The sequence below is a fragment of the Sporolactobacillus laevolacticus DSM 442 genome, assembly GCF_000497245.1.
Classification (GTDB): domain Bacteria; phylum Bacillota; class Bacilli; order Bacillales; family Sporolactobacillaceae; genus Sporolactobacillus; species Sporolactobacillus laevolacticus.
Genome location: NZ_AWTC01000002.1, coordinates 1 through 57,671 on the forward strand (window position 1 = coordinate 1; position 57,671 = coordinate 57,671).

The 57,671-nt window shown below is 43.8% G+C and carries 54 protein-coding genes (1 of these 54 running past the window's edge); 9 read left to right on the plus strand and 45 right to left on the minus strand.

All coding sequences use genetic code 11. From position 1 onward, the window contains the following. Nucleotides 1–161: 161 nt before the first annotated feature. The 3 genes from P343_RS37045 to P343_RS21705 form a co-directional block, all read right to left on the minus strand. The gene (locus tag P343_RS37045) at nucleotides 162–299 is read right to left on the minus strand and encodes a hypothetical protein (RefSeq protein ID WP_023508816.1); all 138 of its coding nucleotides are present in this window, start codon (nucleotides 297–299) and stop codon (nucleotides 162–164) included. Nucleotides 300–357: 58 nt separating this feature from the next. Next, nucleotides 358–1,899 (minus strand): gluconokinase, encoded by a 1,542-nt coding sequence (gene gntK / locus P343_RS21700; protein ID WP_023508817.1) that lies wholly within the window; start codon nucleotides 1,897–1,899, stop codon nucleotides 358–360. 121 nt (nucleotides 1,900–2,020) lie between these two features. Next, on the minus strand, nucleotides 2,021–2,719 hold the full coding sequence (locus tag P343_RS21705) for a GntR family transcriptional regulator (RefSeq protein ID WP_023508818.1): 699 nt from the start codon (nucleotides 2,717–2,719) through the stop codon (nucleotides 2,021–2,023). 273 nt (nucleotides 2,720–2,992) lie between these two features. On the opposite strand from P343_RS21705, the gene P343_RS21710 reads away from it, so the two are divergent. Beyond that, nucleotides 2,993–4,321 carry a GntP family permease gene (locus tag P343_RS21710; RefSeq protein WP_031263583.1) on the plus strand — a complete coding sequence of 443 codons (1,329 nt, stop codon included), beginning with the start codon at nucleotides 2,993–2,995 and terminating at the stop codon, nucleotides 4,319–4,321. Between the two features lie 238 nt (nucleotides 4,322–4,559). On the opposite strand, the gene P343_RS21715 is transcribed toward P343_RS21710, so the two are convergent. The 3 genes from P343_RS21715 to P343_RS21725 form a co-directional block, all read right to left on the minus strand. Continuing rightward, on the minus strand, nucleotides 4,560–5,234 hold the full coding sequence (locus P343_RS21715) for a nitroreductase family protein (RefSeq protein WP_152525250.1): 675 nt from the start codon (nucleotides 5,232–5,234) through the stop codon (nucleotides 4,560–4,562). Continuing rightward, nucleotides 5,235–5,672 carry a MarR family winged helix-turn-helix transcriptional regulator gene (locus P343_RS21720; protein ID WP_023508821.1) on the minus strand — a complete coding sequence of 146 codons (438 nt, stop codon included), beginning with the start codon at nucleotides 5,670–5,672 and terminating at the stop codon, nucleotides 5,235–5,237. It lies immediately after the preceding gene. A 296-nt stretch (nucleotides 5,673–5,968) separates the two neighbouring features. Next, a complete protein-coding gene (locus tag P343_RS21725) occupies nucleotides 5,969–6,154 on the minus strand; it encodes a hypothetical protein (protein WP_023508822.1) in 186 nt (61 codons plus the stop codon). Nucleotides 6,155–6,396: 242 nt separating this feature from the next. Here P343_RS21725 and P343_RS37050 point away from each other — a divergent pair, with 242 nt between their 5' ends. Together P343_RS37050 and P343_RS37735 are read left to right on the plus strand one after the other, a co-directional pair. After that, nucleotides 6,397–6,612 carry a hypothetical protein gene (locus P343_RS37050; protein ID WP_023508823.1) on the plus strand — a complete coding sequence of 72 codons (216 nt, stop codon included), beginning with the start codon at nucleotides 6,397–6,399 and terminating at the stop codon, nucleotides 6,610–6,612. After that, nucleotides 6,563–6,739: a DUF3231 family protein gene (locus tag P343_RS37735; RefSeq protein WP_422784803.1), complete on the plus strand. Its 177-nt coding sequence runs from the start codon at nucleotides 6,563–6,565 to the stop codon at nucleotides 6,737–6,739. Before P343_RS37050 ends, P343_RS37735 begins: the two co-directional genes overlap by 50 nt. A gap of 219 nt (nucleotides 6,740–6,958) precedes the next feature. On the opposite strand, the gene mutL is transcribed toward P343_RS37735, so the two are convergent. Next, entirely contained in the window at nucleotides 6,959–8,818 is a 1,860-nt protein-coding gene (gene mutL, locus P343_RS21735; protein ID WP_023508825.1) for a DNA mismatch repair endonuclease MutL, read from the minus strand. A 22-nt stretch (nucleotides 8,819–8,840) separates the two neighbouring features. After that, nucleotides 8,841–11,474, minus strand: coding sequence for a DNA mismatch repair protein MutS (gene mutS / locus P343_RS21740; protein WP_023508826.1), 2,634 nt, complete (start codon nucleotides 11,472–11,474; stop codon nucleotides 8,841–8,843). Between the two features lie 183 nt (nucleotides 11,475–11,657). Here mutS and P343_RS21745 point away from each other — a divergent pair, with 183 nt between their 5' ends. From P343_RS21745 to P343_RS21755, 4 genes are all read left to right on the plus strand, one after another. Next, on the plus strand, nucleotides 11,658–12,602 hold the full coding sequence (locus tag P343_RS21745) for an AAA family ATPase (RefSeq protein ID WP_023508827.1): 945 nt from the start codon (nucleotides 11,658–11,660) through the stop codon (nucleotides 12,600–12,602). Continuing rightward, a complete protein-coding gene (locus tag P343_RS36300; RefSeq protein WP_023508828.1) occupies nucleotides 12,599–13,798 on the plus strand; it encodes a DUF58 domain-containing protein in 1,200 nt (399 codons plus the stop codon). The genes P343_RS21745 and P343_RS36300 overlap by 4 nt, the downstream gene beginning before the upstream one ends. Then, complete coding sequence (locus P343_RS21750) at nucleotides 13,791–15,002, plus strand: DUF4129 domain-containing protein (RefSeq protein ID WP_023508829.1); 1,212 nt, start codon at nucleotides 13,791–13,793, stop codon at nucleotides 15,000–15,002. Before P343_RS36300 ends, P343_RS21750 begins: the two co-directional genes overlap by 8 nt. A gap of 97 nt (nucleotides 15,003–15,099) precedes the next feature. Then, nucleotides 15,100–16,320, plus strand: coding sequence for an MFS transporter (locus P343_RS21755; protein WP_023508830.1), 1,221 nt, complete (start codon nucleotides 15,100–15,102; stop codon nucleotides 16,318–16,320). 99 nt (nucleotides 16,321–16,419) lie between these two features. Here the strand turns inward: P343_RS21755 and cotE are convergent, their stop codons facing one another. The 4 genes from cotE to P343_RS21775 all read right to left on the minus strand — a co-directional run bounded on the left by cotE (nucleotide 16,420) and on the right by P343_RS21775 (nucleotide 19,611). Beyond that, the gene (gene cotE, locus P343_RS21760) at nucleotides 16,420–16,983 is read right to left on the minus strand and encodes an outer spore coat protein CotE (protein ID WP_023508831.1); all 564 of its coding nucleotides are present in this window, start codon (nucleotides 16,981–16,983) and stop codon (nucleotides 16,420–16,422) included. 143 nt (nucleotides 16,984–17,126) lie between these two features. After that, the gene (locus tag P343_RS21765) at nucleotides 17,127–17,501 is read right to left on the minus strand and encodes a YlbF/YmcA family competence regulator (protein WP_023508832.1); all 375 of its coding nucleotides are present in this window, start codon (nucleotides 17,499–17,501) and stop codon (nucleotides 17,127–17,129) included. Beyond that, nucleotides 17,498–18,985, minus strand: coding sequence for a tRNA (N6-isopentenyl adenosine(37)-C2)-methylthiotransferase MiaB (miaB, locus tag P343_RS21770; protein ID WP_023508833.1), 1,488 nt, complete (start codon nucleotides 18,983–18,985; stop codon nucleotides 17,498–17,500). Before miaB ends, P343_RS21765 begins: the two co-directional genes overlap by 4 nt. A gap of 224 nt (nucleotides 18,986–19,209) precedes the next feature. After that, entirely contained in the window at nucleotides 19,210–19,611 is a 402-nt protein-coding gene (locus tag P343_RS21775; protein ID WP_023508834.1) for a hypothetical protein, read from the minus strand. 326 nt (nucleotides 19,612–19,937) lie between these two features. Here P343_RS21775 and P343_RS21780 point away from each other — a divergent pair, with 326 nt between their 5' ends. Further along, nucleotides 19,938–21,200 carry an MFS transporter gene (locus tag P343_RS21780; protein WP_023508835.1) on the plus strand — a complete coding sequence of 421 codons (1,263 nt, stop codon included), beginning with the start codon at nucleotides 19,938–19,940 and terminating at the stop codon, nucleotides 21,198–21,200. A gap of 305 nt (nucleotides 21,201–21,505) precedes the next feature. Here the strand turns inward: P343_RS21780 and P343_RS21785 are convergent, their stop codons facing one another. The 3 genes from P343_RS21785 to P343_RS21795 form a co-directional block, all read right to left on the minus strand. Continuing rightward, nucleotides 21,506–21,967 (minus strand): CBS domain-containing protein, encoded by a 462-nt coding sequence (locus P343_RS21785; RefSeq protein WP_023508836.1) that lies wholly within the window; start codon nucleotides 21,965–21,967, stop codon nucleotides 21,506–21,508. 94 nt (nucleotides 21,968–22,061) lie between these two features. Further along, nucleotides 22,062–22,235 carry a type II toxin-antitoxin system antitoxin gene (locus P343_RS36615; RefSeq protein ID WP_023508837.1) on the minus strand — a complete coding sequence of 58 codons (174 nt, stop codon included), beginning with the start codon at nucleotides 22,233–22,235 and terminating at the stop codon, nucleotides 22,062–22,064. 12 nt (nucleotides 22,236–22,247) lie between these two features. Then, nucleotides 22,248–23,090 (minus strand): SPFH domain-containing protein, encoded by an 843-nt coding sequence (locus P343_RS21795; protein ID WP_023508838.1) that lies wholly within the window; start codon nucleotides 23,088–23,090, stop codon nucleotides 22,248–22,250. Nucleotides 23,091–23,320: 230 nt separating this feature from the next. Here P343_RS21795 and P343_RS21800 point away from each other — a divergent pair, with 230 nt between their 5' ends. Further along, nucleotides 23,321–23,581 (plus strand): stage V sporulation protein S, encoded by a 261-nt coding sequence (locus P343_RS21800; protein ID WP_023508840.1) that lies wholly within the window; start codon nucleotides 23,321–23,323, stop codon nucleotides 23,579–23,581. Nucleotides 23,582–23,743: 162 nt separating this feature from the next. Here P343_RS21800 and P343_RS21805 read toward each other — a convergent pair whose 3' ends face one another. From P343_RS21805 to P343_RS21955, 30 genes are all read right to left on the minus strand, one after another. Next, nucleotides 23,744–24,541 (minus strand): TIGR00282 family metallophosphoesterase, encoded by a 798-nt coding sequence (locus tag P343_RS21805; protein ID WP_023508841.1) that lies wholly within the window; start codon nucleotides 24,539–24,541, stop codon nucleotides 23,744–23,746. A 72-nt stretch (nucleotides 24,542–24,613) separates the two neighbouring features. Next, nucleotides 24,614–26,176, minus strand: coding sequence for a ribonuclease Y (gene rny / locus P343_RS21810; RefSeq protein WP_031263588.1), 1,563 nt, complete (start codon nucleotides 26,174–26,176; stop codon nucleotides 24,614–24,616). A 642-nt stretch (nucleotides 26,177–26,818) separates the two neighbouring features. After that, entirely contained in the window at nucleotides 26,819–27,871 is a 1,053-nt protein-coding gene (gene recA, locus P343_RS21815; RefSeq protein WP_031263589.1) for a recombinase RecA, read from the minus strand. Nucleotides 27,872–27,962: 91 nt separating this feature from the next. Further along, complete coding sequence (locus P343_RS21820) at nucleotides 27,963–29,210, minus strand: competence/damage-inducible protein A (protein ID WP_023508844.1); 1,248 nt, start codon at nucleotides 29,208–29,210, stop codon at nucleotides 27,963–27,965. A gap of 88 nt (nucleotides 29,211–29,298) precedes the next feature. Continuing rightward, complete coding sequence (gene pgsA, locus P343_RS21825) at nucleotides 29,299–29,877, minus strand: CDP-diacylglycerol--glycerol-3-phosphate 3-phosphatidyltransferase (protein ID WP_023508845.1); 579 nt, start codon at nucleotides 29,875–29,877, stop codon at nucleotides 29,299–29,301. Between the two features lie 168 nt (nucleotides 29,878–30,045). Further along, nucleotides 30,046–30,930: a helix-turn-helix domain-containing protein gene (locus P343_RS21830; protein ID WP_023508846.1), complete on the minus strand. Its 885-nt coding sequence runs from the start codon at nucleotides 30,928–30,930 to the stop codon at nucleotides 30,046–30,048. Nucleotides 30,931–30,945: 15 nt separating this feature from the next. Next, complete coding sequence (locus tag P343_RS21835) at nucleotides 30,946–31,731, minus strand: DUF3388 domain-containing protein (protein WP_023508847.1); 786 nt, start codon at nucleotides 31,729–31,731, stop codon at nucleotides 30,946–30,948. Nucleotides 31,732–32,284: 553 nt separating this feature from the next. Further along, complete coding sequence (locus P343_RS21845) at nucleotides 32,285–32,557, minus strand: DUF3243 domain-containing protein (protein ID WP_023508849.1); 273 nt, start codon at nucleotides 32,555–32,557, stop codon at nucleotides 32,285–32,287. A 74-nt stretch (nucleotides 32,558–32,631) separates the two neighbouring features. Further along, nucleotides 32,632–33,363: an elongation factor P 5-aminopentanone reductase gene (ymfI, locus tag P343_RS21850; RefSeq protein ID WP_023508850.1), complete on the minus strand. Its 732-nt coding sequence runs from the start codon at nucleotides 33,361–33,363 to the stop codon at nucleotides 32,632–32,634. 48 nt (nucleotides 33,364–33,411) lie between these two features. Continuing rightward, on the minus strand, nucleotides 33,412–35,712 hold the full coding sequence (locus P343_RS21855; RefSeq protein WP_023508851.1) for a DNA translocase FtsK: 2,301 nt from the start codon (nucleotides 35,710–35,712) through the stop codon (nucleotides 33,412–33,414). A gap of 153 nt (nucleotides 35,713–35,865) precedes the next feature. Next, complete coding sequence (locus P343_RS21860) at nucleotides 35,866–37,533, minus strand: ribonuclease J (RefSeq protein WP_023508852.1); 1,668 nt, start codon at nucleotides 37,531–37,533, stop codon at nucleotides 35,866–35,868. Nucleotides 37,534–37,667: 134 nt separating this feature from the next. Further along, a complete protein-coding gene (gene pcp / locus P343_RS21865; RefSeq protein WP_023508853.1) occupies nucleotides 37,668–38,309 on the minus strand; it encodes a pyroglutamyl-peptidase I in 642 nt (213 codons plus the stop codon). Between the two features lie 80 nt (nucleotides 38,310–38,389). Beyond that, complete coding sequence (gene dapA / locus P343_RS21870) at nucleotides 38,390–39,289, minus strand: 4-hydroxy-tetrahydrodipicolinate synthase (RefSeq protein WP_023508854.1); 900 nt, start codon at nucleotides 39,287–39,289, stop codon at nucleotides 38,390–38,392. Nucleotides 39,290–39,294: 5 nt separating this feature from the next. Then, nucleotides 39,295–40,542: an aspartate kinase gene (gene dapG / locus P343_RS21875; RefSeq protein WP_023508855.1), complete on the minus strand. Its 1,248-nt coding sequence runs from the start codon at nucleotides 40,540–40,542 to the stop codon at nucleotides 39,295–39,297. A gap of 114 nt (nucleotides 40,543–40,656) precedes the next feature. Continuing rightward, nucleotides 40,657–41,715 carry an aspartate-semialdehyde dehydrogenase gene (gene asd / locus P343_RS21880; RefSeq protein ID WP_031263590.1) on the minus strand — a complete coding sequence of 353 codons (1,059 nt, stop codon included), beginning with the start codon at nucleotides 41,713–41,715 and terminating at the stop codon, nucleotides 40,657–40,659. A 144-nt stretch (nucleotides 41,716–41,859) separates the two neighbouring features. Further along, nucleotides 41,860–42,459 (minus strand): dipicolinate synthase subunit B, encoded by a 600-nt coding sequence (gene dpaB, locus P343_RS21885; protein WP_023508857.1) that lies wholly within the window; start codon nucleotides 42,457–42,459, stop codon nucleotides 41,860–41,862. Beyond that, a complete protein-coding gene (gene dpaA / locus P343_RS21890) occupies nucleotides 42,456–43,352 on the minus strand; it encodes a dipicolinic acid synthetase subunit A (RefSeq protein ID WP_023508858.1) in 897 nt (298 codons plus the stop codon). The genes dpaB and dpaA overlap by 4 nt, the downstream gene beginning before the upstream one ends. Nucleotides 43,353–43,531: 179 nt before the next feature. Next, a complete protein-coding gene (locus P343_RS21895; protein ID WP_023508859.1) occupies nucleotides 43,532–44,767 on the minus strand; it encodes a M16 family metallopeptidase in 1,236 nt (411 codons plus the stop codon). A gap of 325 nt (nucleotides 44,768–45,092) precedes the next feature. After that, nucleotides 45,093–47,234: a polyribonucleotide nucleotidyltransferase gene (gene pnp / locus P343_RS21900; RefSeq protein WP_031263592.1), complete on the minus strand. Its 2,142-nt coding sequence runs from the start codon at nucleotides 47,232–47,234 to the stop codon at nucleotides 45,093–45,095. Nucleotides 47,235–47,397: 163 nt separating this feature from the next. Further along, nucleotides 47,398–47,667, minus strand: coding sequence for a 30S ribosomal protein S15 (gene rpsO / locus P343_RS21905; RefSeq protein WP_023508861.1), 270 nt, complete (start codon nucleotides 47,665–47,667; stop codon nucleotides 47,398–47,400). Between the two features lie 148 nt (nucleotides 47,668–47,815). Beyond that, complete coding sequence (locus tag P343_RS21910; protein WP_236620313.1) at nucleotides 47,816–48,805, minus strand: bifunctional riboflavin kinase/FAD synthetase; 990 nt, start codon at nucleotides 48,803–48,805, stop codon at nucleotides 47,816–47,818. Between the two features lie 18 nt (nucleotides 48,806–48,823). Next, entirely contained in the window at nucleotides 48,824–49,741 is a 918-nt protein-coding gene (gene truB, locus P343_RS21915) for a tRNA pseudouridine(55) synthase TruB (RefSeq protein ID WP_023508863.1), read from the minus strand. Between the two features lie 80 nt (nucleotides 49,742–49,821). Then, the gene (rbfA, locus tag P343_RS21920; protein WP_023508864.1) at nucleotides 49,822–50,169 is read right to left on the minus strand and encodes a 30S ribosome-binding factor RbfA; all 348 of its coding nucleotides are present in this window, start codon (nucleotides 50,167–50,169) and stop codon (nucleotides 49,822–49,824) included. Nucleotides 50,170–50,185: 16 nt separating this feature from the next. After that, entirely contained in the window at nucleotides 50,186–50,467 is a 282-nt protein-coding gene (locus P343_RS21925) for a DUF503 domain-containing protein (RefSeq protein WP_023508865.1), read from the minus strand. Then, the gene (gene infB, locus P343_RS21930) at nucleotides 50,464–52,743 is read right to left on the minus strand and encodes a translation initiation factor IF-2 (protein ID WP_023508866.1); all 2,280 of its coding nucleotides are present in this window, start codon (nucleotides 52,741–52,743) and stop codon (nucleotides 50,464–50,466) included. The genes P343_RS21925 and infB overlap by 4 nt, the downstream gene beginning before the upstream one ends. 4 nt (nucleotides 52,744–52,747) lie before the next feature. Beyond that, nucleotides 52,748–53,065, minus strand: coding sequence for a YlxQ family RNA-binding protein (locus P343_RS21935; RefSeq protein WP_023508867.1), 318 nt, complete (start codon nucleotides 53,063–53,065; stop codon nucleotides 52,748–52,750). Continuing rightward, the gene (rnpM, locus tag P343_RS21940) at nucleotides 53,055–53,339 is read right to left on the minus strand and encodes an RNase P modulator RnpM (protein WP_023508868.1); all 285 of its coding nucleotides are present in this window, start codon (nucleotides 53,337–53,339) and stop codon (nucleotides 53,055–53,057) included. The genes P343_RS21935 and rnpM overlap by 11 nt, the downstream gene beginning before the upstream one ends. 12 nt (nucleotides 53,340–53,351) lie before the next feature. Then, nucleotides 53,352–54,530, minus strand: coding sequence for a transcription termination factor NusA (gene nusA, locus P343_RS21945; protein WP_023508869.1), 1,179 nt, complete (start codon nucleotides 54,528–54,530; stop codon nucleotides 53,352–53,354). A gap of 32 nt (nucleotides 54,531–54,562) precedes the next feature. Beyond that, a complete protein-coding gene (rimP, locus tag P343_RS21950; RefSeq protein WP_023508870.1) occupies nucleotides 54,563–55,036 on the minus strand; it encodes a ribosome maturation factor RimP in 474 nt (157 codons plus the stop codon). A gap of 120 nt (nucleotides 55,037–55,156) precedes the next feature. Further along, nucleotides 55,157–57,671 carry the 3' portion of a PolC-type DNA polymerase III gene (locus P343_RS21955; RefSeq protein WP_051384704.1) on the minus strand. 1,796 nt of this gene lie beyond the right edge of the window, so only the last 2,515 of its 4,311 coding nucleotides appear in the window; its start codon lies beyond the right edge, outside the window — the gene reads right to left on this strand; its stop codon occupies nucleotides 55,157–55,159.

Below are 57,671 nucleotides of genomic sequence, written 5' to 3' on the forward strand. Positions count from 1 at the left end.
TCCCATATCCTTGAAATTCAAGTATATAAAAAAATACCTGTAGGTAAAACACTCTTTTTCAAGTGTCCTAATTACAGGTACCAGTTTATATCTTACGCCTCTTTTTTCAGAAACGAATTTGAACGAAAGAGAACCGCTCCGTTCCATTAAGGCGTTCTTTTCTATTTTGCAATGAAAATTGCATAAACGATAAATAATACTGCCAGAGTTATTAAAATAAACATACATCCTGGTTTTCCGATAAAAACACGGTCGAAGTTATCATCATTATTTTCTGGTTGCTGTTTCTTTTGATCCATCCCTCTATCCCACCTTTTAGATAAAATATGATTGTCTCAAAGGAGTTAAGCAGTATAATTAATCACTGAACTGTGTGTGCTGGAACGCCGCGATATCATTCCACTCATCATTGAGTTTTCGGGAAAGCCTCAGGAAAATTGGAAAGAGCAGCTCATAAACTTCAACATTTTCCTTAATTGGTTTGTGGCTGTGTACGGATCCAATCATGGTCGAAACGATGCCCAGGTCATCTGTTCCGCCGGTCGCATAGAGGCCAAGAACCGCCGCACCCAGACATGAACTTTCGAAACTCTCAGGCACATACACTGGCTGCGCAAAAATATCCGCCATCATCTGACGCCATAATTCAGAACGGGCAAAACCGCCGGTTGCCTGAATCTTTTTCGGCTCGCCTGTTCTCTCTCTCATCGCTAACAAGACACTGTAAAGATTATAAATGATCCCTTCAAGAACAGCCCGAATCATGTGCTGCTTCTGATGATGTAAATTCAGTCCGAAGAAAGCACCACGCGCGTTCGGATTCCAGAGCGGCGCGCGCTCGCCGCTGAAGTAAGGCTGGAAAATCAGGCCATCCGATCCGGTTTTTACTCGGGCCGCCATCCGCGTAAGAACATCATAAGGACTGATTCCCAGCCGCTTCGCAGTTTCGACTTCCGAGGCTGCAAATTCGTCCCTTGCCCATCGCAAAACGCCGCCGCCATTATTGACCGGTCCCCCGACAACCCATTTGTCTTCAGTCAATTCATAACAAAAAAGCCGTTCTTTCGGATCAGCGACCGGTTTGTCAACAACCGTACGGATGGCACCGCTCGTTCCAATTGTAACAGCCACAACACCGGGATCAATCGCATTTACGCCAAGATTTGATAAAACACCGTCGCTTGCGCCTAGAACAAATGGAGTATGCTTCTTGAGGCCCATCCTTTCGGCATAATTCGAATCGATTCCGATCATTATTTGCGTCGTTGGGACAAGTTCTGATAGCTGATCTTCTGAAACACCTGCAACTTTCATTGCGTTCCGATCCCAATTGAGCGTATCCATAGCCATCAAGCCTGTACATGAAGCTATGGAATGATCAACAACATATTGGTTAAATAATTTATAAAATATATATTCTTTGATCGAAATAAATTTTTTTGCTCTGTTAAAAATATCTGCTTCTTCATGTCTCATCCAGAGCAATTTGGGAAGCGGGGACATTGGATGGATCGGCGTTCCGGTTCTCATATAGATTTCATGTCCCCCAAACTCCGTTTTCAGCCGATGGCACCAGTCAATACTGCGATTATCTGCCCAGGTCATACAGCGCATCAGCGGCTTCCCGTCTGCATCAACCGGAATCACACTGTGCATCGCGCAGCTGAAAGAAACAAAATTAATCTTCTCCGGTGATACTTTGCTCTTCTCGACAACATCATGGATCACGGATAATACTGCCGAGAAGATTTCTTCGGGGTCCTGTTCAGCTGTAAACGCATCGGGTGTGTACAACGGGTAACCAATATTTGCATACGCAGCAATAACGCCGTCGGTCTGATAAAGAACTGCCTTCGTGCTCGTCGTTCCGATATCGACACCCATCATATAGTTTGTCATTAGTCAAATCCCCTTCCCTACAATCCATCCATTTAAGCGGTTACATTTCTTCTTGCACACTTGTCGACAACCCCAATTAAAAAAAAATAATCAAATGTTTTATAACTATATGCCTTTTGATTTAATTATTCCCACTCTCTGTTGATGAGGGGAATGATTTATTCAGTGTTCTCCTCGAATCATCAAAATAATTGCTGACTGATTTCTCAATGATCGCCTTGTTATCTGTCTGCATCGCCTCAACAACTTTGCGGTGCTTATCAATAACCCATTCGACATGTTCTTTTCCATGTGAAAACACGTCTTCGGTTGTCACAAGAATGACAGCCATAATCAGCGGACGCATGCTGTTCCAGAGATTAAGAATACGTTGATGACTTGAATGACGGATAATGGTTTCATGAAAGGTCAGATCATAATAGGCAAAATCACTATGATCATCAAATCGGGCTGCCAACTCCATCCGTTCAATATTCTGGCAAAGCAGGACCAGCATCGCGTTCATGTCTTTTCCGGAGACCCGCTGCTGCGCAAAATATTCAATCATCTCTCGCACATCATAAAGTTCCTGGAGATCTCTAAGACTGAGTCCAAGCACGACAGCACCCATACGTTCCAATTGAATTAATCCATCATTTGAGAGTGCTTTCAATGCGTCACGCACCGGAGAACGGCTTGTGCCATACTGCCGAGCGATTTGATTTTCCGATAAAACTTCTCCTGGCTTAATGCTATTTTCCAAAATTCGGAGACGCAATTCATTCGCAATGTGTTCACCCAAAGATATATTCTTCAACCACTGTTCCGGGAAATTCAGCATCACCGTTTCTCCTGTTCTGCGCATTGAAATCATTTAGTAAAATGTTATTCAGCCTTATATACGATACTATTCCATCAGTTATCTTAGAAGTTCTATAAGTTCCTTACTGTAACTATTTAGGCTCTAAGCAGCCATTTTCTTCTTATGTAGGTAAAAAATGAATTCAGATTAAAGGTTCACACGTTTGCTTAGAAAAAAATTAATCATTAATTTGCAAAAGTGAAAATATCAATTATTTCGTAAGCGTTTTCAATTCGAAAGGGGGAGATTATCATTGATGCTTACTTGCTAATCATCACTGTGTTGTCAATTGTTCTCGTGATCTTAGGTGTTTCATTGTTCAAGTGGCACGCATTTATTAGTTTAACTGTTGCCAGTTTATTTCTTGCTATTTTTTCGGGAATGTCATGGGATAAAATTGTACTCGGATACGAGACAGGTGTCGGGGGTGTCATGGGACACCTAGTCGGTATCTTGGCGCTTGGAACAATCTTAGGAAAGATGCTTGCGGAATCCGGTGGCGGTACATCAATTGCAAACTACTTCATCAAAATTTTCGGTCCAAAAATGTTACCATGGGCCATGTTTATCTCAGGATTTGTCGTAGGTATCCCGGTGTTCTTTGAAGTAGGTATTCTGATTCTGCTGCCTCTTGTCATTTCCATTCATCATGCATCAAAGAAAAATATCTTGTTGATTGCATTACCTGCCATTGCTGGATTATCAATTGTTCATGGTGTTATTCCGCCACACCCCGGAGCGATTGCTGCAATCAGTATTTACGGGGCAAATTTGGGAACAGTGCTTTTCTACGGTCTGATTGTCGCCATTCCATCAGGAATCATCGCCGGACCTTTGTTTGCTCAGTGGATTCACAAAAGAGTTATTCCAGTGAATGAACCGAAACTCATTGAAGTTGAAGAAAAAGACCCGGCCACAATCCCGGGTCCTGGTTTATCTTCATTTGTTATTCTATTACCGGTTATTCTGTTATTATTTGGCTCTTTTGCATCCTTTCTGACAAAAAATGCAGCGGTTCAGCATGTTTTCACATTCATCGGAAGCCCGCTTGTCGCTCTTCTGATTTCGGTTTTTGTCGCTTATATCCTGCTTGGTTTCCGTTTAGGAAATACCAAAGATCAGATTAGGAAGTTTACTGAAGACAGTATTCTTCCTGTCGGCTCAATCATTATCATCATCGGTGCAGGTGGCGCATTTAAACAAATTCTGATCGACAGCGGTGTGGCTGATGTGATCAGCCGGATGGCGATCCATCTCTCACTGTCCCCTTTAATTCTCGCATTTGTTATCGCAGTCCTGATCCGTGTTGCAACCGGATCGGCTACTGTTGCCCTGACGACAGCAGCTGGTATTGTCGCACCGATCGTATCGCATATGACCGGCGTGAATCTCGAGCTATTGGTTATCGCCACCGGCGCAGGTTCTCTCTTTGCCTCGCATGTTAATGATGCAGGGTTCTGGATGGTCAAGGAATACTTGGGCCTTTCATTAAAAGAAACGTTTAAGACATGGACCGTTTTGGAATCCATTTTGTCGGTCGTCGCATTCGGAATGGTCTTAATCCTAAACGTTTTTGTATAAATCGAATTTGTTAATAATTTATTGAAAAGGCAAACAGCCGCAGGCATAATCTACGGCTGTTTGTTAATATTTCTCTTGCTTCATCTGCATCATCCCACTGATTTTTCGAAGATCAAAGGATTTTTATTGCATGTGTTGCATTTAGGTTGATAATTCAAGGTATAAAAATACTCATCATTTATTGGCGATTTCGCACCATTGGTCAATAAACTTAATAGATTCCACCAAAGTGTTTTCTTTATTTAGTATTTGCTGGAGACTGTCCTACAACTTGATCGGCTTTGTTCCATGAAACGACGCGTTCAATAGGCAAACGAACACTATCATGTGCTGGATTTGCAGCCTTCCCAATAGAGACGAGCATGATTGGAACGTACCGTTCGGTGTCCACACCTAGGGTCTGCAGTACTTCTTTGCGTTCAAAACCGCCAATTGGGTTTGTATCATAACCATGTGCTTTTGCCACCAACATCAACTGCATAGCGACTAAGCCTCCATCAATTAATGTATTCTCTCTGATTTTCTGTTCCGTCATCTGTTTGAAAGTCTCAGGAAGGGATTTCATATAATAATCCTTTACATCTTGCGGCATTACATTTTGGTCAACCGCCGCTGTAAAGATTTCATCAGCGTAATCAAAATGATTCATGTCGCCTAAAATCAGTATCATTGCAGATGCCGTTTCCAATTGAGAATGATTAAAACGAACCAGGTCTTTTAAACGCTCTTTATGTTCATCAATCACCACAAAACGCCAAGGCTGCAAATTGATTGAGGAAGGAGCCTTTGTTGCTTCCGTGAGCATCTGCAGCATTTCTTCGTGCGGAATTTTATAAGATGGATCATAGTGTCTCACCGAATGACGGTTATTAAGAACTGAAAAAAAATCGATAGATTGTTGTGTTTTCATTATTTAAACCCCTGTTCTACTATTGATATTCTGTGACACTTTCTCTATGAATTGTGATACGGAAATGATTTGTTCATTTGTAAAATCAGACAACAGTTTTTCCTGAAGAATAGCTTTTATTTTAACCAAGCGTTCTCTTTCAATTTCTCCTTTTTCTGTCAATGTGAGCCAGATCAATCGCTTGTCTTTATCATCTTTCCTGCGATGAATCGCCCCTTCTTCTTCCATATGTTTCAGATGACGGGTAACAGCTGCCGCATCCAGCTTTAAGCGTCTGATTAATTCCAGCTGACCCATTTCTCTTTGTGAATGAACACTGCATAAAATTTCCAACTTAGTCAAGCTCGTATGTGCCATTGATTCAAACGCTTGATTCATTTCTTTGCTGACTAGGTGCAGGCGGTAAAACAACTCATCAGTTTCCGAACAATAGTTACACATAGACACCTCCAAAACTAATTGATACGTCAATTGATGCATCAATTAATATACTTCATTCATACAACTCCGTCAAAGATTTTGTTCCTTATAATCGTGTATTCCTCACAACTCCCTTAAAAATACATGGGCAAATTATGGGCATGGAATATAGGATATGTGGAATTTAAAAAAGATGACCCCTATTCAATATAGGAATCATCTTCTAGCTGCTTAATCTCTTTTTTTATTGTGTCCTTGACATAGGTACCAGTTAAGTAATTAGGCTCCTTTTTATTGGCTATATTTGAAGCGCAAGATTAGCCTTTTACATCAATAAATCTACCTAGACCTTCTGCGGCTTCACTGCCCTGATCATTATCATGATCTTTATCGGCTGAAGCCGGTTGTACTTGCTGATTCTGCTGTGCAGCTTGCAACTGTTGAGTTTGCGTTTGCTGAATGGCATAATCAGGAGTTCCTGACGAAACACCACTGATTGGCATAATTACATCTCCTTTAAATTAACTTCATACACATTATCGTCACATTTTAGACGAGATTTAGATGAAATGAACAAAATGAGAAAAATCTAATCTTTGAAAAATAAACTAATATGTATTCCCCGGTCAACAACGGGGTTTTATTATGTACACCCGGTCACCCGGGCAGTGAATCGTTATGCTAATTTGTACCATGCATATATTTTTAGATTATTGGGATCATAAACTAAAAAAGAGGTAAAATTATGCCAAATATTATTGATATCGCAAATGTCGCCATAGATGCTGTGCGTTCACTAAATGACGGAGAAAAGAGGTCGATTCATGTTGGAGAAGCGATGGCGATTTGGACATATGGATCGTATCTTGATGGAGTAATTGAACAGTATCAATGTTCTTCAAATAAATTTGGTGGCTGCAATAGGCCAATGCGCTCTAGCAGCAAGTCAAAGTATTCGTGAAGATGTTGCCATCATGTTTTTTAAATTCCAGACGGATAAAATGGTTATTGGAATGAAAGCAAAAAAACTTGCTTTAAAAAAGGGATGGCTTAGATTCCCGCCAAGCTATAATGTTACATCTGTCTAAGTGCTATTTATTATTTTACCAATCGGGTAATAAATAGGCGACATCATTCCCCACCCCATAACATGGGGTCTTTTATATATATCCCGGTATAGCCGGGTATGTCCATTTCACCCAGAACCTTGAGAAAGAAATGGTATCAAATTTAGAAACTTATTTGGGTAAATAAAATCACATGAGCAAATTACGGGCAAACGGCTCGCAGGAGCTTCGAAAACCCAGTCACTGCACGCGTTTAAACATCTTTTCCATTTCGTACGGTGTGAAATGTACAAGTACCGGACGGCCATGCGGACAGGTGAACGGATCTTGTGCTTTACTGAGTGAATCCAGCAAGGCTTGGATTTCGTCAGGACGTAAGTAATGGTTGGCTTTGATCGACTTTTTGCACGACATCATCATGGCTAGTTTCTCTCTAAGCTTTTTGATCGACACTTTTCCAGTTTCAATCAATTGATGAACAATGTCGTTGATCATCTCTTCTTCCTTGCCTTTTGGGATCCATGTTGGGTAAGATCGGATGATCAAACTGCGCGAGCCGAATGATTCAAAGTTTAGACCGATGTCACGAAGATAGTCCTGATATTCATTCACCGTCTCATATTCTGAAGCGGTGAATTCAAAGGTCATCGGTACAAGCAGTTCCTGCACTTCACGTGCGGTTTCACCTACTTTTTCTCGAAAATATTCATACTTGATTCGTTCCTGTGCGGCGTGCTGGTCGATGATGTACAGCCCATCCTCGTTTTGGGCGAAAATATATGTTCCGTGCATCTGCCCAATTGGGTAGAGCTTGGGCATTCTCATTTGAGGTTTAGTTTTATGTTCATCCAGCTCTTCCTCTTGATGCGGCGAAACCGTGCCTTCCTCAAAAGCTGCAGCAATTGCATTAAACGCAGATGCAGATTCAAAGCTGCTTGTCGTTGGTTCATGAACTTTCTCAGAATATGTAGGCTTTTGGATGGCCTCACTTGGTAGCTCCTCTGTAACAGGAAATTCAGGACCTGTAATGGCAGACGGTGAAAAGTCGAGTGTTTGCTGCTCTGTCTTCGGCCTATCCGTCATATGCGGTTTTCCTGCAACGGATGGAATCAGGCGCTCGTGATGAAAGGCGGTGCGAATTGTTTCACTGATCAGAGCGCAAAGTTCATTTTCCTTGCTGATTCGCGCTTCGAGTTTTGCAGGATGGACATTAACGTCCACAAGTGACGGATCCATCTGAATATGGAGAACGCAGATGGGATAACGCCCGATCATCATCAGTGTATGATAGCCGTCCATGATGCTGTTGAAGATCGGATAGTTTTTAATAAACCGGTTGTTGATAAATATATAAACATACTGACGTCCCGCACGTGAAATCTGCGGATGTACAGCAAGTCCTTCTACTTTAAAGTCAAGAGATTCACCATTAAATAGGATCGACGCTTTCGCCGTACGAATACCATAGATCGCTGCTAAGGAATGATTCAGGTCTCCGCTGCCGTTGGTCTGAAATAATGTTTTTTGCTCATGAATCAAGGTGAAGCGCACGTTTGGATAAGCGAGCGCCATCCGATTGACCACATCGGTAATTTTCCCGAGTTCCGTGTGGATGCTTTTCAGGTACTTCAAGCGAGCCGGCGTGTTATAAAAAAGCCGATCAACCTTGATTTCCGTTCCTTTCCTGCTTTGCGCAAGACCGGATTGAATAACATGGCCACCTTGCAACACAAGATGAGTACCGGGATGCTCGCCATCTGAAGTCGTCAGTTCAAGGTAAGAGACAGCCGCGATACTCGGCAGCGCCTCGCCGCGAAAGCCAAGGGTTGCAATATGAAAGAGATCGGAGTCCTCACGAATTTTGCTCGTCGCATGACGTTCAAATGCAATCTGACAATCCTCCGGCGCAAAGCCGCGACCATTATCGGTGATTTTAATCGTCTTCAAACCGCCTTCTTCAACTTCAATAATGACAGATGTTGCATCGGCATCTATTGCATTTTCCACGAGTTCCTTGACGACGGATGCCGGACGTTCTACGACCTCTCCGGCGGCTATTTTATTTGCGAGCGTCTCACTGAGTTTTTTAATCACACCCAATTGAGTCTCCTCCTTTCAATCATTATTTTTTAAGTGATTTCTGCAGCTGATAGAGTTTATTCATCGCGTCCATCGGCGTCATTGTCAGAAGCTCAATTTTATCCAATTCATGCAATACTTTTTTCTCACGTTTGCTAAGTGACAGTGATTCATCCTGAGCGTTCGGTTCTGCAAATAAAGCCAATTGCTCCGGTTCTTCCTCAATAGATACTGCCGCTTCAACTTCTGCAGTCACTTTTTGAGTCGTGGATGGCTGTGCTACAGGCTGATTTACGCTGTCCTGAGAAGATTGTTCCAGGTCATGCAAAATCTCGTCAGCACGGCTGATCAGATCTTCCGGAAGTCCGGCAAGCTTTGCTACGTGAATGCCGTAGCTCTTATCCGCCTGTCCGTCGAGTACCTTGTGCAGGAAGACAACATTGCCGTTCTCCTCCATGGCACCGACATGAATATTCTTTAAACGATCCAGTTTCTTTTCCAAAAACGTCAATTCATGGTAATGCGTTGAAAAAAAGGTCTTCGCTGCAATGTGATCATGAATATATTCGACTATCGCTTGAGCGATTGCAATGCCATCGTAAGTCGATGTACCGCGGCCAATTTCATCGAGCAAGATCAGACTGTTCTGTGTCGCGTGGCTGAGCGCGTAATTCGCCTCATCCATTTCTACCATGAAGGTACTTTGCCCGGAAACAAGATCATCTGCCGCACCAATTCTGGTGAATATCTGGTCGAAGACAGGCAGGGTTGCTTGGTCGGCCGGAACAAAACAACCGATTTGCGCCATGATCGCTGAAAGTGCAGCCTGGCGCATAAATGTGCTTTTCCCGCCCATATTCGGCCCAGTAATCATTAGTAAATCACAGGTTTTGTCCATTTCAATATCATTGGCGACAAATGATCCGCTTCTCATTACCCGCTCAATGACGGGATGACGGCTGTTTTTTATAGAAAGTGTGCGATTCTTAGAAAATTGCGGTCGTACATAACCGTTACGGTCGCTGACTGAGGAAAAGCTTTGGAGCACGTCAAGTCCACTGACGAGACGCGCCAATTTTTGAAGACGCGCCGATTGTTCTTTAATCTTCAGTCGAACATCCCCAAAAAGCTGAAATTCAAGACCGACACGCTTTTCTTCAGCTTCCAGAATCACGCGCTCTTTTTCCTTTAATTCCGGTGTGATGAACCGTTCCGCATTAGAGAGCGTCTGCCTCCGCTCGTAACGTCCTTCTGGAATCAGTTTTAGATTTGGGCGCGAAACCTCAATATAATAACCGAACACGCGATTGTAGCCGATTTTCAAAGATTTAATGCCTGTTTCTTCGCGTTCGCGTGTTTCAAGCTCAGCGATCCAGCGTTTGCCATTTTTCGTCGCGTCTCGGTATTGATCCAGTGTGTCGTTATAGCCTGTTTTAATCATCCCGCCATCGGATGTGGTAAATGGCGGATCATCAACAATCGCTTGACGGATCAAGTCGCGCACTTCGGCACACGGATCCATTTCCTGCTCATATTTTACAAGAGATGGCTCATCCAGTTCTGCAAGTGTGCGCTTGATCTCCGGAATTTGTTCTAAGGAACGCTTGAGCTGAACGACCTCTCGTGGATTAACATTGCCAAATGAGACACGACCGACCAGTCGCTCCAGATCGTACACATTACCAAGCAATGAGCGCAGAGTCTCCCGTTCTAAGAGATGTTCTTTGAGTGCAGCAACTGCATCCATTCTTTTTTCGATCTGTGATTGGTTCAGGAGCGGCTTCTCAATCCATTGTTTTAGTCGCCGGCCTCCCATTGCCGTCTTAACATCATCTAGAAGCCAAAGAAGTGAGCCATAGGTTTTCTTTTCCCGGTTCGTATGTGTCAGTTCAAGGTTACGCCGAGAATGGAGATCAATCATCATATATTCATTAATATGGTAAACTTCTGCTGGCTGAAGATGGTCGAGCGAGCGCTTTTGCGTGCTGACCAAATAGTTGAGCAAACGTCCGAGTGGGTGCAGCAGCTTGTCCTGATCAATAGCTGCCGTAATCCCTTTCAACTGCTCGGGCACGATATCTTTATCACATTCGGAAAAAGTTGTGTTCAAGCGCGCAACCATTTCTTCTTTTTTTTCAGTATCAAAATTAGGCGCCAGTACCATTTCACGTACATCATTGGCATCCATCTCCTGAATGACGCCTTCCCATGAAGAAATAAGCGCCACCCGTGTTTCACCGGTTGTTAGGTCACTCATCGCGAACCCAAATGAACCATCATCGAAAGCACTCAGTGCTGCAAGATAATTGTTTTTTTTAGGTTGTAGCGACTCATCCTCCATAATCGTCCCAGGAGTGATCATCTGAATAACTTCCCGACGAACCATGCCCTTCGCCTGCTTCGGGTCCTCCATTTGTTCACATATAGCGATCTTATAGCCTTTATCGACCAAAACTTTAATATATTGCTTTGCGGCGTGATAAGGAACACCGCACATCGGTATGTATTCATCCTTGCCGCCGTTTCTGGATGTTAACGCGATTTCCAGTTCTTTTGAGGCTTTTTTCGCATCATCAAAGAACAGTTCATAAAAATCGCCGAGTCTGAAAAACAAAAACGCATCCTGATACTGCGCTTTAATCGCTAAGTATTGCTGAATCATTGGTGTATAGCTCATTGTCCGTCCACTCCACCTTGCTGCGTACTATCAATCTTGTTATCCTATTATTATAGCACAGGGCCAGCTATGCCTGAGCGGATGATTGCCTCGCAATATCCTCCCACATTTAAAATAAATTCTTCTACAAGAATTTAAGTGCTATAATTATAAAAAAATTCACTAAAGAAGGCGTGCCCGTACATGAATACAAGCATGGAACGTTTAAAAAACAATGTTCGAAAAGTCTTAGCCGGAAAAGACGAAATAGTCGAACTTATTTTTATCGCGATGATTTGTGAAGGACATCTGCTCATGGAAGATGTTCCGGGAACCGGGAAAACGATGATGGCAAAAATTGTTGCGAAATCAATCAAAGGAACGTTTCGCCGTATTCAGTTTACCCCTGATTTGCTCCCATCAGATGTTACCGGTATTCGTTTTTTCAATCCGAAAACGCAAACATTCGAGCTGAAAATGGGCCCGGTGATGACAAACATTCTGCTGGCTGATGAAATAAATCGGGCAACACCGCGCGCCCAGTCCAGTTTGCTGGAAGTTATGGAGGAACGCCAGGTGACGATCGAAGGTGAAACGTTTGCAATTGAACCGCCATTTCTAGTCATCGCCACACAAAATCCGATTGAATCACAAGGCACATTCTCACTACCAGAAGCGCAAATGGACCGCTTCTTCATGCAGATTTCCTCCGGCTATCCATCCTTTGATGAAGAGAAGGAAATGCTTCATCTCCACCGTCTAGGCAATCCACTTGAGCAGATTGAATCTGTGATCGAAAAAGAGAGCATCGCAAATCTTCAAGAACAAGTGAGACAAGTAAAAATTGATGAGTCTGTTGAAAACTATCTCTTAAACATAGTCCGTGCGACGCGTGAACATGATTGGGTGGCAAATGGAGTTAGCCCGCGTGGGACTTTGGCATTTATGCGCGGAGTTCAAGCTAAAGCGTTAATCAGCGGACGGGATTATGCTGTTCCGGACGATGTCAAAGTGATGGCTCCGTTTATCCTTTCTCATCGGCTTGTGTTGTCGATGGAAGGCGAGCTTCATGCAACGAAACACCAAGTAATTAATGATGTGCTCGAACATACTGAAGTTCCAGTTGAAACGGGAGCTCAAAGCAAATGAAAGGATACTCTGCAGAGTGGCAGACACGTAATCAGTCACTCTTTTATTTGTTTGGCTTTATTGTCTTTCTGACTGGCTTCATCAAAAATACTGTATTATTATCGCTTACGGGATTGGTATTCATTACTATTGCCTACCTCTCAAAATGGTATGTTTTACATATGATTCGCTCGTTGACGATTGAGAATACTGATCACAGTCTGCGTTTATCTATTGGCGACTCAGGAGATTTAGTTATTGCCTTTGTTAACCCGTCTAGGCTCCCTTTTTTCAACCTGAGCGGAAGAATTGTCACTGATCCGCTCATTACTTTTCGAAATGATGGTGATAAGGGCAACGAACAATCTTATCAATTTGCCTTAACACTCCCTGCCCGAAAGAAGATCCTTGTTCATTGTCCGGTTAAGGCGCTTGAACGCGGCATTGCGCGCGTACGTTCTTTTGAACTGACTTGTGCCGATCCTTTCCATGTATTCAGTTGCTCCATTCATTTTAATGAACTGCTAAAAAGCCGTCTAATTGTATATCCAAATCCTGAAACTGCTTATAATTTTACCCGTGAAGCACCGCAAAACATAGGCAGTGAGCAGGTTTTTCGCTCACTTTTTCAAGATTTTTCTTCGCCAGCGGGAACAAGAGATTATGTATCCTCTGACCCCTTTCGCCATATCCACTGGAAAGCAAGCGCGCGTGTCGGCAGACTTCAGACGAAAACATATGAGCATGTCTCCAGACAAAATTGGACGTTCTTATTTCTGAATGCGTCAAGTCATCTGAGTAACAAAAGATCCGATGACTTTGAACGGCGCATTTCAGCGGCTGCATGGCTGACTCAATACGCTCAGAAGCATCAAATTGATTTCTCTCTTTACTGCAACACAAAAACGATCGGGCGATCAATTCTGGGGATTGACCCTGATCATGGCGGACAACATTTACGAAGTGCTTGGGAAATGCTCGCATTCATGCAAAAGTGGCAGATTAAAACCCCGATTCAGCAGGCAATGTCCATCATCGATAAAAAGTTAAATGGACCACGTGTGCTAATTATCGCTGATCTTGATCAGTTGGATCAGGCTCATATGTTTTTATCAAAATGGTTAAAGGATGGTCACCTAATTTTCAAACTTATTCCTGCCGGTAAATCGTATCGTTTGGAAAGGATTGAACATAAGGGGGGTGTTGCGATTGTCTAGTTTCAAAAACGCTCTATCTTTTTCTCTCTATTTTGTCTGTGAGTGGCTGTTTTGTTTTCTAGTCCTTCTCCCTCTTCTAGCTAATCAGTGGGCGCTATTTGTACCTTTTGTTCTGCTTGCAATAACACACGGCTTTATGTTGTTTATACTAAGAAAAAGCCAGAGTTCCAGTCTTGCCGGCTTTTTAATTGTGTCTGCCATCATTGGATTCCTTGCTTTGCTCTTTCTTCATCTAAGCCTATTTGCAGCTACATTGTTGGTCGCTCTGCTGACCTTCTTCTCACTCAGGCGCGATGAAGGCAATAATCCGGAACATCTTTGGCGCTTGGTACTTGTTTTTGCTTCTGTCGTTGTGTTCTACGCACTATTTGCGCCGATCAGCCATCCTTCAGGGTTGTTTCTTCTTTTACTCGCAGAACTGGCTGCAGCAGTTCTTTGGATCAGTTTAGGCAATCATTTGAACAGCCGCTGGCTTGCAATGATCTCGATCTTTCTCATCGCGGCGGTTGCGATCATGAGTTTTCTCGCCGATATCGTGAAGCCACTAATCGTCATGATCTATGATATGCTATTTAATTTCGTTCTCCGGCCAATAACATATGGTGTCGCCTCAGTGATTTTTGGTTGGCTGAATCATCTTTCTTCTCCTAAGACAGGTCGACGAATACATAATGCCCTACAAGGGTCCAATGCGGTGAAAAAACATGCTGTTGGGCCACCTATGGACGTTCATCCCATGTTTAATTTTGGATTGCTCTTCGGTATTCTTATTACAGCAATCTTATTTGCGATCGCATTTTGGCAGCTGCGAAAAATTAGGACGAGCCATAATCGGGTGCGAACTAAATCGGAAACAATGGTTAGTGAAGTTAGTTCCTCGCACCCCGGATTCCACCCTGAACGACGATCTCAGCGTTTATTTGCGCCAAAACATCCTGTACGAAAAGCAATCTTCCAGCTTCAGAAACGAGCTGCAAAACATAGATTGGGCCGTTATGCTTCGGAGTCACTCACCGAGTGGCTGGAAAGATTGAACATCAGCCAGCTGGACGTGCTGATCGGATCTTATGAAAAAGTGCGCTATGGTGGGCAAGAGCTCACCGATTCGGAAAATGCCGCTTTTCACAAAGCCATAAAAGAAGCAGAACAACAAGTAACAACTCGCGTAAATCAGAGGAACGACACTCAACAAGACGAAGTGTGATATGATTTAAAAATAAACAATGAAGGGAAGAACACCCAAATATGTGATCTGATGCTACTCTCAACTAACTAAATAATTTAATAGGAGAGTATGTGTCATGAAGAAAAAGGGGTTCCAATTCCTTTGGATCGGACAGTCACTCGCCAATTTTGGCGATGTGCTCTACATTGTCGGGCTAATGGCTTTAATCTATCGACTGACTGGATCTGCTGGTAATATGGCCATTGTGCCCTTTTTAAGCACTGCTTCACGCTTTATTAGTGCGCTCATTGCTCCGATCATTCTTGATCGCCTCGGGCTGAAAGGCGCACTCGTCAGTTCCCAGTTCTGTAAGACATTTTTGCTGTTCTTGTTCAGCTTTTTATCACTACTCCCCGCAAGCGCACAAAATGTGATCATTATCTTCGCATTCGTTGTATTGATCAGCTTTTTGGATGGATGGGCAACGCCGGCAAGAAGCGCAATGGTTCCATTGCTTGTATCGGAACACAAATTGATGGCTGCGAACAGTTGCCTATCTATGCTCGATCAAACCATGGCAATGAGCGGGTGGGCACTCGGTGGATTATTAGCCACCCGTTTTGGCGCATCTTTTCTGATCGGTGTTACACTCGTTCTTTTCTGCCTGTCCTCATTCTGTATGGTCCTGATTCGAATTGTGAACAGTTGCCCTCCAGAAAAAGATGATGACGAACGCTCAAAGTGGGCACGGATGAAGGAAGGATGGCTGACGGTTTGGCATACACCTGCATTACGGGTGATTTTTGCTATTGACTCGCTTTGCTCCCTTGCGGATGTTGTATGGATCGCCGCTATTATTTATGTGTTTGTCGATCAGGCGCTGCATGTGGATTCATCTTGGTGGGGCTACATTAACTTTAGTTTTTTTGCTGGATTAATGCTGGCGAGCTTTTTCGGTGTGCGTTGGAGTGAAACGCTCAACAAACACTCCGCATCGGTTGCCACGACCGGAACCCTCTTGACAGGGATTATGACACTCATCTTTGGAATGAATACGTTGCCAATACTTGCGCTCATTCTAACAGTTGTGTACGGTATTGCTGTTCAGTTCAAAACCATTGTTTTTCTCACCATCGAACAGAAATGTGCGCCCCCCGACCAGCTTGCAAAAGTCTACGCTGCTCAAGATGCACTGTTATCAATTCTGTTTGGTGTCGGAAGTTTACTCTTCGGTTTTCTAGCCGATTACTTGGGTGTGCGCTCTGTGTTCTTCCTTTCCGCACTGCTCTTAATCACCGCTTTTTTCCTTTTATTAACCTGGGGAAAGAATCTTAATCGGCAGCGAGTAGTTAAATAAAACGCATATAAAGTCTTGATCCGCCTTATGGGATCAAGACTTTTTTGCACTCATTGTCCTCTTTAAAACAAAAAAGAAGAAGAGACCCTCTCTTCTTCCTCATTCATCTTCTTTGTCATCATCAGTCAGGAATTCTGAATCCAAACTGTCTAATTCCTTATCTAGTTCCTCATCATTTTCCTCTTCATCCTCTGCCTCGACCAACCCATCGTCATCTACCCGAACCTTTACTTTCGTTTCACCAATCACTTCAACGAGAAATTCACGTTCAACCTGAGCAACAACCCTATTGCCATTTGGAGAAATTTTCGCTTCCAGACAATTTGGTTCCTGAAGTGGTCGACATGCGACATCCACATGATCCGAAACGACTTGTTTGTCGCGAAGTGTCAGCGGCACGCGGTCCCGATAATTGACCGTCTCACATACAACTTCTGTTTTTGTGTTGTTATTGAAGGAATACCAGGTATTAATGTCGTAAGTTCCTTCGACGATAACCGCATCCTTATGGTAGGTAGTTTTATATTTATGGTTGATGACCCAGCATCCTAGGATGTTCGAAGGTTTATGCGTTGGTGTAACAGTATGAGCGGATTGGCTAAATTTCTTTCCCTTTCCGCAAACGGCCTTTGTGATAATTTCCCTATATGCATTCTCTGCCAAAAGTCCAAACCTCCTTTGCCTTCTTCATCTTCATGTTATGCAGGGCAAATGCCACGTGTGAAACAAAAAGAAGGCGCGGGCAGCAAAAAAACTCCTCATTCGAGGAGTTTGCTTTCAAGTCTATATTTGGCTATTCCCATTTATTATTCGTCTTCTGGACTTTCTTTCGCATCAGCAACTCGGCTCGACACCAGCTTCGTAATCAGCTGCAAAAAATCGTTGACGTCTTCCAATGACTGTTTAAATTCCTGAACAACTGGAATAGCATCAAGTTCAGCCTGAAGATGATCTATGAGCGCTTCGTTACGATGATAGGCCTCCGTTTTTCCAAAATGTTGCAGATTCACAGATTCCTTCTGATACTTCTTTATCTGATCCACCAACACCTGCACCTTGCGATTGGCGCTGATCTTCGCTTCCGCCTGTTTGTAAAAACTTACTTGTTCTGACTCTGACATGTGTTCCGCAATTTTCTGCGCCTTTGCCAAAATTTCTTCCTTTGAGTATCGGCGGGTCATAGATTGGCAGCCTCCGCTTCCTTTTGCCATTCACCGTCCAATGACCACGTTTTTGCATCAGTAACTTTCACTTTGACCAGTTGGCCAATCAGAGACTTCGGACCACGGAAGTTAACTACTTTATTTGTACGTGTATGACCAGACAGCACTTCCGAATTTTTGCGGCTCTCGCCTTCAACAAGCACTTCAACCACTTGATCCTGATATTTAGCGTTGCTTTTCGCTGATAATTCATCAATCAATGTGTTGAGCCGCTGCAAACGTTCCTTTTTCACTTCCATTGGAATATTATCTTTCATGCGAGCTGCTGGTGTACCCGCACGCGGTGAATAGATAAATGTGAACGCACCGTCAAACTGGCACTCACGAACAAGCGACATCGTCTCTTCGAATTGTTCATCGGTTTCATTAGGGAATCCGACGATGATGTCCGTTGTAAATGAGGCATTTGGCACCGTATCCTTGATTTTATGGAAGAGATCCAGATACCGTTCACGCGTATAACCTCGCCCCATAATCTTCAAGACGTCTGAACTGCCTGATTGAACAGGAAGATGAATGTGCTCGCAAAGATTGCCGCCTTTTCCAAGTACTTCGATTAAATGATCATCAAAGTCTTTTGGATGACTTGTTGTAAAGCGAACACGCGGGATGCCGATCTTCCGCATCTCATCCATTAGATTGCCAAGGCCGTAATTCTCCATATCAGGTAGATCTTTTCCGTAAGCATTGACGTTTTGTCCAAGCAGCGTAATTTCTTTGTAACCTTTACGTGCAAGCTCGCGTACTTCCTGAATAATTTCTTCAGGATGACGGCTTCGTTCTTTGCCTCTCGTATAAGGCACAATGCAGTAAGTACAAAATTTATCGCAGCCATACATGATATTAACCCAAGCCTGGAAATGACCACGGCGTGCTTGAGGCAGATTCTCAACAATATCGCCTTCTTTCGACCACACTTCAACGACCATTTCCTTGCCAAACAGAGCTTCCTTCAGCAATTGGGGAAGTCGATGAATGTTGTGTGTTCCGAAAATCAAATCGACTTGAGGGTGTTTCGCAAGAATTTTGTTTATGACCACTTCTTCTTGAGCCATGCAGCCGCATACACCAAGAATCAAGCCTGGCCTTTCCAGCTTCAAGGTTTTCAGGTGGCCGATATGCCCAAACACTTTATTTTCAGCGTTTTCACGGATTGCACACGTATTCAGCAGAATGACATCAGCATCTGTCGCTTCTTTTGTCTCTGTATAGCCTATCTCTTCCAGAATGCCGGCCATCACTTCCGTATCGTGTTCATTCATCTGACAACCGTATGTTTCAATGAGATAGTTCTTTCCCTTGCCAATGGTATTCATGTCTTCCGGGATACTGAAATCATTTATAATTTGAACCGCTTCTCTGCGGCGCCTGCGCGCATCTTTCAGAGATGGCGGCTGAAAATACTTCGAAAAATCAACTTTGCTGAATTTTGTATCAGCCACAATGCAACATTCCCTTCAAATCTCATCCCTAAATTATAGCAAACTCGATCAGGATATGAAAGAATTGGGCTTCCCCTATCACGTTCACTTTCCAGGAATAATGATGAGCGCACCGATTTAATCAGCTGTCAATAAAGGAACAAGCCCCTTCACAGTTATCGTTATAAAGGAAGCTCATAGCTATTATCTAGTATCAAGTTCTGCAAAATTGCTTATTCCGAGGGTTAGTTCACAAAAATAGCAATGATTAAAGCTGCTAAGGATATGCCAAGTGATAGTATTGGAATAACAATTGACAGCCATATTTTGAAATAATAGGTTTTCAGAACGGACCACCCTTTTCCAGAAATGGTGAACACTTTACTGTCAGGATCCATAACGGTGTACTCCACTCTAGGGGATCTTATCTGTACGATCATTTCACTTTTCTCTAACTGCCACAAAGTAAGCCTAACGTTGTTCCAAGGATAATACTTAAACCACTCTTTGATTTGATTTAATGTTACACAGGTTTCTGTTTGCTCGTATTTTTCATCCATTTCATCTTTATGTCTCATGATTGCATTTTTCTGTATTGCTCTAAACCTTTTCAGAAGTTTCAATGTTATTGGATCAATCATATCCATTTACACAAACCTCACTTTTGCGCTGTAGCTTTCATCAGACTGAACTAGTTCCGAATGGAATCTCAGTGTCGTTGATTAGTAGCGGTGTTTTATCACCTTTACTATATACCAATATAGTACCCGTGAATTGATTAGAGTTTTATAGTTGGCATATCGATCTCAGTTGCAGTTCGTTTTTCTCTTCTATTTGTAAATGACTTCTTAACGAAATTTATATGTATAACATAATCAACATTCTGAAAATTACAGGATCAATCGTGCTATGATCATCTCCATTAAGAAGCTGTTTCTACCATTTATCCTTAATATGGAGGCTATTATGTAAGATGAAATTATTGATGCAAAACAAAAATTTTGGCCTGCTTTTTTCAGCCCGGCTGATCACAAACATTGGCGACAGTGTCTATTTTATTGCTGCGATGTGGCTCGTATATGATCTGAGCGGTTCGTCCCTGTATTCAGGATTAGCTGGTTTTCTGACGATGCTCCCCCGAGCTCTACAATTCATTATAGGCCCGGTGCTGGATAGATATTCGATCAAACGGTTGCTGATTGCAACTCAAGCCGCTCAAGCCATTCTCCTCGTTGTGATTCCAATTGCTTCAATTACAGGAAAGCTTACCGTTACTGTTGTACTCCTGATCATGCCTGTGGTTTCCTTCTTAAATCAGTTTTCTTTTCCGGCAGAAAGTGCCTTAATTCCACGAATTATGGACAAAGAGCAACGCGTTCAGGCCAATGGATTAATGTCACTTGCCTATCAAGGAACAGAAGCGGCTTTTCAAGCGATTGGCGGCGTTCTTGTTGTAGCAATCGGTGCAGTCGCTCTTTACAGCATTGACATTGTCACTTTTTTTATCGCAGTTCTGCTTTTCTCCTTGCTCACATTGCCAAAAAGCAGCATACCGGGTACACGCGTTTCAATGAAAACTCAAGTTAATCAATACTTTGAGGATTTACAAGAGGGCTTCCATATTGTGGTTCATTCGGTTATTGGAAAAATGATGGTTTCTTCACTAGTAACCAACTTCGCGCTTGGTGCAGTGATCGCCACGCTTCCCGCTTACGCCAACTATCTTGGCGGATCAGGAATGTATGGATTGTTAATGGCCGGCATGGCTGTCGGAAGTTTAACAGGCGCTATGGCCGCCGGCAGATTTGCAAATAAGCCCGTCGGCAAAATGCTGATCATCGGTTACTTTATTGGTTTCTGTTTGTGGTTCGGCGCAGCATTTTCTTCTTTGACTTATCTAACTGATATTTTGTTTGCAGCGAGCATGGTTGCCCCAGGCTGCAATAATGTCCTCAACTTTACACTAATCCAAAATGTTGTTCCAAAAACGATGCTCGCTCGTGCGATGTCACTTGTTGCAAGCTTGGCCACCTGCATCATGCCGCTCGGTTCACTCACTGGTGGAGCATTAAGTAACGTTTTTGGCCCGAAAGTTGTGTTCATCGCTTCCAGCTTCGGCTTTCTCTTTTATGCACTCTATGTTGCATGCATGCCCGTTCTACGTCACCTTCCGGTCGCGAGCGAAGTTGAACCGGAACACTATGGTTTTCCAGATGAAACAAGTGTTAACTCATGAATAAATGAAGTCTGATAGCAATGAATATAACAGACCAAGCTCTTGTTTTATTATGTTCAAATAATCATAGTGCAAGTGATTCGAATTCTCCGATCTCGGTCTGATTTTTTACTTGTTGGTCTTTGTTCCATTTGATCTAGTAAAAATATGTGCTCATTCGAAGGGTTGTCTGATTAATGAATGCTTTGCTCCGCAACAAAGCAAATCTGACAAATGAGAGAACTACCACTGAAAAAAAGTGAAGCAAGATGAGGCTATTATCCCGCTCATTTGCTTCACTTTTATGCTCTTTATTTTTGATTTAATTACTCGTTAAGCAATTGTTCGCCGATATGGCGGATAATGTGGCTTCTTGTGATTAAACCGACTACATGTTTGTTCTCGTCAATCACCGGAATGCGTTTGATGTGATAGTGAGATAGCATTTTCAATACAGCATCAAGATCTTTATCCGGATGAACTGTCTGTAAATTTCTTTTCTTCATCAAATCTTTCACTTGCATATCAAGCAAGTCATTCATTTTCTCCTTTGACATTTCGACACGGATTGCCGAAATGAGGGAGTATAAATCATATATGGTTTGTTGTTTTGGCGAAATCGCTCTTAGCAAATCACCGTCACTGATATACCCAGTCAACTGATCTTGATTATTCAGGACCGGTACACCGCCGATTTTGTGATCAATCAGTGCTTTGATCAACGTTTTAACCGTGTCACTCTCGCGGACTGTTATTACATTTTTAATCATTAGTTGTTCCACACGCATCGGCATCGCCTCCTTAAAATGGTGATGTCTTTCCTCTACTATTATACCATATCCATGTAATCGCTTAAACAGTATTATTCCACTGCCAACTCTACTATTCCAGATCATCGCCTTTTCGTTCGGTTGTTCTTCCGGATTTTCGCAAAGATTCACGAAGAAGAAACTCAATCTGACCGTTGACACTGCGAAACTCATCATCCGCCCATCTCTGCAGCTGATCATACAGTTCCGGATCGATTCTTAATAAAAAACTTTTTTTCTTTGCCATCGCAATACCCGCTTAATAGATGCTTCCCGTATTGATCACCGGCTGTGAGCCTTTCTCTGAGACAATAGCCACCATCAGATTGTTAATCATGCTTACCTTGCGTTCTTCATCGAGTTCAACCACATGTTCCTCCTCGAGACGTTGAATGGCCATTTGAGCCATCCCTACAGCGCCATCAACTATTTTCTGTCGCGCAGAAATAATTGCCGATGCTTGTTGACGCTGCAGCATGGCCTGTGCCACTTCTGTTGAGTACGCAAGATGCGTTAAACGCGTTTCAATGACATCCACACCTGCCAAAACGAGACGTTCCTGAAGTTCTGCTTTAAGCATACTTGAAATTTCAACAGAATTGCTGCGCAGCGATAAACCTTCTTCATCAAAATTGTCATAAGGATATTGAGAAGCAATATGTCGTACTGCTGTTTCACTTTGAATTTCCACAAACTGGCTGTAATCATCGACATCAAACAGTGCTTTAGCTGAATCAACCACTTTAAAGACAACAACTGCCGCAATCTCGATAGGATTCCCTTCAACATCATTGACCTTAAGTTTCTGGCTGTTAAAATTGCGCACACGCAAAGACACCGTCTTCTTGACTGCAAGCGGAACCGTTAAGAAGATTCCATTGTCACGCACACTGCCAATGTATTTGCCAAAAAAGGTGATAACCTTTGTTTTATTTGGCGGCACAATCGTGAAACCTGTCGTCAGAATGAATGCAGCAGCCCAGGCAACAACGACGAGTACCGGAATCTCCATGACAATTGCAGCAACACCAATTCCGGCCAGAACTAAGACCGCTAAAATTCCTATAAAACCATTGATCTTCCAAACTTTTTGTTCAATCACAGAGAACCCTCCTAATATTACAATTGTTTCATCACTATATTATTATGATATCATTTTATCTGATAATTCATAGTGCTTTTTTTCTTCATTTGTGACAAATATGCTTCAATTGAAGTTTTTATTGAAACAATTGCATCAAACCTCCCTCCTGTCCCTAAAATAGGCATAGTCATCCTCTTCAAGAATATAGTAATTTATGGGCAATCCTCATAAGGAGATGACAATCGGAAATGGATGTGTTAAAAGTTTCAGCAAGATCTGTACCTAACTCTGTTGCCGGTGCCCTTGCACATGCGATGAGGGAACAAAAAACAGCGGAAATACAGGCGATCGGCGCAGGAGCGCTCAACCAAGCGGTTAAAGCAGTTGCCATCGCCAGAGGCTTTGTCGCGCCAAGCGGCCTGGATTTAATTTGCATTCCTGCATTTACAGATATTTTGATCGATGGAGAAGAACGGACTGCCATCAAACTTATCGTTGAGCCGCGATAATAAATGGCTTAACAGCAAGGTATTTTATTGTTGATGATTGTAAGGGTGACAAGCAGAAAGACATTTGTCATGAGATCTCGATTTTTTTCATCCGAATTTAGATTCATGTAAAAAACAGTCGCCCGTCTTTTCATAAGACGAGCGACTGTTTCTGTATCCAAGTTAATCGAAAAAAAGATGATCATCATTAATTAAAATACGGTTAATGCTTGTTGCTTTTCCGGACTTATCATTGATTTGAATGTGAACTGCACTTAACTGGCCTGGACCTTCCTCACTATCAAACCGGACAGGCATTGACGTTAGAAAACGTTTGGTAACTGAGGCTCTCTGAACACCAATAATGCCGTTATAGGGGCCAGTCATACCTACATCAGTGAGGTAGGCTGTTCCTTGAGGGAAAATCCGCTCATCCGCAGTCTGAATATGTGTGTGCGTTCCGATGACCGCCGAAACGCTGCCATCCAGATACCATCCAAGCGCTAGCTTTTCACTTGTTGTCTCGGCATGCACATCCACAAAAATAATTGGTGTCTTCTTTCTTGCTTCTTCTACGAGCTGTTTCACGATCCTAAAAGGATCATCCAATGGCGGCAGGAAGACCCGTCCCTGAATATTGATAACCGCAACCTGCAGATTATGATGTAGCGTGACATAGCGAATGCCGGTGCCAGGCGTTCCTTCAGGAAAGTTAGCTGGACGGACAATCTGTTTTGCATCGTCAATAAATTCAAAGATCTCTCGATTATCCCATGTATGGTTGCCCATAGTTAGCATATCAGCACCTGCATCCAGCATCTGCCTGTAGATTTTTTTGGTAAGCCCTTTTCCATGCGCCGCGTTCTCAGCATTGACAATGGTTACTGTCGGATGAAACTTGCTTTTCAGCTTAGGCAAATACTCTTCAATCATCTGTCTTCCGGTACGGCCATAGACATCGCCGACAAATAGAATATTCATTATTCACGCTCTTTTCCAAGTGCTTAGTTACCTTTATAATGTATAAAAAAGGCGGCTGCATGCCGCCCTTTTTTATTTCGCATATTCAACAGCTCGTGTTTCACGAATCACCGTTACTTTGATATTCCCCGGATAATCCAGTTCATTTTCAATTTTCTTGGTGATTTCATGTGCCAACTGAAAAGATTTTGCGTCGTCGACGATGTCCGGCTGTACAATAATCCGGATTTCACGACCCGCTTGAATTGCGTAGGATTTTTCAACACCCTCGAAAGACTCAGAGATCTCTTCAAGTTTCTCCAACCGATGGATGTATGTTTCGAGCGTTTCACGCCGCGCTCCTGGTCTGGCAGCAGAAAGTGCATCTGCTGCTGCAACAAGGACTGAGATGACGGAAGTCGCTTCTGTATCACCATGGTGAGAAGCAATACTGTTAATTACAACCGGGTGCTCCTTGTACTTCGTAGCCAATTCTACACCGATTTCAACGTGGCTGCCTTCAACCTCATGATCGATCGCTTTACCGATATCGTGAAGTAATCCGGCTCTTCTCGCCAATACCTCGTCTTCGCCAAGCTCAGCAGCCATCATGCCCGCAAGGAAGGCAACTTCCATTGAATGCTTGAGAACATTCTGACCATAGCTGGTCCTGAAGTGAAGTCGGCCCAAGATCTTGACAAGATCCGGATGAAGACTGTGAATGCCGACCTCAAAGGTCGTCTGTTCGCCGTAATCACGGATCTTCTCATCCACTTCATGCCGAGATTTCTCAACCATCTCTTCAATGCGTGCTGGATGGATACGCCCGTCCTGAACAAGTTTCTCAAGAGCGATTCTCGCAACTTCACGTCGAATAGGATCAAATCCTGATAGAATGACTGCCTCCGGCGTATCATCAATGATCAAGTCAATACCCGTCAAAGTCTCCAGCGTCCGGATGTTTCGACCTTCACGACCAATGATTCGGCCTTTCATTTCGTCATTTGGCAGATTGACAACTGAAACCGTTGTTTCCGTCACATGATCAGCCGCACAACGCTGAATCGCAAGTGAAAGGATGCTCTTCGCTTTCTTCTCCGCATCTTCCTTCGCTCTTGTTTCGATGTCCTTTGCGATTTGGGCAGCCTCATGCGCCGTTTCCTGCTTGACTTGATCGAGTATGAGTTCCTTTGCCTCATCACTCGTCAGACCGGAAATACGTTCGAGTTCTGACTGCTGTTTACGCAGCGATTCCTCCACTTTGCTTTCCATCTCTTCAATTTGTCGACGTTTCTTGCTAAGAGTTTCCTCCCTTTTTTCCAATGAACTTTCTTTATTATCGAGAGATTCGCTTTTTCGATCGAGCAGATCCTCTTTCTGCAAAAGGCGGTTTTCCTGCCTCTGAAGTTCATTTCGCCGTTCACGCGCTTCATTCTCAGTCTGAGATCTGAGCGTATGAATTTCGTCCTTCGCTTCCAAGAGCGCTTCCTTTTTCAAAGCTTCTGCGTCTCGATGAGCATCTTCGACAATTTGGCGTGCCGCGACCTCGGCAGAAGTAATTTTCGCCTCAGCAATTTTTTTTCGGATGTAATAGCCAACAAACAGACAAACTACAGAGATCAGCGCAATGGAGATGATCATAACATAAACTGTCATCATTTCACCTCCTTGCTTTTCCTTATCGTCAATAAGTAAAACAGATGCTTTTACTTTTGAATGATGCTTAACAGAGAGACGATAAGTAAGAAAGGTATTTCAGATTCATGTCCATATTCTATTACTCGTAGAAACGAGCTGCTTGAAAAGGAACATATTGGGCCTGATTCGCTTTCTTTGTCGTCCTTTTAAGCATTTTTCATGCGAAAAGTTTTCATAATCATTTCATCAATAACTTTGTAGTTACAAGTTCATTGTATAATTGCCTATTTGGGTTGTCAACCTCATTGGCTTGTAAGCGGACCGGTTAAACGAATTATTATCTGATTATTGTGATACAATTTTTATTTATCAAAAGGCTCTGTTATTAAATATTGTTAATTCATGCGTAACCTGCTCGCACCAACAGATGTGGCCGCTGGTGATCCGGGAGCATCCTCGCTCTGTTCCCTCACAGTGGGGGTTCCCTTGGCTTGCAATCTATGGATACAGTCCCACAGGAGTCTCGCGAATTTCGTTTTTTCATTTGCGTTCAAAATCAACTCAATCATTTAACTGAGCCTATCAAAAAGCAAAGAACTTGCACCGTACAATATGGTACAAGTTCTTTGCTTGGATTCAACTGATCTAATTCATGTTTATTTATTCACTGTCAGGGAGGGGCTGCGCATCTGCGTCAGCAGTCACCACGACAGGAAGATCATCCAAATTATAGTGAGCACGAATCTGCTGCTTGATTGCGTCTTTTACCTCTTCATTTTCTTTAAGATACAATTTCGCATTTTCACGGCCCTGTCCCAAACGTTCTTTATTGTAGGAGTACCATGATCCGCTCTTCTCAACGATGTCCAGTTCCGCACCGATATCAAGGATCTCACCTTCCTGAGAAATACCTTGTCCATACATGATGTCTACTTCGGCCTGTTTGAAAGGCGGAGCAACCTTGTTCTTAACCACTTTAATTCTAGCTCTGTTTCCGACAATGTCATTGCCGATTTTCAGCGTCTCGGCACGGCGTACTTCCAAACGCACAGATGCATAGAATTTGAGCGCACGTCCGCCTGGTGTCGTTTCGGGGTTGCCGAACATAACGCCTACTTTTTCACGAATCTGGTTAATGAAAATCGCGGTTGTCTTGGACTTGCTGATCGCTCCGGACAGCTTTCTCAGCGCCTGCGACATCAACCGGGCCTGCAAACCGACGTGTGCATCACCCATTTCACCTTCAATTTCTGCTTTCGGTACTAATGCGGCTACTGAGTCGATAACAATGATATCAACTGCGCCGCTTCGAACAAGTGCCTCGGCAATTTCAAGCGCCTGCTCACCGGTGTCCGGCTGTGAGAGAAGCAATTCGTCAATATTGACACCTAAATTTTCCGCATAGACAGGATCAAGCGCGTGTTCCGCATCAATGAAAGCCGCCTGTCCACCGCCTTGCTGCGCTTCAGCAATTGCATGAAGTGCTACCGTTGTTTTACCTGAAGATTCAGGTCCGTAAATTTCAATAATGCGTCCGCGCGGATAACCGCCGACACCCATTGCTATATCTAAAGCCAATGAACCGCTTGATACTGTTGATACGCGCTGTTCCGGCCGTTCTCCTAATCTCATGATCGAACCTTTACCAAACTGTTTTTCGATCTGACGAAGTGCATTGTCGAGTGCTGCTTTTCTTTCATTCTTTTCAGCCATTATCATGGTTCATCTCCTTCAACGTTCTTGTTTAATCATACCTTTTTTTTCTTACGGGCACAAGTGTTCTGCGAATGTTTATTCGCTTTTTTTAATGACTAAGAAGCGGAAGATTGTTCAAATGTCTTCTAACTATGTCATATCCCGTTTTCGTCGACTGGATTCTGATCTTGCGCCGCGATCCGTTAAACTGGAAGCGATAGCTTTCCGATCCGTTTTCATCTGCAAAGCCGATGTAAACCGTTCCGACGGTTTTTCCTTCGCTCTTATCTGGTCCTGCAACCCCGGTGAACGCAAGACCGATATCAGAGTTGCAAAGCTTTCGGACTGAAGCCGCCATATACTTTGCGCAGTTTGCACTGACTGCCCCATCCGTGTGAAGCACCTCTTCCGGCACGAGAAGCACATGCTCCTTTACCTGATTTGAATAAGAGACAATTCCTCCGTTAAGAACCGATGACGCGCCGGGATATTCTGCCATCCAATCCGCTGCCATGCCTCCCGTCAAACTTTCTGCAAAGGCAATCGTTTTCTTCTTTTTGCGTAAAAGTTCAAAAACGATCTCTGGAAGTGAATCTTCATTATAACCGTACAGATACTGTCCGACCCTCGCATCAATCTTCGCCTCAATTTGATCAAGCATTTCCTCAACTTGTTCGACCTGATCATGCTTTGCTGTAAGCCGAAGCGTAACTTCGCTTTCTTTAGCAAGTGGAGCGATGGTTGGATTCGATTGTGCATCGATAAGATCAATGATCTCCGTCTCAAGTTGGGATTCCCCAATACCAAAAAAGCGGAGCACACGTGATTGAATATGCTCCTCGTTGCGACGGGCAAGGAAACGGGTCGCGAAGTCAAGAAACATCGGCTTCATTTCAGACGGTACACCAGGCATCAGTAAATACAAATGATGATTTGCATCCACAATCATACCAGGTGCCATGCCATGATGATTAGGCAACACTTGACAGCCTTCAACTACTAGAGCCTGTTTCTTGTTGTTCTCCGTCATTTTTCTGCCGGTCACTTTAAAATATTCCAAAATACTATCCATCGCGTCTTGATCTGTGACAAGCGTTCTCCCCAATACATTGGCAACCGTTTCTTTTGTCAGATCATCCTTCGTCGGTCCAAGACCTCCCGTAAAAATCAGGAGATCAGCCCTCGTTTCCGCTTTTTTGATGACATCGATTAATCGACCTTCATTATCACCGCAGACCGTGTGAAAAAAGACATCAATGCCCAGGGAAGCCAGATGCTCTGAGATGAACTGAGCATTTGTATTGGCAATCTGGCCGAGCAAAAGCTCTGAACCAACCGCAATAATTTCCGCATTCATGAGCAAGAACTCCTATCATCCGTTTTCATTCCTAGTATTCTCTCATTTATTATCGGGCACAAAAAGGCGGAGTGCAAGTCTGGCTATTTCATTTGGAGCGAAGTAAAATCTCGCGGTTTTTGTAGAAGTAATCCGCTCCAGAGAGCACAGTTAAAATAACAGCTATCCAGAGTATGATCTGGCTAAGCGGAAAGCCATTGGTACCGAAAGGAACATTATTGAACAAAAAGAGGATAACCGCAACCATTTGTGAGAAGGTTTTCCACTTGGCTATTTTACTGGCTGCAATTACTTCGCCTTCTTCAACCGCAACAAGACGCAGGCCAGTTACAGCGAATTCGCGTGCGAGAATCAGAATCACCATCCATGATGCCATGCTGCCTAGTCCGACAAAGGAGACAAACGCGCTCATTACCAACAGTTTATCGGCAAGTGGGTCAAGAAGTTTGCCAAAATTCGTGACGAGATGATATTTTCTAGCAAGTTGTCCGTCAAGCCAATCGGTGAATGAAGCAAGAATAAAAATAATGGCCGCAATCAATTGAGTAATCGGGAGTTGATAACTTCCAGTTCCAAGCGTACCGAGCTGGATCGGGGCAAGAAGAAAGATCAAGAAGAGGGGGATCATGATCATACGTGACACAGTTAATTTATTAGCGATATTCATCTACAATTCCTCCTGAGAAAGAATAAAATACTAAATGATTACGTGTTGACCGTCACAATTCAGACACAAAAAGGTGTTTGAAATTAATTTCTGCTGCAACAACCTGCTACATAACTTATCAAAAAAAAGCGAGCCGCCACAAAGGGCTGGCTCTAATAAACCAAAAGCTTACTTACTGAAGTTAATAATCAATGTTTGTACGGTATTTTTGTTCGGTAATTTGACCTTTTCACCGTTAATCTTCAAATCAGTACCCGGTGCATTGCCAAACCTCAAGTAAAGCGACTGAACATTTGAAGCATCAAAACGATATGATTTCTTGCCACTTGTCGACACGATGCCTTGAGCAAGTTGCTTATTTGTCTTGGCATCGGTAGCGCTAAACCAAGCACCTTTGACCGTTTTGGCAGATACCGTCACATCAAATTTTTGTACGCCTGATAGTGTGTACGTGGTTGCCGACCCTACCTGCTTTTCCTGTTTCAACGTCTGATTCTGTGAAGAGGAGTCAGAAGAGCTACTTGAGGAAGCAGAAGAATCTGTGGAAGAACGATCAGATGATGCACTGTTTCCTTTAAATTGAACAGAGTTACCATTACTCTGATCACCTGAAGGATTAGACCGGTTTCCGGCAATATGTGTCACGAGTATATACACAATCATCAAAGCAATCAACACAAAAACGATTACGATTGCTTTGTTAACGAAAGAAGACCAGTTCTTCGCTCGGACGGCATTGCGTCTCAGAGGTTTTGGCGAACGGTCACCCTCGCTTCCGTCAGGCGGCAGCGTGTGTGTTTCAATATGCTCCCTTCCGACTTTAGGCATATCACCGGTGTACTCTTCAGATAAGCTTTTAAAATCTAAGTCAACAGTCTCTGCATAACTCTTAATAAAAGCTCTTGTGTAAAACTCACCGGGGAGCTGGCTGTAATCGCCATCCTCGATCGCTTTGAGATAGCGTTTTTGAATTTTTGTTTCCTTCTGGAGGTCGTCCAGAGACATATTTTTCTGCTCACGGGCTTCCTTCAGAACTTGACCAAGTTCACTCAATACTAACACCTGCCATTATGAATTAAAATCAGGCCATGAAAAATCTGAGGCCGCCGGAGATGCCCCATTCAGAATCTCTTCTTCGCGGTGACTGCGGAGTTCAATGATATAATCAAATATGTCCATAGAAAATTCTGTTCCTCTCACAAAGGTATCCGGATGCTCGATCACCTTGGTGACAGGAAGCCTCATCAGTTCCCGGATCAGTTCCCAGTGGCTTTCTGATCCAATTCTTTGGGAAACAGCGCCATCAATAACAAAAATATGATCTCGGGAGCGTTCATCCTCAGACAGTCTTGTCCTGACTGTTTGTTTCAGAAGTGTTGATGAGACAAATTGCCAGCGCTTGTTTGCTGAAACGCTGGCCGCTATAATGGACTCCGATTTCCCGACTCTGGGAAGTCCCCGAATTCCGAGCAACGGATGATCCGGCATTTTAAACAATTCGGCCATAAAATCGACAAGCAAGCCAATCTCATCACGGGAGAAAAGAAACGTATTACGATCACCCGTGTCTCTCTCTATGTATCGGCCATGGCGTACTGCTAGTCTGTCACCAAGAGTAGGTTGGCGAAACTTCGTCAAATGAATGGTTTCCATCTTTTTTATTGTAGCTAATACTTGATCCATTTGCTGATCGTCCTGTGACGAGACAAGCAATCCGCGGCGCTCATGATCCACACCGTTTATTGTTAAAATATTTATTCCAAGCGCACCAAGGAGTGAGGATACTTCACCAAGTAATCCGGGCCTGTTCTTATGTATTTCGTACTCAAGATACCATTCTTTTCCGTCGGACATGAAGTTGCCCCCTTCGAGTCCACCTTTTCTTAAGTAACTTCCACCCGGAAGTATATAAAGATCTCCTTTTTTCCGCAATGAAGCGTTGCGCACTTAGCAAAATCAGCCGCCTTTATTTTTATAGTCTGCTGCCCGGAAATATATTCAGAAAATCCGAAGAAAAAACATCGTGAAACACTACCGTACATTGTTAGAGTATGTTCGAAAAGGAGGACAAAAAGTGCAGAGCGAAAAAGCAAGTTGACACAGAACTTCCGCATGATGCAGTGACTTCTGCGTTGTGCAAAGAACGTACTTCTCAGGATGCAGTAGCTTTTCGTGTTGTAACACAGGACGTACTTCCACAGGATGTGGTGACTTCAACGTTGCTCACAGGACGTGAGCGTACTTAGTTGAAGATCCTTTTTATTAGCAGAAGATCCTTCTTACCGGACTTTTCGAACATCCTCTATTAATATTATCATATCTTAACTTTTTTAACGATAAGGTCGATAAAAAAAGAGACGTGTGAAACGTCTCTTTTTTTCAGTGGAACATAACCGTTTATTAGCCTTTACACAGATTGATGTGTTTTTTTAGTATCCGATGTCACCATTTTCATCATGAGCCGTGCAAGCACGAGACGCTCTTGTTCATCAGCTACATTCCACAAATCTTTAAGCACCCGGTCTTGATCATTTTTCGGATCTACATTCTCACTTAAATAGTCGCCTATTTTTTTGGCAAAAGCTGTTACTGTTTCTTCACTCATGCCGAGACTTTCTGCTTGTTCTACGCGATCACCGAGAAAGTCTTTCCAACGATTCCAATTATCTAAGACTGTCATGACCCATCCTCCTTTTTATCGTGATCCTTACTATTGTTCCAAGGATCACGCATCTTTATCAAAAAAGAGAAAAATTAGCAATACCAAGCGCCGTTGATCGAAATCACCTGACCACTGATATAGCCAGCCTCACTACTCATTAAGTAGTTAATCAGCGAGGCCACTTCTTCTGGCGCCGCCAGTCTTCCCATCGGTATTTCTTGTTTTACATATTCGATATCTTCAGGACTGAACAAGTGCATCATTGACGTATCCACGGCACCCGGCGCAACCGCGTTTACCGTAATCCCACTCGGCGCTGCTTCTTTGGCCAGCGCTTTAACAAATGCATTTTGGCCACCCTTGACCATTGAATAAAGCACCTCTGTCGATGCACCTTCCAGGCCCCAAATTGAGGAAACAAGCAAAATTTTCCCTGATTTTGCGCGAATCATCGGCTGAATCAGCTGCTGCAGCAGTCGAAATGGGCTGGTCAACTGCAATTGAATCATTTTCTTAATCGTCTTCGATTCAGTATCCTGAAAAAGACTCACTTTGCTGATCCCACTCGCATAAACCACGCCGTTCACCTGCTGATCAATCTGCTGCAATAATAGTTCAGGGCCATCTTCACGGGAAAGATCAGCCTGAACACAAATAAAAAATTGATCAGAATATTTTTCTCGCAATCCACGGGCAAGATGATCTACTGCCTCTTTTCCGGAATTGTAATGCAAATAAAGGGAAGCGCCTGACTTAGCTAATGCTTTCGCTGTCGCACCGCCGATTCCGCCGCTTGCCCCCGTTATCAATATTTTATTTACCATTATCCAACAACTCCATTGTCTGCAATCAATTTAACCCTTCACGTTGCTCTACCGCCCGCTGACTTCATCACTTTGTTTCGGAACAAGAACTGATCGCGGCTTGCTGCCTTCGTATGGACCAACAATATGCCGTTCTTCCATTGCATCAATTAAGCGTGCTGCACGGGTATATCCAATTCGAAAACGGCGCTGAAGCATGGAAACACTCGCAGTTTGCATACTAACAACAAGTTGTACGGCATCATCGAAAAGATCGTCCTCTACCTTTTCCTGCGGCTGCTCTGGTTGTTCAGACGGAATCATATCTTTTCTGTAATTTGCCTTTTGCTGGCTAATAACGTGAGTGACAACGGCCTCTACCTCGTCGTCTGACAAGAAAGCGCCTTGAATACGGACCGGCTTTGAAGCGCCGATAGGCAGGAACAACATATCTCCTTTACCGAGCAGCTTCTCAGCTCCGCCGGAATCCAAGATCGTACGTGAATCCATCATTGATGAAACACTAAAGGCGATTCGTGAAGGAATATTTGCTTTAATAACACCTGTGATTATGTCAACAGATGGACGCTGAGTCGCGATAATCAAATGAATGCCGGCCGCACGCGCCATTTGCGCAAGTCTGGTCACGGTTTCTTCAACATCCTTTGACGCAACCATCATCAAATCTGCAAGTTCGTCGATGATCACGACAATATAAGGCATCAGCGGCTGTTTTTCTTCATGTTCTTGATTGAACTTGCGAACCGCCTCATTATAGCTTTCCAGATTACGTGTGCCGCTCTCAGAGAAGAGCTCATAACGCCGTTCCATTTCGCCAAGCACATTTTTCAATCCAAGTGCCGCCTTCGCCGGATCAGTCACGACCGGCGTCAGAAGATGTGGAATACCATTATAAACGTTGAGTTCAACCATTTTCGGGTCAATCATAAAAAGTTTAACTTCGCTCGGCTTAGTACGCATCAGCAATGTAATAATAATGCCGTTGATGCAGACACTTTTCCCGCTTCCTGTCGCGCCCGCAACGAGTAAGTGCGGCATTTTATTTAGATCTGCGAGTATTGGCTCACCGGAGATATCACGTCCGAGACCAATAGTCAGTTTAGAGAGCGCTCTTTTTGCATTCTTCGATTCCAGTACCTCTCTCAGGCAGACCATTGCCACTTCCTGGTTCGGAACTTCAATTCCGACGGCAGATTTTCCGGGAATTGGCGCTTCAATGCGGATATCTTTCGCCGCCAAAGCCAGTGCCAAATCGTCACTTAGGCTCAGGATTCGGCTGACTTTAACACCGGATTCCGGGTATACTTCATATCTGGTGACAGCCGGGCCAAGATGCACTTCCTTAACTGTTGCACGTACCCCGAAACTTTCAAAAGTGCGCTCAAGTGTCCGCACATTCTCAGCAATGTGCCTCCGTTCATTATTCTGCGCATTCTTTCCCGGCATGTGAAGCAGTGATAGTGGCGGTAGTTGATAATCCTCATTTTCTACAGGCAACTGCGAGAAATCAGGAGCTTCATCATTCTCATAATCCTCTGTAGAAAGCTGTTTACTATCTGAAGGCATTATCTCCGGAGAATCCATCGATGTCTCATTAAAGTCATGGATTTCTGGCTCAGGTGAAATCGTTTCGATTGGATCTTCTGTATCTTGATGTATGTCATTGGGCTCATTTCGGGGAGCAGGTGCCTGTTTTTTCTTTCTTTCTTTAGAAAAAATACCCGTGATCGAGGTTTTTAAATTCACAGCACTCTTCTTCATGGAGCGGAACAAACCGCCGAACAACTTTTTTACAATATCGCGAAGCGAGTGTCCGGTAATCAAGATCACAGAAACCAGAAAGAGGAACCCTGTCATAAAATAGGTACCTGTAGTTGAAAAGAGATAATAAAAAAAGGCGAAACCTATTGAACCAATCAATCCGCCGCCAAGCCCTTGACTCGAAATCTGACCCGACAGTTCTTCACGATAAAGTAAAAAGGTATTAAAAATAACCGATCGATTTTGCCAAACATTAGCCTGTGAGAGTGCTTCAAACAAACGAACATGACTAACAAGGAGTAATGTAAAGGTAAGTAAATAAACTCCGGACAGCCTTCTTGTGAAAAAAACAGGCTGTTTACGGAACAAAATATAGTAAACGGAGAGTACAAGAAAGTAAAGGAGAAGTAAAACCCACCAGTCACCAGTGAAAAGTCGCGCAGCCTCTTTGATCACTTCTCCGGCAACGCCCAGGCTGCTGATACCAATGCAAGTGAGCGCAAACATGCAAAGACCGCCAACCTCATAAATCAGCGTCTCTTTCCAGCCTATGCTCGCGCGTGTGCGCTTTCTCTTCTTCTTTACCATCGTTTTCTTGCCCCTCATCATTTTAATACTTTTCCAGTGTATTCCTGTATTTAATTTACTCTAAATGTCTGTTTTTGGCAAAGCATTACACGAGCAGTGTTTTTGGCAAGCCTTATCAATACGAAAAAACCAGGTCACAGAGACCCGGTTTGTTCAAAATTCCATGATAATTGGCAATATCATTGGACGGCGTTTGGTTTTATCAAAAAAGTAACGACTTAATGAATCTCGAATTCCACTTTTTAGCGATGACCACTCAGATACGTGCTGCGTTAATGATTTAGACAGCACATCGGAAACGATATGATTAGCTTGTTCTAGAAGATCCTCTGATTCCCGCACATAGACAAAGCCGCGGGTGATGATCTCCGGTCCTGCAAGAATTTTCTTCGTCCTTCTGCCCAAGGTAACGACAACAATAACTGTGCCATCTTGGGAGAGCAGTCGTCGGTCTCTAAGGACAATATTACCTACATCACCTACGCCTAATCCGTCAACGAGTAGCTGGCCGGCAGGAACAGAATCCGACGATCTTGCTTCACCATCGGTGAACTCCACCACATCACCTTTGTCTAACAGGAACGTGCAACTTGCAGGGATGCCCATCGACTCAGCAATGTCCTGATGAGCTTTCATCATCTTGAATTCGCCATCTATCGGGATCACGTATTGTGGACGAGCAAGCTGAAGCATCAACTTGATGTCTTCAACAGAACCATGTCCGGAAACGTGGACCTTCTTGCCGAATACAACCTGCGCGCCTTCACTCATAAGCTGATCAATCGCGTTGGTAACCGTTTTTTCATTACTTGGTGTCAATGATGCTGCATAAATAATCAAGTCTTGTTCCTTGAGTCTAAGCTTTTTATGCAGGTGATTGGCAAGACCAGTTAACGGTGTTAGCGGATCTCCATCTGGGCCACTTGTCAGAATGGCAAGTTCCTGAACAGGATGCTTTAAAGATCTCTCCCAATTAATGAAAATGTTTTTAGGAACATCTAGGAATCCTTCTTTAGCCGCAATCGATATAACACGTTCCAGATACTTTCCGTCTATGGCAACTTTACGTTGATGGAGTGCGCAGGCATCAAGAAATTGCTGAATACGGTGGATGTTCGTCGCGTGAATAGCGACGATCACACGTCCGTTTGCAGAATAGAGAATGTGATTGAAGCGATCACCAATTACTGAATCAGAAGGCGCTTTTCCGGGAATTTCAGCATGCTTGCTGTCAGAGAGCAAGCAAAGCACCCCTTTATCACCAATTTCCGATATTTTGCTGATATCGGTACGAATTCCTCCGACAGGCGTGAAATCAAATTTGTAATCCCCAGTATGAACGATGTAGCCTTGTGATGTCTGAATGGCATAACCGATAGCATCGGGAACACTGTGATAGGTTCGAAAACATTCGACCATGTTTTGTCCGATTTTCAAGCCTTTATCCGGGTTCAGTGTAATAAATAAATCCCTTGGGTAACTTTCCCCCACTTTTCTTAGGCTTTCCCATACCAGAGCAAGAGTCAGCTTCGTTCCATATACAGGAACTTTTAGCTCTTTTAGCAAATAGGGAAGTCCTCCGATATTCGCCTGATGACCGTGCGTCAGAAATAATCCTCTAATCTGATCGCGTCTTTCAGCCAAATAAGATATATCGGGAATAACAGTATCTACCCCGAGCATATCTTCGTGAGGATGCATTAATCCCGCATCAATAATATAAATGTCATGATTCACTTCAATGACTGTCATATTATTTCCAATCTCGCCAACGCCGCCCATTGCATAAATTTTCACACTGTCTTTCTTAGTATGTGACAATGGGCATTCCTCCTATTAAGTTGAGCAGTCATCGCTATTGACCCGAACTAATCATTGGTTTTATTATACCCAATCCAAATCGCAAAGTACAATTTTTTCTCATTCTTATTGTTCAACAGATCGTCCTGAAAAAATCAGACGGACTTACTTAATCTTAATTTTTGCGAAAACACTTCTGCAGATACAATGGCAGTTTTCTTCAAAGCTTCGGTAATTTGGTCAATGGAGAGGCTTGGAACTTCAGTTCCCAATGTTTGTTCAGGCAAATACGGCACATGAATAAACCCACCAATAATCGTTCTTTCAGATCTTCCCAATTCATGCATCAATTTATAAAAAACGTGATTGCAAACGAATGAGCCGGCACTTTTTGACAGGTCCGCGGGAATGCCCATCTCACGGATAGACTCAATAATTTCATGTACCGGTAATGTTGATTCGTAATTTTCAGGTCCGTCTTCAAATATTAGCTGATCGCTAAGTACCATGCCTTCGTTATCCGGATTCTCTGAGTCGCTTTTATTTAAAGCAAAGAGTTCAGGAGTGATTGATTCGCGTCCTCCTGCTTGTCCAACTGCAATGATCACGTCTGGGCAAATAACGCGCGCCGAGGCAAAAAGGCGATCAGATCCTTCCCTGTATGAGACCGGAAGTTTTGTAGCAAAAAGCTCAATGGTTTCAGTGGCCTGCACACCATCCAGACGTCTTACAGCTTCCCATGACGGATTAAGTTTGCTTCCCCCAAACGGCGCAAAGCCGCTCAATAATACTCTCATCTCCGATTCCTCCAGTTATGCAAAAATTAAAGGTGAATAGAACATATTCATGTTCTGATTCACCTTTATCTCTATTTCATTTATTTTCCAATTCTTAAATCCGAATTTTTCTTACATGCTTGATAAGCGCCAAGCAATGATGCATGTTCTTCTTCGGAAAGTTCAACCATTGGGAGGCGAACGCTTCCAACCGGAATTCCTAAATCATTGAGTAGCGCTTTCACCGGAGCAGGGCTCGGTGTGGCGAATAATTCGCGCATAAAAGGAAGCATTCTGCGATGCTGAAGTGCCGCTTCTGCAACGCGACCATCGCTAAAATCATTCATCATCTGCTTCATTTCCGGCGCGATAATGTGGGATGAAACAGAAATAACTCCATGCCCACCGATTGCCAGAATTGGCAGTGTTAATCCGTCATCTCCACTGTAAAGATGAAAATCATCATTCGTTCCACTAATAATGGCGGCCATTTGATCTAAATTACCACTTGCTTCCTTAACAGCGACAATATTATCAATTTGAGACAAGCGGATAATCGTCTCCGCGGCAATATTCACTTTTGATCGGCTTGGAATATTATACACAATAAGCGGAACATCAACATTTTCGGCGATTGCCTTATAATGTGCATATAATCCCGCCTGATTAGGCTTGTTGTAATAAGGAGCAACAGCCATAATTGCATCTACGCCTAGTTTTGACGCTTCTTTGGAGAAAGTCACCGATGCCTGCGTATTATTTCCGCCTGTTCCGACGATAACTTTGATTCGCCCGTCAACAACCTGAACAACATGCTCAAAAAGAGCTAACTTTTCCTCAAGTGAAAGTGTCGGAGACTCGCCAGTTGTTCCAGCTACAACAACACCATCCGAACCGGTTCTGATCAAGTGTTCGACAAGATCAGTCGTTCGTTCTAAGCTCACTTTTCCATTTTCATCGAAAGGGGTGACCATCGCAGTCAGTAATCGCCCAAAATCCATTTTTCTCACTCCTGTTTAGGATGTTCTAAACTTGGTTCTTCCTCTTCTTTCTCAAGGTGAAAGGCTTTGTGAAGTGCAATGACAGCCTCTTTCATTTTTTTCTGCTCAACAAGAACCCAAATGGTGTTGTGAGAATCAGCGGATTGCAATATTTGTATTCCCTGTTCAGTTAAGGCGTTAACAATTCGCGAAGCTACACCGGGAACACCCGCCATACCTGCGCCAACCGCAGACACCTTGGCACATCCCGTCTGCACTTCAGGTTCGTAACCCTTTGCTTTCAAAATGTTTACGGCACGTTCTGTAACTTGTTCACCGACCGTATACACGACGCCATTTGGACTAATATTAATTAAATCGACACTGATGCCTTGCTCAGCCATCGCCTTGAATACTTTCGCTTGCAAATTAAATTCATTTTTACCGGCACGGACACGAATTTGCGTAACGCCTCGCACATAGGTAATTCCTGTAACCGGACGTTCTGCAAGATCCTGTCCTCTGCCGGATCGATTCATGGTTGTGACAATCGTTCCCAACTCATCGGACATGGTCGAGCGGATATGAATCGGTATTTTCGCAGTCATCGCAATCTCCACGGCTCGCGGATGAATCACTTTTGCACCTTGGTAAGCAAGATTGCATACTTCATTGTACGTCAGTTCTGATAATCGGCGCGCATCACTGACAATTCGCGGATCAGCAGTCATCACACCGTTAACGTCTGTAAATATGTCAATCCATTCAGCATCCACAGCCGCACCAAGTGCTGCTGCAGAAGTATCGCTGCCGCCACGGCCGAGTGTCGTGATCTCTCCGTCGACGGTCTGACCTTGAAAACCCGCGACAACAACCGCATCGCATGTTTCCAGCCTTCGCAGCAACGGCGCCACTTTCATCTCAACAATCTTGGCCTCATTAAAGGCACTGTTTGTTCGAAATCCAGCTTGGGCGCCGGTCATCGCTTCTGAATGAACACCTGCGCGTTTCAATAAATTCGAAAAAACAATCATTGATATGGTTTCACCGCAGGACATCAGAATGTCTTTTTCTCGACTAGAACTCTTATTATCAAGAATGAGTCCGAGCAAAGTATCGGTCGCATAAGGATCACCAGTACGGCCCATGGCAGAGACGACAACAACGACCTTATACCCTTTTTCAACTGCTTGCACCACATGATGAACCGCGCGTTCCCTCATTTTTTCTGTCTGGACAGAGGTTCCGCCAAACTTTTGCACAATGATTTTCAAATTATTCCACCCTTTCACATAAGGGAGACCACATTGAAATTAGATTACGTTCCGGTCCCGCAGCATGCTGTCTGATTGACGGAAGATGGAAGCATCAGAGGCATGAACGTTGTCTCAGACCTTCACCAAGCCAAGTTTGAGAAGGCTTTCCGCGATCTGAACCGAATTCCATGCGGCGCCTTTTAGCAAATTGTCAGAGACAATCCACATATGGAACCCGTTCGCAACGTCAGGATCACGTCTGATACGGCCGACAAATACTTCTTTTTTTCCAGCTGCGTTGGCCGGCATCGGATAGACCTGATGTTCGGGATCATCTTCTAGAATGACACCTGGAGCATCAGCAAGCAAGCTCTTTAAATCTGATGCTGGAACATCAGATTTATTGATTTCAATGTAGACAGATTCTCCATGGCTAATGCTGACCGGCACACGCACACATGTTGCAGATACCTTGATTTCCTGGTCACCCATAATCTTTTTGGTCTCATTTATCATTTTCATTTCTTCAAATGTATAATCATTCGGTTGAAACAGATCAATTTGGGGAATGGCATTGAAGGCCATCTGGAAATGTCTTTTGTCACCTTTCACAGGCATAATGGCTGGCTGGGCTTCTTTCCCATTCAACACATCCCGTGACTGGTTCTCCAGTTCAGCAATGGCTTTCGCACCAGCTCCTGAAACCGCCTGATAAGTGGATACGATTATCCGGTTCAGCCCATATGCTTGGCGAATCGGTTCCAAAGCGGCAACCATCTGAATCGTTGAACAGTTCGGATTGGCGATAATACCGTGATGCTGGAAAAGTGCTTTTTCGTTGACTTCAGGAACAACAAGCGGCACATCTTTATCCATACGAAAAGCGCTGGTATTATCGACAACGATCGCGCCTCTTTTTGCTGCTTCCGGCGCAAGTTGTTTGGAAACCGATCCCCCTGCGCTGAATAACGCGATATCTATCTTTTCAAATGATTCGGGTTTCGCTTCCTCTATTGTCCATTCCTTGCCGCCAAACACTACTTTTTTCCCAGCAGAACGAGCGGATGCCAGCGGAAAAAGCGATTTAACCGGCAAGGGAGAACTTTCGAGCATTTCAAGCATTCGTGTGCCGACGGCGCCAGTAACACCGACGACAGCAACATTTAAGCCTTCTGTTTTGAGCAAAACCATCTCTCCTCTATTTTTCTTAACTGTTTTTTCCTATTATTATATAATCAATAGCGGCTTAAAGAAAAGGACAATTATTGAAAATGTCCTTTTCACCGTAAAATACAGTCTTATTTTATCATAATTGATCAAAGAGAGAAGTACAGATCATTCGTTTGTAATCGATTTCTCGAGAAGAATAGGCTGTTTTTGTTTTCCTAATATAGCATTTTCAACTGTGCCCACAAGCTGATCCATGTGTGAAACGAGCGAATTCGGCTTGTTGACCGGATCATCCTGGCCAAAAGGAATGAAGTAGATATTCTTCGTGACAATCAGTTTGGCAATATTTTGCAGGTTCAATCCTAATCCGTCATTTGTCGATACTCCTAGAACAACTGGACTGCCGTTACGTAATGTTGCTTTCGCGGCCATAAGTACAGGGCTGTCTGTCTGCGCGTTTGCAAATTTGCTCATCGAATTTCCGGTAAGCGGCGCAATCACCATGCAATCAAGTGGCTTTTTAGGACCATACGGTTCTGCATCAACAATTGAATTGACCACTTTCTGGCCTGTGATTTCCTCTACTTTACCAATCCAGTCACTGGCTTTGCCAAAGCGTGTATCCGTTGTTCTTACAGTATAGGTGACAAAAGCAGACACTTTACAGCCTTCAGCAATCAATTTTTCAATTTGGGGGACGACTTGGCTGTATGTGCAATGGGAACCAGTAATGCCAAATCCAATGTGTTTGCCTTCAAGACTCATTTCCCATCCTCCTCTGAGAATTTATCAAGTAATAGCTCTGAGAGAACGTTTGCAATAATTCTTCCTGCAGTTTTTGGTGCGACCATACCAGGAAGACCAGGTGTTATTATCGCTTTAATCCCTCTTTTTTTCGCATAGCGAAAATCTGTTCCCCCAGGCAGTGAAGCAATGTCCATAATAAAGCTGCTTGCCGGCATTTTTGACAGAACTTTGTTTGTCAGCACCATTGCCGGTATCGTATTTATACAAATTTCAGTGTCTTCTACTTCTGTTTCCAATTCCTTGAGATAAAAAGCTTTCACACCCATTTCTACTGCGCGTGCAATTTGTTCAGGATTACGTGAGCCTACTTTGACATGAGCACCAAGTGCTTGGAATGCTCGGGTAATGCTCATTCCTGTCCGTCCAAGGCCGAGTACCATCACATTTGCGTGATGAATTGTGATATCCGTGTTTTGGATAACCATCATCAGCGTACCTTCTACGGTTGGAATAGAATTGTATATGGCTACATCATCCCGAGCGAATAGTTTCACGACCTCGCGCTCAGTTTCGCGAGAAATTTTATCGAGATAGGGTGTCGAAATACCCGAATAAATAGTGCAATGTTCAGGTGTATTGGCAAGCCATTCTTTTGTAAGTTTCACCGTTTCATTTGAGAAGGTGGTCTCGACATTCCCTTCCTGGTCCGTTCCGCTTACAGGGAGAATCAGGCTGTCTACCTCTTTGGCACTGATTTCTTCCATGTTCACTTTGGCAGCTCCGTTAAAATTTCTATCCAGCTGATCGAAACCGACAAGCGACAGATGAGCATCGAGCGCAATCAATTTGTTAATCACTTCAATCTGCCGGGCGTCTCCTCCCATGATCACGATATGTCTGTTTGTCAGCATCGACTTTACCTCCGCATGGCTACTTCTTTCCATTTCGTACATAGCCGTATTTTCATTCAACACTCTATGGTATGACAAATACCCGGTAGTGTGAAACATTGGGTGCAGCAAAAAGGCTCGGAATCATTGATCCCGAGCCTTGAATGAGAAGACTATTCATTTAAAGAAATTACCCAAATTCAGAGAGCGACCGGCAAGCTTCCTGAAGGACTGACAACAGAGCAGGAATAGGGATTTTCAAATACAGATTTTGAGACCTGGTGTACATCATCCAAAGTCACCGCATCTATGAGTGCGATCGTTTCATCAATAGTACGGTCTTTACCAAGAATTAGTTCATTTTTCGCATTTCTGCCCATTCTACTGTTGGTACTCTCCAGGCCGAAAATCATGCTTCCCTTAATCTGTGCTTTGCTACTCTCCAGCTCTTTCTCAGTAATGCCCTTCTCGACCATTCGATGAATGGTTTCAAGAATCGTTTTGCCGAGGTCTTCTACTTGATTCGCTCCGGTTCCGCCATATACTGTGAGCAATCCACTATCTTTAAATGCTGTGTGAAAGGAAAAAATCGAATAAGCAAGACCTCGTTCTTCACGAACCTCTTGAAAAAGTCGACTACTCATACCACCACCAAGCGCATTGTTCATTACCATAAGAGGCGCCATGGTCTGATCACTGCTACTGAATCCAGCGAATCCAAGACAAATATGAGCTTGTTCGGTTTCTTTTTTTCGAGCGATTTTGCCAGGATTAAAGGATGGAGCAAGCTGGCGTTCATCCGCGTCTGGAATTTTGTAATTTGAAAAGATAGCTTCTATTTCTTGGATAAAATCTTTATCAACATTACCCGCCACTGAAATCACAATATTATCAGGTGTATAGTGGGTACGCATATGAGCTCTTAAATCCTCTGGTCCAAAGTCTGCAAGCGTCTGCTTAGTACCAAGAATCGGATAGCCGAGCGGATGATGTGCAAAACTCGTGGCACTGAGCAAATCATGAACGAGATCATCTGGTGTGTCTTCGTACATTTTGATCTCTTCGCCAATGACTTGTTTTTCTTTTTCCATATCGTCCTTGTCAAAACGGGAATGAAAAAACATATCAGCCAGCACCTGAATTGCATAACTTGCATCTTTATCCATCACCTTAGCATAATAGCAGGTACTTTCCTTAGATGTAAATGCGTTGACTTGACCGCCAATTTGATCAAACGCTTCGGCAATGTCCCGTGCGCTGCGTGTTTCCGTTCCTTTAAATAGCATATGTTCGATAAAGTGCGAGATGCCATTGTTCGATTCGTTTTCATATCTGGAACCCGTGCCGACCCAAATGCCGATGCTAACGGAGCGAACAGTCGGAATCGTCTCCAACAAAATTCGCACGCCGTTTGACAATTTCTTCTTTATGACCACAAATGAATCCCCCTGTTTCTCTTCACAATCCTTTAATCTATTTAAATTACTATCTACTATAGCACGATGAAAATTACCAGACAAATAGATTCGACTTTTTACCCCTTTATTCATGGTTAACTTGATCAATATCCACCGTATGGGAAATTATATGACGTGCTTTTGAAATCATGTCTGTAAGAATTAAAAGGGGATTGATTTTGATGTTTGGCGTAAGAATCTCACTTTCGATCCATAGATTTTAAGACCAACAAGACTTACAAACAAAAATTTTGGTAAAAAAAAAGACAGGGATCCCCTGCCAATCAAAGATTTCAATGATGCTTCAAGAATGCGTAATATCTTGTGCATGTTCCTTTGTACTTTCTGCATTTTCCAGCAATGCTTTATGAGAAAGCTTGATGCGTCCCTGATGGTCAACATCGATTACTTTTACACGCACCTCATCACCGATATTCACAATATCTTCCACTTTTTCTACACGTTTATTATCCAGTTCTGAAATATGAACTAATCCGTCAGTATGGCCAAACAAGGAAACGAAAGCGCCGAACTTTTCGATCCGTTTAACCTTCCCGACAAAAATGTCTCCGACTTTTGCTACGCGTACGAGATTCTCGATAATCTCTTTTGCCTTTTTGCCATTTTCCTCATCAATGGAGAAGATCATAATTGAACCATTTTGTTCAATATCAATTTTTACGCCTGTCTCATCAATGATTTTATTGATCACTTTCCCACTCGGTCCGATAACATCTCTGATTTTGTTCGGACTGATCGCCATTTGGATGATTTTCGGTGCAAACTGGGAAAGATGTTCTCTCGGAGCAGCTATCGCTGCAAGAAGGGTCTGCATGATCTTCATGCGTCCTTCGCGGGCTTGACTCAGTGCACGGCTCAAAATATCACGTGTTACACCGGAAATTTTGATATCCATCTGCAGCGCGGTCACGCCTTTTTCAGTTCCGGCACATTTGAAATCCATATCTCCGAGCGAGTCTTCCATGCCTTGAATATCAGTCAGAACGACCACGTCGTCACCATGTTTGACAAGTCCCATCGCAATGCCAGCGACCGGCGCTTTGATTGGGACGCCTGCGTCCATTAGCGCCAATGTGCTCCCACAAATGCTCGCCTGTGATGAAGAACCATTCGATTCAAGCACTTCGGACACGCATCGAATCATATACGGAAAATCCTTCTCATTCGGGATAATCGGTGCGAGGGCCCGTTCACCAAGCGCCCCATGACCAATTTCCCTTCGTCCAGGCGAGCGGGAAGCTCTCGCTTCACCTGTGCTAAATCCCGGAAAATTATAATGATGCAGGAATCTTCTCGACTCATCTGCGTCAAATTCGTCCAACACTTGCGCTTCGCTAAGCGGTGCAAGCGTGCAAATACTGAGCGCTTGAGTCTGACCGCGCGTGAACAGTCCAGATCCATGTGCGCGCGGAAGCAAACCGACACGTGCGGATAATGGACGAATCTCATCAATCGCCCGACCGTCCGGACGAAGATGTTCCACAACAATCATTCGACGAACTTCTTCTTTCAAAATCGTATGTAAAACCTCTTCAACCAATGCCGTATCTACGGGATCATCCGCATGGTTGTTCTCTTCTTCAAAGACATCAACAACCGATTCATTGACGAGTTGAATCGCTGCATCACGCGCTTGTTTTTCCTCTGTACGTATCGCATGATCAAGACGATCACCAACCAATTCACGGATCCGTTTCTCAAGGTCTGTGTCTGCTTTGAAGAGTTTCACTTCCATTTTTTCTTTACCGATTTCCGAAACAATTTGCTCTTCAAAGGCAATCAGTTTTTTTATCTGTTCATGAGCAAATAATATGGCGTCGAGCATTATTTCTTCAGGAATCTGCTCAGCACCCGCTTCCACCATATTAATAGCGTCCTTTGTTCCAGCTACCGTTAAATGAAGATCACTCTGCTTCTCTTGTTCTACGGTTGGGTTTACAATGAATTCCCCGTTGACACGACCGATGATGACACCAGCAATCGGTCCTTCAAAAGGAACATTAGATATCGAAAGCGCAATTGACGATCCAAGCATAGCCGCCATTTGTGCGCTGTTATTTAAATCGAGACTGAGCACCATGTTTCCAATTAGCACTTCATTTCGGAAGCCTTCTGGAAACAATGGCCGGATCGGACGGTCGATCATTCGTGCGGACAACGTCGCTTTGTCGCTTGGACGTCCTTCTCTTTTTATAAAACCGCCAGGTATTTTACCAACAGCATATGCCCTCTCGTCATAATTAACGGTTAAAGGAAAGAATGAACCTTCCTTCGGTTCCTTAGATGCGGTCACTGTCGACAGAATCACCGTATCACCATAATAGACTAATGCTGCACCGTTCGCCTGCTTAGCAACTTCGCCGATTTCAACACGTAACGGACGGCCAGCCCAATCAAACTGATACACTTTTTTATCTGTTTGCATCATCTTCACACCTCTTTCCCCTTCTCAAATCTCACATGAATATCGGATCAGTTTCTTTTGAGACTACACTCCGATACTGATGCGCATTTCTCTTTATTGGCATTTACTGCTTTTTTTCTCCATATGAACAAAAAAGCGGGAATGCTCCCGCTTCTTTTCTTGCTTATCGGCGCAGGCCCAATTTGTTGATGAGCTCGCGGTATCTCTTGACGTCATTTTCACGAAGATACGTGAGAAGGTTACGGCGTTTACCGACCATTTTCAGAAGTCCTCGGCGAGAATGATGATCTTTCTTATGCTGCTTCAAGTGATCATTCAAAGCGTTTATTTGCTTTGTAAGTACAGCGATTTGAACTTCAGGTGAACCTGTATCGTTTTCGTGAGTTTGAAACTCATGAATCAGGCTCGTCTTTTCTTCTTTTGTTAAAGCCACTTGCATTCACCTCCCTATCTCGTATCCCCTCAAGCGTCGCTGCCGTCGGTGGAGCGTACAGCCAGGCTTGGGTTCCTGCACGATTAAAACCGTACTGAATTATGATACACGTTTTTCTCAAATATTTCAAGCTATTGTTGCTTAAGATTTATGAATTCGTATTTCTTTTTAATAGAAAAAATTCTCGAGTTTCCGTCTTGTCTTTTTCCATCTGAACAACCAATTCTTCAGCGCTACTGAACTTCAGTTCGGGCCGCAGTCTCTTATGCCAATAGATACCCACCTTTTTGCCGTATAAATCACCTTGAAAATCCAAAACATAAACTTCAACGGTTTTCTTGGCTTCATTTTTATCGTAAAAGGTTGGTCTGAGTCCAATACTGCATACACCATCAAGCGGCTGACCATCCACAATCAGTTGAACCGCATAAACACCGTTTTCCGGGATCACAAACGCTTCATTCTCATCCACATTTGCCGTTGGGAAACCGAGTGTACGACCACGCTTGTCGCCGTGAACTACAATTCCGGTAGTTTCATAAGGCCTGCCCAGCAGTTTAGCAGCTTCTTCCACCGCGCCTTTTTCAATCAATGAACGAATGTGAGTTGTGCTGACTTTTGCGCCAAACAGCTCCACTTTCGGTACCATGGTGTAACTGAACATACTTCGTGAAAATTCACCGATGTTGTTCATGTTTCCCGCCGCTTTACGACCAAATGTAAAATCGTATCCCGCCACGACATGCTTTGCATGCAGCTTAATCAGATATTGATCGACAAAATTCTGTGGCGATAATTGGCTGAGCGTAAGGTCGAATTTTACAAAGAAGAGTGTGTGCACACCGAGCTTCTCCATTAGCTCAGCCTTTATCAAACTTGGCGTTAATTCATGCTCTCGTTTGTAATCCGGACGCAATACAACGGAAGGATGGGGATGAAAAGTCATGACCGCCGCTTCTAGTCCCTTTTCCTTCGCTATACTGACCGCAGTCTGGATCACCTTTTGATGACCCAGATGCACACCGTCAAAATAGCCTAATGCAATTACTTTTTCCTGGCTGTCCATTTGATCAATAAATGGCTGCTCGTCTAAATAAACGCGCTCCATAACAAGCACCTTCAATTCTTGTAAACTCATTCATTTTGATCAGACCCTTCACTCGGTCGAATCGTTTGCTAGGACTTTGTCAGGCTTGATCATGCCCGGATTGTCCGGATGTGGACGGTAGATTGCAAGACATTCACCTTGCTTATTGAACACCGCATGAGGGCCATCTCCAAATTGTTCTGGTATCGGCAACACAGCACCATGCGCTATTTTCACTGCAGCAGTATCATCAGCCACCCAATGGTTCATGAGGCTCAGTCCAGATGACAATGGTTGCAAGCAATCCACAAAACGATTCTCAGCCAGCAGCTGCTCAACTTGTTCAAAGGTCAAGCAATCTTCAATGGAAAAAGGACCCGCCTGAATTCTAGTTAGAGAATGCAGGTGTGCAGGATAGCTCATCTTCTGTCCAATGGCAACAGCCAATGTCCGCACATAAGTTCCTTTACTGCAGAACACTTTGAATGGAATATCTGTCAAAAATGATGCAGCATTTCCTTCTAATTTAAGACTATATATTGTAACTTTGCGAACAGGAGGCGTTACAGCGATGCCTGCACGCGCGTATTCATACAGCTTTTTCCCATTCACCTTCACGGCACTGTACATAGGGGCTGATTGCTCAATTTCACCAATAAAGCTTCGGAAAATGTTTTCCACATCCGCTTTACTGCTTGATTGAGTAACCGCCTTACTTTCAATCACGTCGCCGCTAGCGTCTTCTGTTGTAGTCGATGTACCAAGGCGAACAACGCCTTTATAAGCTTTCCTGTAATCTAATAAATACTGAGCGATTTTTGTTGCCTTCCCAAGACATAGAACTAAAACACCGTCCACGGCAGGATCAAGAGTCCCCGTATGGCCGATTTTCCGGAACTTCAACAGTTTCCTGAGCCGAAAAACGCAATCATGAGAGGTCATGCCGCGTGGTTTGTAGAGAGGCAACAAGCCATTATACTCCGGCATCTTTCACCCTCCACTAATCATTTCGTTTCACGCAAACAGACCGCGTCTTTTTAAACAACCCGGTCTTTAGCGTTCATTCATTAATCTTCGCGATGCAATTTGTTGATCAGCTGATCGATGTGACTGCCGTATTCAACGGATTCGTCAAATTTAAACTGAATCTCCGGCGTTTTTCTCAATCTGATCCGCTTACCAATTTCACTTCGAACAAAACCTTTCGCCTTCATTAATCCTTCAAGGGACGCTTTCTTCTTTTCTTCATCCCCGAAAACACTAATATAGACAGTGGCTTCTTGTAAATCACCGGTCACATCAACCCCGGTCACAGTCACAAAACCGACGCGCGGATCTTTGATCCTGTTTCCAATGATATCGCTCATTTCTTTCTTCATCTGTTCGGCGACGCGATGAACCCGCAAATTGGCCATGGAGTCACCCTCCTTCTTAGAACCATTCGTATACTGTGTTTATTCTTTCAATATCTGTCCGAAAATCAATCAGAGATATCGCCCGAGCTAATTCACGCTCCACATGCACCTTGGATGTACCTATGGAAACAAAAGCCAGTTCGGTATGCTGCCATGTATCCTGATAATCTACTTCACTTGCGGAAAGATTGTGTCCATTAACCGCCTTGCGGAGAATACTCAGGATTGCAGCACGCTTTTCTTTCAATGAATGCGCATTGAATAATAAGCATTCACAGCGAACCATACCGATGATCACTTAGGTTTAACTTCTTCCATCACATAGGCTTCCATCGTGTCGCCCTCTTTGATGTCATTGAAGTTTTCCAATGTCAAACCACACTCAAAGCCGGCCTTAACTTCCTTAGCGTCATCTTTGAATCGTTTGAGCGTGTCCACATGCCCTTCATAAATGACCACACCATTCCGTACAAGACGAATGCCGGCATCTCTGGAAATCAATCCGTCCGTCACATAACAACCGGCAATCGTGCCGATTTTTGATACTTTAAATGTTGTGCGGACTTCAAGCTGTCCAATGACTTTTTCTTTAAATTCAGGATCCAGCATACCTTTCATTGCTGCTTCCACTTCATCAATAGCGTCATAAATGACACGGTACAAGCGGATATCCACTTTTTCTTCTTCAGCAACCTTCTGTGCGTGATTATCAGGACGCACATTGAAGCCAATAATGATTGCGTTCGAAGCAGATGCGAGGATGATGTCCGATTCACTGATTCCGCCGGCTCCCGCATGAATAATATTGACTTTCACACCATCAACGTCTATTTTCTTCAGAGAGCCGGAAAGTGCTTCAACGGATCCCTGGACATCGGCTTTAATGACCAGGTTGATTTCTTTCATTTCGCCTTCTTTAATTTTCTCAAACAAATCATCAAGGCTTACTTTACTTGTCGTTTCTTTACGTTCTGTGATCAGTGCACGTTCCGCACGTATCTCACCAATCTGACGTGCTTTCTTCTCATCATCAAAGACAATGAATTGATCTCCGGCTTGAGGCACATTGTTAAGTCCGGTAATTTCAACTGGTGTGGAAGGGGTTGCCTTCTTCACTCTACGTCCGACATCATTAACCATTGCACGAACGCGGCCGAATGTATTGCCGACAACGATTGGATCACCAATATGAAGCGATCCATTCTGGACAAGTAGTGTCGCTACCGGTCCTTTACCTTTGTCAAGTTCAGCTTCAATAACTGCACCTCTCGCTGATTTGTCCGGATTTGCCTTGAATTCTTCTATTTCTGCAACAAGCAGAATCATTTCGAGCAAATCGTCAATACCTGTTCCTTTTTTCGCGGAAATTTTAACAAAAATTGTGTCACCGCCCCAGTCTTCAGGAACGAGTCCTTGCTCAGACAGTTCCTGCATCACGTGATCTGGGTTTGCATTAGGCTTGTCAATCTTGTTGACAGCAACAATGATCGGAACCTTTGCTGCACGGGCGTGGTGAATCGCCTCGATAGTTTGAGGCATCACGCCATCATCTGCAGCAACGACTAAGACCGTAATGTCGGTGATCTCCGCACCACGTGCGCGCATCGTAGTAAATGCAGCGTGACCAGGTGTATCAAGGAATGTGATTTTCTTGTCATTATGCACCACTTGATACGCACCAATATGCTGCGTAATCCCTCCGGCTTCGCCCGCAGTAACCTTCGTATGGCGTATGGAATCAAGCAGTGTTGTTTTACCGTGATCGACGTGTCCCATAATCGTGACAACAGGTGGACGGATGATCGCTGTTTCTTCATCAATGTCCAATCCATCATCTTCGAAGCTTGCTTCATCGACAATAACTTCTTCTTCAACAGCAACACCGTAGTCACCAGCTAGCAATTCGATGGTATCTTTTTCCAAGTCTTGGTTTTTAGTCGCCATGACTCCAAGAGCCATCAATTTTTTAATAATATCTGTTGATGGACGACCAAGTTTTTCGGCAAATTGTCCAACAGTCAGAGAACCGGATAGAGTAATCTTTTCGGGAAGCTTGATTTCCAGGCGCTGACGATTTGCTTGCTGCTGTGCACCTTTCCTTCTATTATTCCGGTTTCTATTGCCATTATTCCGGCGTCCGCCGCCAAAATTGTTGTTTCCTCCGTTATTACCAAACCGGCTGCGTTCATTATTCTGGTTTCCTGCGCTGGATTTACCAGACGTATTTCCAGTTTTTCTATTGCCGCCGGATTCAACAGATCTAGCTTTTGTTGTTTTTACACCCTTATTATCCTTATTCCTAAATGACGTCTCTGCTTGATTTGGTTTCTTTTCTTTTGTTTTTGTTTGATTCACTGGGCCCTCTGCTTTGTTTTTATTCGGTTTGGCAGTTACTTTTTGAACAGGTGCAGCTGCGCCGCCGTTTATTTTTCGATTTAATTGATTAATTGCGTTATCAGCAATGATGGACATATGGCTTTTCACTTCAAAGCCGAGCTCTTCTAATTTTGAAATAATATCTTTACTTGATACGTGGTGTTCTTTAGCATATTCATACACACGCATTTTACTCATATATTCACCCCCGTGATGATGGTCCGATCCGTCCGATCAGTTGGCCTGCGAATCCACTGTCCGTGACCGCGATGATCACGCGTGACGGTTGACCGATCGCCTGGCCAAGCACCTCTCTATCCGGTACGGTCAATAGCGGAACGTGATAATAACTGCACTTATTTCCGATCGTTTTTTTTGTACGCTGAGAAGCGTCGGCAGACAAAATCACCGCCTTCGCTTTTCCCTGACGTATCATGCGCAAAACTGTCTCTTCTCCGGAACTTACCTTTCCCGCTCGCTGAGCAAGCCCAAGTAATGATTGCCACCCATTATTGGTCATTAGACGGATGTGTCTCCAAATATGCAATCATCTCATCAAAAACGTGATCCGGCACCGTAACACCTAGATGTCTGGAAAGCAAGTTTTTATTCTTTGCCTTTTGAATGCATTCGGCTTTTTTTGAAAGGTAAGCGCCGCGCCCATTCTTCTTCCCTGTCAAATCCAGAAAAACTTCGCCTTCCGGAGAACGGACGATACGAAAGAGACCCTTTTTCTCAGTTGATTCCTGGCAGGCAATACATTTGCGAAGAGGAATTTTTCGCTGTTTCGGCATATAAAATCCTCCTTAACCTTGCTCGGTTTCAGAAGAATCCTCAGGGTTTACATCTTCCTGAACATCGAGCGGCTGATTCTCAAAACTTGCTTCGTTTTGATCATTGAAATTTTGATCAGCTGTCTCTGATGCAGGTTCTTCATCAAAAAGCCCGATTTCTTCTGCTTCCGATTCACTCTTGATATCAATTTTCCAACCGGTCAATTTAGCAGCAAGACGTGCGTTCTGACCTCTCTTGCCGATGGCAAGAGATAATTGGTAGTCCGGAACAACAACCGTAGTTGCTTTGTCTTCTTCATGGACAATCACTTTGACGACTTTAGAAGGACTAAGCGCGTTCGCAACATATGTGACCGGATCTTCCGACCAGCGTACAATATCGATTTTTTCGCCTTTCAATTCATTAACAATTGTCTGGACTCTAGCGCCTTTTTGTCCAACGCATGCGCCAACCGCATCAACGGCAGGGTCGGCGGCGTGAACAGCAATCTTTGAGCGATCTCCGGCTTCCCGTGATATCGACTTAATCTCTACCGTTCCGTCATAGATTTCCGGAACTTCCAGTTCGAACAAGCGTTTTAGCAGACCAGGATGAGTCCTTGACACAGTGATCATCGGTCCTTTTTTGGCGTCTTCAACTTTGGTAAGATAAACTTTGATCCGGTCATGCGGATGATAAGTTTCATTTGGCATTTGTTCAGATTGAGGCAACAGTGCTTCAACACGTCCGAGATCAACATAGATAAAACGGTGATCCAGCCTTTGGACAATACCGGTCATAATATCATCTTCACGATCGATGAATTCCGAATAAATCACACTGCGCTCAGCCTCGCGAACACGCTGAGTAACCACTTGTTTCGCGGTTTGTGCAGCAATTCGGCCGAAATTGCGTGGAGTCACTTCAATCTCAACCGTGTCGCCCACTTGATAGTGAGGATTCAAACTTTTCGCCTGTTCAAGTGAGATCTGCAGGTTGCCGTTCTCGACTGCTTCAACAACGTCTTTCCTAGCATAGACCTTGATTTGTCCAATCCCTTCATTAATATCAACACGCACATTCTGCGCCTGGTCAAAATTGCGTTTGTATGCGGAAATCAGCGCAGCTTCCAAAGCCTCAAGCAGAATCTCTTTGCTGATTCCCTTATCTTTTTCCAGTGCGGTGAGCGCTTCTAACAAATCACTGCTCATTTTTTTCTCCCCTTTTTCTCAGCAGTTCTATCCTAAAAAATGATCGCAAGTCGGCTGCTCGCAATCTTTTCAAAGGGCAGTGTCACATAATCCACTCTCGTTTTGTTTTTGACTGCAAGCACAACATAATCCTTGTTCACTTCGGCAAGATTGCCTTCAAATACTTTATTTCCCTGAATTGGTTCATAGGTGGTCAGATGAACATCTTTTCCCACAGATTTCACGAAGTCCTCGAATTTCTTCAGAGGCCGTTCAGCACCAGGTGAAGACACTTCGAGAAAATAGGCTTCTTTTATCGGATCTTTCTCATCAAGAGCTTCACTTAATTTCTCGCTGACAGCCGCGCAGGTATCTAAATCGACACCGCCTTGAGGGGTATCGATAAAAACGCGCAAGAAGCGGTTTTTGCCCTCTTTCACATATTCGACATCAACGAGTTCCAGATTCATTTCGCGCAAAATCGGGGAAATCAATTCATCTGTCATCTTCGCGATAACGCTAGCCATTTTCAGCCTCCTTTTGAAAATGAAAGAGTGGGAAGTTCCCACTCTTTGCAGACGAACTATTTCCAGTATTTCCATAAACACTATATCATACCCGTGTGTCCAAGGCAAGAAATCAGTGGGTCAGAACAGCGACAACTGGTTTGCTTCAGGCATACCTTCCAAGCACCCCTGACTATCGAGAAATTCCAGCACTGTCTTAGAGATTTTCGCGCGCTTTTGCAAGTCTTCTTTTGACAGAAATTCTCCATCTTCCCTCGCTTTTGCAATGGCCTTCGCGGCATTCGTCCCGACACCTGGAATCGCGTTGAACGGAGGAATAAGTGAATCACCTTCAACAAGAAATCTCGTGGCATCCGAACGGTACAAATCAACGGGCTGGAAGCTTAAACCGCGCTCGCACATCTCAAGCGCAACTTCAAGTACAGTGAGCAAGCTCTTTTCTTTCGGTAGTGCGTCGTTCCCTTTCTTTTCAATCTCATCCATCTTATTTCTTATCGCGTCCGATCCGCGTTTCATCACATCAACATCAAAATCATCGGCCCGTACAGAGAAATAGGTGGCGTAAAACAAAATCGGATAATGTACCTTGAAATAGGAGATACGAATTGCCATAAGGACATAGGCAGTCGCATGTGCCTTCGGGAACATGTATTTTATCTTAAGACATGAATCTAAATACCACTCGGGAACATTATTTTCCTTCATTTCAGCAATCCACTCATCATTCAAGCCTTTGCCCTTTCGGACCGATTCCATAATTTTGAAAGCATGAGATGGTTCCAGTCCTTGGTGCATCAGGTCAACCATAATGTCGTCACGGCATGAAATAACATCCCGGAGCACACATGTGCCATCTTCGATCAGAACTTGGGCATTGCCCAGCCACACATCCGTACCATGAGACAACCCCGAAATCTGAACCAGTTCGGCAAAAGTGGTCGGCTTGGTATCCTCAAGCATCTGCCGGACGAATCGTGTACCAAATTCCGGGATACCTAGTGTTCCTGTTTTACAACGGATTTGTTCACCCGTCACTCCCAGTGATTCAGTCGTACTAAAAATCTTTATGACCTCTTTATCATCCGTTGGAATGGTTTTCGGGTCAATCCCGCTCAAATCCTGAAGCATACGGATTACCGTCGGATCGTCGTGTCCGAGAATATCCAATTTCAGTATATTGTCATGAATTGAATGGAAATCAAAATGGGTGGTCTTCCACTCTGCCGTCTTGTCATCGGCGGGAAACTGAACCGGTGTAAAATCATAAATTTCCATATCCCGCGGTACAACGACAATGCCGCCCGGGTGCTGGCCGGTCGTTCGTTTTGCTCCGGTACATCCGGATGCAAGCCGGTCACGTTCGGCACCTCGGAAGCTGGCACCAGTATCTTCTTCATATCCTTTAACATATCCATAAGCGGTTTTATCGGCGATTGTGCCAATGGTCCCAGCGCGGAACACTTTGTCCTCACCAAATAAGACCTTCGTGTAGTTGTGTGCAACCGGCTGATAATCACCGGAGAAGTTCAAGTCAATATCAGGAACCTTGTCCCCTTTAAATCCAAGGAAGGTTTCAAACGGAATATCATGCCCTTCTTTTTTCAACGCTGTTCCGCATTCCGGACAATTTTTATCCGGCAAGTCAAAACCACAAGCCACCGAACCATCAGTAAAAAATTCGACATGCTTGCATGATGGGCACAAATAATGCGGCGGCAGCGGATTAACTTCAGTAATTTCAAGCATTGTCGCAACAAGTGAAGAACCAACGGATCCTCGTGAACCAACCAGATACCCATCAGAGAGTGATTTCTTAACCAACTTGTGTGCAATCAGGTAAATAACGGAGAAACCGTGACCGATAATACTCTTTAATTCCTTATCCAGTCTTTTTTCAACCAGTTCTGGAAACTGATCTCCGTACAGAGCGTGAGCGCGACTATACGTTTTTTCTTTTACTTCATCTTCTGCCCCATCGATTGTCGGCGTATAGAGCTTATCCTTTACAGGAAGCACATCATCAATTTGATCCGCAATAGCATTCGGATTCGTCACAACAACTTTCTCAGCATTTTCTTCGCCGAGAAAACTCATGCATTCCAGCATCTCATCTGTTGTCCTGAAATGAACATCAGGCTGTGTTTGCCTATTTAGCGGATTCGCGGCTTGCGAGGTAATCAGTATCTTTCGATAGATTTTGTCATGCTTATCAAGATAGTGAACGTCTCCAGTCGCAACAACCGGTTTGTTCATTTTTTCACCCAGCTTGACTAACTTGATCATGACATCCTTAAGCGCAAGTTCATCTCTGACAATACCTTTTTCAACTAAGTGATAATAATTGGAAGGAGGCTGAATTTCGATGTAGTCGTAAAACTCAGCGACTTTTTCCGCGAGCTCGGCAGATTTCTGCATCATCGTCTCAAACAATTCGCCTTTATCGCAGCCAGATCCGACGAGAATTCCCTCACGGTACTTGTTTAAAAGCGATCTTGGAATTCGCGGCACTCGATAAAAATAATCGACGTGCGACAGCGTAATTAATTTATAGAGGTTCTTTAATCCCGTTTGATTTTTGACCAGCAAGATCACATGGGATGGACGTATCCGATCCAAGTTTCCTTTTCCAAGATTG

Excerpts from the sequence above, each read along its gene's own strand:
- P343_RS37045 (WP_023508816.1), bottom strand. The coding sequence starts at position 299 with ATGGATCAAAAGAAACAGCAACCAGAAAATAATGATGATAACTTCGAC.
- gntK (WP_023508817.1), bottom strand. The coding sequence starts at position 1,899 with ATGACAAACTATATGATGGGTGTCGATATCGGAACGACGAGCACGAAG.
- P343_RS21705 (WP_023508818.1), bottom strand. The coding sequence starts at position 2,719 with ATGCTGAATTTCCCGGAACAGTGGTTGAAGAATATATCTTTGGGTGAA.
- P343_RS21720 (WP_023508821.1), bottom strand. The coding sequence starts at position 5,672 with ATGTGTAACTATTGTTCGGAAACTGATGAGTTGTTTTACCGCCTGCAC.
- P343_RS21725 (WP_023508822.1), bottom strand. The coding sequence starts at position 6,154 with ATGCCAATCAGTGGTGTTTCGTCAGGAACTCCTGATTATGCCATTCAG.
- P343_RS37050 (WP_023508823.1), top strand. The coding sequence starts at position 6,397 with ATGCCAAATATTATTGATATCGCAAATGTCGCCATAGATGCTGTGCGT.
- mutS (WP_023508826.1), bottom strand. The coding sequence starts at position 11,474 with ATGAGCTATACACCAATGATTCAGCAATACTTAGCGATTAAAGCGCAG.
- P343_RS21745 (WP_023508827.1), top strand. The coding sequence starts at position 11,658 with ATGAATACAAGCATGGAACGTTTAAAAAACAATGTTCGAAAAGTCTTA.
- P343_RS36300 (WP_023508828.1), top strand. The coding sequence starts at position 12,599 with ATGAAAGGATACTCTGCAGAGTGGCAGACACGTAATCAGTCACTCTTT.
- P343_RS21755 (WP_023508830.1), top strand. The coding sequence starts at position 15,100 with ATGAAGAAAAAGGGGTTCCAATTCCTTTGGATCGGACAGTCACTCGCC.
- P343_RS21765 (WP_023508832.1), bottom strand. The coding sequence starts at position 17,501 with ATGACCCGCCGATACTCAAAGGAAGAAATTTTGGCAAAGGCGCAGAAA.
- P343_RS21775 (WP_023508834.1), bottom strand. The coding sequence starts at position 19,611 with ATGGATATGATTGATCCAATAACATTGAAACTTCTGAAAAGGTTTAGA.
- P343_RS21780 (WP_023508835.1), top strand. The coding sequence starts at position 19,938 with ATGAAATTATTGATGCAAAACAAAAATTTTGGCCTGCTTTTTTCAGCC.
- P343_RS21785 (WP_023508836.1), bottom strand. The coding sequence starts at position 21,967 with ATGCGTGTGGAACAACTAATGATTAAAAATGTAATAACAGTCCGCGAG.
- P343_RS36615 (WP_023508837.1), bottom strand. The coding sequence starts at position 22,235 with ATGGCAAAGAAAAAAAGTTTTTTATTAAGAATCGATCCGGAACTGTAT.
- P343_RS21800 (WP_023508840.1), top strand. The coding sequence starts at position 23,321 with ATGGATGTGTTAAAAGTTTCAGCAAGATCTGTACCTAACTCTGTTGCC.
- P343_RS21805 (WP_023508841.1), bottom strand. The coding sequence starts at position 24,541 with ATGAATATTCTATTTGTCGGCGATGTCTATGGCCGTACCGGAAGACAG.
- rny (WP_031263588.1), bottom strand. The coding sequence starts at position 26,176 with ATGACAGTTTATGTTATGATCATCTCCATTGCGCTGATCTCTGTAGTT.
- recA (WP_031263589.1), bottom strand. The coding sequence starts at position 27,871 with ATGGCTGAAAAGAATGAAAGAAAAGCAGCACTCGACAATGCACTTCGT.
- P343_RS21820 (WP_023508844.1), bottom strand. The coding sequence starts at position 29,210 with ATGAATGCGGAAATTATTGCGGTTGGTTCAGAGCTTTTGCTCGGCCAG.
- pgsA (WP_023508845.1), bottom strand. The coding sequence starts at position 29,877 with ATGAATATCGCTAATAAATTAACTGTGTCACGTATGATCATGATCCCC.
- P343_RS21835 (WP_023508847.1), bottom strand. The coding sequence starts at position 31,731 with ATGTCCGACGGAAAAGAATGGTATCTTGAGTACGAAATACATAAGAAC.
- P343_RS21845 (WP_023508849.1), bottom strand. The coding sequence starts at position 32,557 with ATGACAGTCTTAGATAATTGGAATCGTTGGAAAGACTTTCTCGGTGAT.
- ymfI (WP_023508850.1), bottom strand. The coding sequence starts at position 33,363 with ATGGTAAATAAAATATTGATAACGGGGGCAAGCGGCGGAATCGGCGGT.
- P343_RS21855 (WP_023508851.1), bottom strand. The coding sequence starts at position 35,712 with ATGGTAAAGAAGAAGAGAAAGCGCACACGCGCGAGCATAGGCTGGAAA.
- pcp (WP_023508853.1), bottom strand. The coding sequence starts at position 38,309 with ATGAGAGTATTATTGAGCGGCTTTGCGCCGTTTGGGGGAAGCAAACTT.
- dapA (WP_023508854.1), bottom strand. The coding sequence starts at position 39,289 with ATGGATTTTGGGCGATTACTGACTGCGATGGTCACCCCTTTCGATGAA.
- asd (WP_031263590.1), bottom strand. The coding sequence starts at position 41,715 with ATGGTTTTGCTCAAAACAGAAGGCTTAAATGTTGCTGTCGTCGGTGTT.
- dpaB (WP_023508857.1), bottom strand. The coding sequence starts at position 42,459 with ATGAGTCTTGAAGGCAAACACATTGGATTTGGCATTACTGGTTCCCAT.
- dpaA (WP_023508858.1), bottom strand. The coding sequence starts at position 43,352 with ATGCTGACAAACAGACATATCGTGATCATGGGAGGAGACGCCCGGCAG.
- pnp (WP_031263592.1), bottom strand. The coding sequence starts at position 47,234 with ATGCAAACAGATAAAAAAGTGTATCAGTTTGATTGGGCTGGCCGTCCG.
- P343_RS21910 (WP_236620313.1), bottom strand. The coding sequence starts at position 48,805 with ATGAGTTTACAAGAATTGAAGGTGCTTGTTATGGAGCGCGTTTATTTA.
- truB (WP_023508863.1), bottom strand. The coding sequence starts at position 49,741 with ATGCCGGAGTATAATGGCTTGTTGCCTCTCTACAAACCACGCGGCATG.
- rbfA (WP_023508864.1), bottom strand. The coding sequence starts at position 50,169 with ATGGCCAATTTGCGGGTTCATCGCGTCGCCGAACAGATGAAGAAAGAA.
- infB (WP_023508866.1), bottom strand. The coding sequence starts at position 52,743 with ATGAGTAAAATGCGTGTGTATGAATATGCTAAAGAACACCACGTATCA.
- P343_RS21935 (WP_023508867.1), bottom strand. The coding sequence starts at position 53,065 with ATGACCAATAATGGGTGGCAATCATTACTTGGGCTTGCTCAGCGAGCG.
- rnpM (WP_023508868.1), bottom strand. The coding sequence starts at position 53,339 with ATGCCGAAACAGCGAAAAATTCCTCTTCGCAAATGTATTGCCTGCCAG.
- nusA (WP_023508869.1), bottom strand. The coding sequence starts at position 54,530 with ATGAGCAGTGATTTGTTAGAAGCGCTCACCGCACTGGAAAAAGATAAG.
- rimP (WP_023508870.1), bottom strand. The coding sequence starts at position 55,036 with ATGGCTAGCGTTATCGCGAAGATGACAGATGAATTGATTTCCCCGATT.